This is a genomic window from Terriglobia bacterium (genome assembly GCA_020073495.1).
GTDB lineage: Bacteria > Acidobacteriota > Terriglobia > Terriglobales > Acidobacteriaceae > JAIQFD01.
This window is the reverse complement of sequence record JAIQFD010000007.1, coordinates 57,301-114,971: the sequence shown is the minus strand read 5'-3', so window position 1 is coordinate 114,971 and position 57,671 is coordinate 57,301. Positions and strand designations below refer to the sequence as shown.

Genomic DNA, 57,671 nt, shown 5'->3' with positions numbered 1-57,671 from the left:
GAGAGGCGGGTGAAGGCCCAGGTAGTGTCGTAATCGTAAAAGCCCGACTTGAAGATGCCCGCCACACGGAAGCGCACGTACTTGGGCACGATCCCGAATGGGGTGAGCTCGCCTTGCGGCGAGGTGACCAGGACGACGGAGCCGACCGTGGCGCCGAGATCGTCCGCCATGTCCTGGCCCAGGATGATGGGGGGCATCCGCTGGGGGCGAGAGAGGGCGTCGGGAATACCTGCCGTCGGCTGGCCGGCCTCTACCGGACCCTCCTTCAGCGCGTCCGCCGACCCGAACTTCACCGAGCGCAAGATCTCGCTGACCTTGTTCTCGTAGCTGGGGAGGACGCCCTTCAGGACCGCACCCTTGGCGCGCGCGCCGCGCGAGATCAGCACCTGTTCGTAGATGGCGGGCGAGGCCGCGGTGACATGCGGCTGTTTTTCCAGACGCGCCAGCAACTCGCGCCAATCGCGGATGCCGTCGCTTTCCATACGCATGAGTTGCACGTGCGCGGTCGAGCCCAGCAGGCGCTCCTGCAAGTCCTGGCGGAAGCCGTTGTTGATGGCCAGCGCGATGATGAGCGAGGCCACGCCCGCCGCCACACCGATGATAGAAATAACGGTGATGACGCCGATGACGGCCTGGCGCCGCTTGGCACGGAGATACCTGGATGCGACGAAGAGCTCGAACTTCACTTGTTAGAGGTCCCTCGCTTCGCTCGGGATTTCGGCAGCGGGCTCCCGCTCCAGTCGTGCACCGCACTCCTGTCGCTCACACCCGCTGGACGCCTCAACTTGGCGCGCAGGTATCGCGAGGCGACGAAGAGTTCGAAGCTCATCGGCTAGTAAGGTCCCTCCGCTTCGCTGCGCTCAGCGTCGGGATTTCGGCAGCGGGCTCTCCCCTTCGCACCGCTCAGGGTCACGCCCGCTAAGCGCCTCAAATTATAGGGGTCGCGAGTCGCTAGTCGCTAGTCGCGGGCCGGCGGCTGCGGGGGACGGGAATGATGGCGGAGCTACTGGCCTGGTAGCGGTGGTACTCGTCACCGAAGCGCTGCTCCAGTTCGCGCTCCTCCATTTGGATCATCACTGCGCCGGTCACAACCGCGAAGGCGCTCATGCCGTACAGGGCCGCTGAGCCGGTCCCCACGGTCCATCCCAGCAGGTGGCAGAGGTGCGCCAGGTAATAGGGGTGGCGGATGCGGCTGCGGATGCCGGTGGTGACCAGGCGCTGCTCATGCTTCTCCGGTTCGAGTTCCGAGCGGCCCAGCACCTGGTCTTCGGAGAAGTCGTGGCGGGCACGGGAATAGACATACATCGCGGTCGCGATCAGGGCCACGCCGGGGATCCAGGTCAGCGGCTGGCGGTAGAGGGTCATGTGACGCCACTGCGCTGTTATCGCGCCGACCGCGACCCAGAGCAGCGGCCACACCCAACCTACGTGCTTCAGCGAGACTTTGCGCTTGCGCCAGAGATCGGCGAACGGATGTACCAGGAACCAGTAGGCAGGGATGGTCGAGTAGACGCATCCCAGCAGCCAGCCGATGTTCTCCAGGACGCCGCGCATCGAGCGATTGTAAGCCAGCCCCTGCGCGGCCCGCCCTGCAGCTACCCCGGCCAGAACTCCACTCCTGGCGAAGACGGACACGATTGCCAGCAATGCAACGAATCCAGCCCGCGCCAGGGGACGGTGGAATGGTAGCCCGGCATGGAGCGCGAAGCGCGGAATGCCGGGTAGGAGACACACAGAATGTCCTGAGCCCCTTCAGGGGCGACACCTCTTCCGCGAAGGACGTAAGCCCGAACGTGACGCCCGTCACCGCGCCCCACGGCCACGAACGGTCACAATGACCCATGCTCTCCAAGCCGCGAAGATTCCGATTTCCGCGCGGGATGACTGCCAAGGCGAAGGGCGAATTGGCGGAATCCATTTTTGCGGCCAGAGCCGAGGCGCTCGGGCTGCAGATCAGCAAACCCCTTGGCGAGAACCAGGCGTTCGACTTCCACGTGCAGAGCCGCCTGGGCACGTTCCGCGTTCAGGTGAAGTCGGCGTGGAAGGTGGCGCGCCACCACTATTTGGTCTGCTTGACTCCGAGCACACTGAACAAGTCCAGCGGATACGATGTACTGGTCGTCTATATCGCGCCGTTGGACGCCTGGTACGTGATCCCGGCCGCAGCGGTCGAAAAGCGCTGGCTGATGCTCTATCCTCATATCGCGAAGAGCAACGCCAGGTACGAGAGGTATCTGGAGGGCTGGCGGACGCTCACTGGTGACGTGCGTGACGACACGCGCCGGGTCGGCCTCGAGATCCACGCTGGCAGGGAAGGCTAAAGCGCGATGAGAGGACATTACCAACAGATGGTGCGGGCACGCGTCGTGGAATACGTAATCGCGGCGCTGATATCTACGTTCCCCCTGGCCTGCTTGGCTCAGCCACCGAGTTCCTGTGACCAGGCTGAGGTGGTTCGCACCGCTACTAGGGTGCAGTCCGTCCGCAAACAGCTGCTCAATCTTCCGATTGGCGACGGCCCGGGCGTTTCCCCTGCGGCACAGCAGGAAATCGTGTCGATGAAAAGCGCACTTGCCGCGTTGATTGATGCATACATGGGCTGCGTCTCTTCGCAGCCTGATGGCACTAAAGTCCGCAACGAACTCTCCGCACTAACAAACGCCTTTGAGTTACCGCAGGGTCAGGTACTCACGGCGGAGCAGATTCCCGCCGAATTCGGCAAGTTCGGATTTGAACTTTGGTTCGACGTGCGGGCCATCCAGAATCCGCGATTGATAGGAATCACGGCGAATTTCTCCATTGAGTGTGGCGGCGATACTGTGCTGCTCGTCTTTGCCCCCAAGGCCGATACATGGGAAGAGGTGCTGAGATGGCAGAAACAGCCATATCCAGAGGTCGATGGCGGCACGATGGCTTTCGGCTACGAAATATCGCCACCTGACAACTCTGGTGGGTGGTTCTTGGTGGAGCACGATATTGCACCGTGGTGCAGTTCGACTTGGTCCTCGATAAGGTACTCGGTTCTAAAGCCGACTAGCGAGCCACTTCAACCAAAGGTTCTCTTCTCCGGCGATGATTACATGTGGTGGGGCAGCGAGGACTACGGTCGACTAACAGTAGATAAGAACGCGTTTGACTTGCGATTCCATTCCAGCAGCATAGATGCTGGTGTTCATAACCGAGTTTGGATTAGGCACTTTTCTGTGATTGGGGATGAGGTCAAGCGCACCCAACCAGTGGCTGTATCGCCCCGCGATTTTGTGGATGAATGGATTGTCTCGCCGTGGGAGCAAGCAGCGCAGTGGTCGTCGAAGGCTGTTGAGGCGGACCTTCGGCGACTTCACGAACTGGTACGCGCGATCAACGAGGATTCCTTGCTGGAATACACCTCCGTGCACAGGTGCTCCAAACCCGCCGGCCACTATCAGGTCGAGGTGGGCGAGTACATTCCTCCTGACTACCGCCACTCCCGCTCGTTCTATTTCCAGGTGACGGCAAACGATACCTACTTCATGACCAAAGCATCCCGAACGCCCGATCCAAGGTGTAAGGGACGCAATATCCTCGAGGAAATGAGCACAAGATAACGGGCGGCGGGGAGGTGCCCCACACGAGCGGGGTTTGCTCGTGTGGGCGTCGGATTCACGCAGCCCGACTCGCGGGCGCTTGAGAGTAGCCCCGGGCTTTGCCCGGGGAAGGGAGTCTAGAAAGAACACAGCCCCTTCAGGGGCGATTGAAGGATGCGTGAAGCTGAGGGACGGATCAGGCCCCTAACTTGTGATAAGGGCTGTTATCGACAGTTACCTCAAACGTGCTTCTATCTGACGCAGCAACTTGCGGCTGCGAGCCCTCATAGCAGGGGTGCCGTTCCCAGCAGTCTGCCGTAGAAGTTCTATCACTGCGGGTCGAATACTTGGGTCGTCCGCCGTCAAGTCGGCGAGTCCCTGGAGAGCGCAGGTCTTGACGATTGAGCTACCGTCCTGCAAGTAATTGTGCAGCAAAGAGGCCGCAAGTTGCCGTTCCGTTGCATTCAGCGGAAGCCTTGGAACGATGGCCGCCAAGTGCCAACGCAATTCTGGTGCGTGGGCTTCAGCCATCAAACCCAGCAACTCTTTCTTGTAGGGCCGAAGCAGGTCAGGGTTGTGCCGCGTTACCTTTTCAGTCGCGTCTGCCGCCCGCATTCGCACTAAGGGATTCTCAGACCAACAGCCGCGTAGCAAGTCCGGAAATAGTGCTCGATTCCTACAGACGATTGCCGCCACTTCGTCGGAGCGACCGATCGATCGGCGATCTCCTCCATCGAGGAGAGCAAGGATATTGTTTCGAGACATTCGGCGAAATTATAAGCAGGTTATGCACGTTCACTGTTGCTAAATCGCCTTAGCACAAGCATGCGCCGTTTCTTCGCTGCGTTGACGCGGCCTCGCAGGCTACTTGCGCGCCGCCGTGACGATGGTCTTCGCCGCCCCCATGTTATCGAAGCGGTCATACACGCGCACCACCACCACGTGCTCCGCGATCCACGCCGGGTCGTCTTTTTTCCCCTTCTTGCCGGACTGAGCTGCCGCCGGTCCCTCATCCGCCGGCAAAGGCAGCTTGACGTCATACTTCTCCTGCTTGGAATCGGAGATCTGGCCAACCGGCTCTATGAACTGCCAGTCGTCCGCGTCGATGGAGCACTCGGCGCGGCTGATGGGCGAGAACGTGTCGCTGGCGCGGAAGGTGACGCGCACCTGGCCGTTCTCCAGGTAGGCATGCAGTTCTTCGACCCGGGGCGGCGTGTTGTCCACCTCGAAGAGCGCGCTCTCCCTCTGATCGGTGAGAACCTCCGCGGGCGGGCGCGAAGGCGCGTCGGAAGCGATCACTTTCACGGTGTACCCGCCGTCGGGCAGCAGGCCTGCGTCGAGGGTGTAGTAGTTGTCGGTGATCTTGTCCTTCAGGAGCTTCCATCGAGTTTCGCCGTCGCCGCGGTAGTAGAGCGAGTAAACGAGCTCGTCGTCGTTGTCGTCGTGGGCGGCCCAGCGGACGGAAATGGCGTCCCGGTCGCGCACCGCAGGCGGAGAGGCGACAAAGCGCGGCCCGGGCTGCGGGCTCTCGGGCGCCTTGGGCATAGGCTGGTAGCGCCAGCCCACCTGCACCATCACGTCGTCGATCACCGGTGCGACGTTGTTGGGACGGTAGTTCACCAGCACGCTGTCCACCGTGGTGGGTGGCTCGCTCGGACGGAGCACCGCCTTCCACTGGACGAAGCGGGCTGGCGGCACATCGGCCTCGCCGGTCCCCAGATCCACGCGCTTCCAGGGGCTCCAGTTGCGGTCGGGATTGTCCACGTTGCCGCTGCGCAGGGCGAGTTCGTATCGGCCGTGGCCGCGGACCTCCACCCGTCCCCAGCGGGAGAAGATGCGGGCATCGAAGACGTCGCTCTCGTAGGAGCCCTCGGTCTCCGGCGCCACGCCGACGGAGAACACTTTGCCCAGGTTCGAGGTGGAAGCATAGAGGCTGCCTCCCGGACCCTTGGCGAAGGCGGTGACCTGAGTGGCGCTCGCCTTCAGCAGGTCGGTGAATTCGCCCTCGCTCTTGACCAGGTAGATGCGCCCCTTGTTGCCGGTCCCGGCCAGGAGCCGGCCCCGCTCATCGAAGCCGAGCGCATAGACGATGTCTTCGCGCGAGAACCAGACGCGGCGCGGGGCGCCGTCGGGCGCGATGCGGTAGATCTCCGAGCCAGCGGACGGGGGCACGGCGGCGGCAATCGCGCTGGGCGCCACCGGCTGCACGGGTTTTTCGCCCTGGGGTTGGGGCTGCGGTTGCGGCTGCGGCATCGGGCCAGGCGCCGGCAGAAGCGGCGCCACGCCGCGCTTCTCGCCCACACCCGCAGCGAAGATGTTGCCCGCGGCATCGACGGCCAGAGCGGTGATCTCCTTCTTGGGCGCGCTGTACAGCACAAACGCCTCGCCCGCCGGCGAGATGCGGTAGATCAGGCCGCTGCCGTCCGATCCCGCGATCAGATTCGCGTTGGCGTCGAACGCAAGCACGCGGATGTGCGCCTCGTCGCTCTTGAAGAACAGTGAGCCCTGCCCGGCGCGGCTCACGCGATAGATCTCGCCACGGTCGCCGGTGGCGATGTAGAGCTGGCCCTGCCCGTCGAGGGCGAGGTCCCAGATGTACTTCGTCTTGGGATCGAAGAGGACGCTGGAGGTATACGAGGGATCGACCGTGGCCGGGGTCTGGTTCTCCGTTCTGGAGGGCGTGGCCTTTGACGCGCCAGTGTGCTCGATCTTGTACACCTTGCCGTCCGGCGAGGTGGCGGCATAGAGCAGTCCGCCGCGGTCTACGACCAGGGCCTGGACCTGGAGCTCCTGGGGCTCGAAGATCACCGCTGCCTTGCCTTCCGGCGTGATGCGGTACACCCGCGCCGGGGATCCTGCCGCCGCGTACACCGTGCCTGTGCCGTCCCCGGCCAGCGCCCAGAGGTAGACCGAAGGTGTCGTGTAGACAGGCCTGAAGGCCGGGGCGAGTTCCAGCATGCCATCACTGCGGATGGCGACCCCCTTGGCTGTGCCCTTCTCGAAGTCGTCGAACGAGTTCTGTTTCCAGGTGCGCGTGCCCTGGGCGAGAGCCAGGATGGCCGAGAAAAAGAGGAAGAGAACGACGAAGCTTACTTTTTTCACCTTGCTTGCCTTGATGGTGTCGCTCGCGCGATGGTTAGAGCCAGACGCGATGCGGTCGAGGAACTCGGTTGCTTACGGCAAAAACCCACGGCCGAAGCCGTGGGATCCAAGCCGGAATCATTATAGTGCGGGCGGGCGCAAGACTTCGGCCACGCGCGAGATCCTTCAGGATGACGCCCGGGGCCCAGACGCCCCGCGAAATGGCGTCACTTGATCGTGACCATGATCATCTGGGCGCCGGTCACCACGTAATCCATGGGCGTCGAGTATTCGTTCACCGCCGATTCGCCGATCACCACCATGTCCTGCGTCCCGCGCATGCCGTCCATCACGTTCATGACCGAGAGCGGCAAGGTGGGCATGACCTTGTCTTCCACCATGGCCTGCGGATTGGCCTCCAGCAACGACACATAGAGCCGGTCGTTGGTGTGCTCCTTGTTGAGGAGCGCGATGGTGGAGCCGAGGTCAAGTTTGCGCCCTGGACCGGGCCCCATGCGGTGGCTGCGGTCGAGCGTGTCGCCGTCGCTGACCAGGATGCGGAGCGTGCCCTTAGGGGTTGAGGCCGGGACCTTGACCGGGATCTGCTTGACGATGCGCTCGCCGCGGTACGGCCGCAAGGAGACCTCGATGCTGATTGCGTCCCCGGGGCGGGCCTCGGTCACGTCGGTGCGGACGCTCTCCAGGCGTGCCCAGCGGCGCTCCTTCAGCACCTCGAAATCGAGGGTGACGCCGCCGATGGAGGGTGTCGCGTAGGGGTTGTCGAAGATCCGGCTGAAGCGGTCGCCGAGCGTGATGGCGGCGGCAAACGCCGTCGGTTGCGCCGGATCTATGGGCGCGAACATGTTCTGCAGCCCGACGTCCGGGTAGCCGTTCACGCGGATCTTCCCGCTCATGCGGTAGGTGGCGTCCTCGCCGTACTCGTTCAGACTCTGGAGCGAATTGAAGACCGTGGTCATGATCGCGACCGGGGTCATCTTGGCGTTGTTCAGCACCTCGAAATGGAATTCCTTGGCCCGCGTGCCGCCGTGCACCGTGAGGGCGACGGGGATCATCTGCGGTAAGACGCCAAACTCGCCTAGGATGCCGCTGTGGCGGTCCTGCACGAACGCCCCCACCGGCTCCGTGGTGTTCACGATCTTGAAGGCATTAGCGGGCGAAGCCAGGGTGGTCACCACGTACGCCTTGGTCATCGGCATCTCGATCCTGCCGAACTGGAGCAGAGGATGGCCGCAGGCGAGCAAGCGTTGCGCGTCCACGTAGGTGACGGTGCACGTGCCGGCCACATTCATGTCGCCGCGGATCAGAACGGCGCTGACGGCGGAGCCGGGAACCAGGGGCTCGGGCTGTGACTGGTCGGAGGCCGCGCCGATTCCCATAACGGGAATGATGCCCGCCTCTTTGAACTGGGGGGCGAACAGGCGCACCGCCTCTTCGCTGAACCCGCTGAAGACCAGGGGGGTCTCGATGGGCTGGAGGTACTGCGAGAACTGTTGGATGCCGGCCGCATCGCCCAGGCCCGAAGTGCGCGACACCTCGCGCCGCGGCTGGCCCGGATCGACACGCGATTCCGCCGGGGTGCGGTCGAGAGCGTTGATCTCGAGCATGTCGGCGATGGGGGTCACGCCCGCGATCGGGTCTTTGGCGAACTGGCCGATGCGGAACGCAAGGGCGCCCACCAGTTTGCCGTCCACATACACCGGGCTGCCGCTCATGCCCGCAACCACCCCCGTGTACTCGGGTTTCTTGCCCTGCAGGCGGACTAGAATGACGTCGCTCTGGGGTCCGTTGGCATCCTTGAGGACGCCGAGGATCTCGACATCCATCGCCTCGACCTTGGCGCCTTCAAAGACGGTATAGGCGACGCCGTGCATGCCAGCGTGGATCTGGTTCACGGGCAAGGTCGGGACATCGAGCGCGGAAGCGGGGTTCTCGGCAGACCAGCCGGGAACCGCGCAGCAAAGCGCCGCGAACAGGAGGGTGCGGACAACGACAGCTCTTTTCATATTACCCCGTCCGCTATTGCTTGTACGGGGAGAGGTTGTACCGAAATAGCGGAAACGTGCATCTATACTAATACAGATTCTCGGCGGAAGAAGCAGATGTCTCCCTTCATTCAAGTGCGTAAGAAGCTCTCAGCTCCGGCTCAGGCGTTCGCCGTCGTCCTGGTGATGGCAATCGCGCTGGCGCCGGTCGTGCCTTTGCTGGCGCAGCAGCAACCACCGCAGCAGCAGGGGCAGCAGCAGCAACAGGCGCCGGAGGCGGGTGGGCCGCAGGGAGACGTCGGGCCCCTGGCGCTGCCCAAGAAGAAAGAAGAGCCGCCGCCGGAGAAGAAGCCGGAAGTGAAGAACCCGCCGGGCATGCCGGAGTACTCGCTGCGCGTGGATGTTCCCCTGGTCACCGTTCCCGTGCTGGTCACGACCAAAGACGGCCAGTTCATCCCCGGTCTGAAGAAGGAGAATTTCCGGGTCCTCGAAGACGGTGTCCCGCAGCGGGTCACGAACATGACGCAAGCACAGGATGCGCCGATCACGGCTGTGCTGCTGGTCGAGTTCGCCTCCACCGGGTACAAGTTCAACTACGACGCGCTGAATGCTTCCTACAGCTTCGCCAATACGCTGAAGCCGAACGACTGGATCGCGGTGATCGCCTTCGACATGAGGCCCCGCATGCTCACCGACTTCACCCAGGACAAGCAAGCCGTCTACGGAGCTCTGCGCCAGCTTTGGATGCCCGGGTTTAGGGAGATCAACACCTGGGACGCGCTCTATGACACGCTGGATCGCCTGGAGGGCGTGGAAGGCCGCAAGTACGTCATCCTGATCGGCACCGGTTTGGACACCTTCAGCAAGATCCACTACGACCAGATCCTGAAGAAGGTCAAGGATTCGCACAACATCACCATTTTCACCGTTAGCACCGGCAGGCTGTTGCGCGAAGCCATCCGCGACTCCGCGGCTACAACCAGCAGCATGGGTCCCACCATCGCCAGCATGAATTTCCTCCAGGCCGAAAACGCCATGAATACGTTCGCCAAGATGACCGGTGGCCGCGGTTACTATCCGCGGTTCGAGGCCGAGATGCCTGAGATCTTCAATGAGATCGGGCAGTCCGTCCGCAACCAGTACAACCTGGCCTACAAGCCCACCAACACCAAGCAGGACGGCACCTGGCGCAAGGTAAAGGTCGAACTGATGGACGAGAATGGACAGCCGCTGAGAGTGCGCAATCAGAAAGGCAAGGACGTGAAGTACGAGGTCATCGCGCGCGACGGCTACAACGCCAAGCACGAGGTGGAATAGCCCCGACACACGGTCCCGAGACGCCGCGCAGCGCCCCGCGACGTTTTTCTTTTAGTGGGCGGCGTGGATCAGCCGATCGAGCGCAAAGAGAAGGCCGACGCCGAGAAAAACCACCAGCGCCATTTTGACTCCGGGCTCCTTGTTCACTTCGGGCATAAGGTCCGAGGCCGCAACGTAGATGGTCACCCCCGCGGAGAGCGCCAGCCCCGCGCTCAGGAATTCCGCCAGCCACGACATGGTCAGCACGCCGGCAAGGGTCGCGGCTCCCAGTAGCGCCGAGGAACCCCATGCGACGCCCCGGCTGCGGCCGCTGGCCAGCATCACCGAGGCCACCGTGAAGCCCTCCGGGATCTTGTGCAAGAACACAGCCAGGAAGATCACCCATCCCAGCCAGCTCGAGACCAGGAAGCCCGAGGCGATGGCGATCCCGTCGAAAAACGTGTGGATGGTCAGCCCGACCAGCACGGAGTAGCTCTTGTGCGCGTGAACGAACTCATCGGGGTGCGTCTCTTCTCCGAAATGGAAGTGGGGCGTGACGGTATGCTCGAAGAAATGGACGATCAGATACCCGATGAGGATGAACAGAGGCGCCCGCGACCCGGCGAGGCGCAGGCTTTCCGGCACCATTTCGGTCATAGCGGTGGCCAGCATGAAACCGGCGCCCAGGGCGACGAAGTACTTCAGGTAGCGGCGCTCCCAGACCTTCTGCACGATGATGGCGCCGCCGAAGACGTCGGCCGCCGCCGCGGTAAGGCCCAGCAGCACGCTCAAAAGGATGGGATTCGTTGGCATTTAGAAGAGCAGAGTACATAGTACATAGCACATAGTACATAGCGCACAGCGTTGCCCATGGGTGGAGCGCGTGACAGCTACTCCACATCGATGGAATTGATGAGTCCCGTCAATACTCGGCCCACCTCACTCACTTGTGCCATGAGCGGACGAAGCCCCTCGTCGGTGATATAGCCCAAGCGCTGCGCCAGCATAAGTTGAGTTTCCAGTTCCGCGACAGATCCACGAGATTGCCGCAGGAAATGCCGAAAATCTTTCGGCGAGAACCTTGCGTGCCCTTCCGCGATGTTGCTGGGGACGGAAATCGCCGCCCGGTGTAGCTGCTGAGTCAATGAGTACAGTTCATGAGTGGGGAAGGAACAAGTGGCGCGGTAGACCGCCTCCACCATATCCATCCCTTTTTGCCACGCGATCAACTCGGTGTATGACCCGGACATGCTCGCTCCCTCTCCCCACACGCATCATGAAGATCTTCGCCTTGCCCTATGTCCTACGCGCTATGAACAATGCGCTATGAGCTATGCGCTTATCCACTATGTCGTACATGCATTACATCGCCGTCCTTGACGACGTAGTCCTTGCCTTCCAGGCGCAGCGTGCCCCGGGAGCGGGCGTTGGCCTCCGACCCGGCCTCGAGCAGCGCGTCCCAGTGGATGACCTCGGCGCGGATGAAGTGTTTCTCCAGGTCGGAGTGGATGGCGCCGGCGGCATTCACGGCGCGCACACCGCGATCAACCGTCCAGGCACGGCACTCGTCCTCGCCGACGGTGAAGAACGAGATCAGGCCGAGCAACTCATACGTCTTGCGGATGAGGCGCGTGAGGCCACTCTCCTTGAGGTCGTAGGAACCCAGGAATTCGGCGGCTTCGGAGTCCTCCATCTCCGCCAGTTCGGCCTCGACCTTCCCGCAGATGGCGGTGGCGCCGGCATTGGGGCGCGACGCGACCTCCGTCAGCTTGTGCTTTTCGACCGCAAGCTCCAGTGCGCTGCCCAGGTCGGTGGTTTCGCTGACGTTGAGCACGTACAGGATGGGTTTCTGGCTCAGGAACATGAATCCGCGCAGACGTTTCTTGTCCTCCGGGTTCAGCTCCATCTCGCGCAGCGGCTTCTCCGCCTCGAGCTGCGCCTTGCACTTGAGAAGGATCTCGTGCTCCTTCTCGATCTCCGGGTCCTTGATCTTTTTCCGGTCCTTTTCGACGCGCTCCAGGCGCTTCTCGAGTTGCCCCAGGTCGCTGACCATGAGGTCGAACTCGATGTTCTTGACGTCGCGCAGCGGATCGATGGGGCCCACGTGTGGGATGGAGGGATCGTCAAAGGCGCGGACCACGTGCGCAAGGGCGTCGACGTTGCGCAGCGCGGTGGCGTAGGCGGTGTCCTTCAGCGCTTCCTGGCTCATGGCCGCGACGTCGACGTACTCGACCGAGGCGTGGATCAACTTCTTTGGGTTGTAGAGCGCGGCCAGCTTGTCGAGGCGATCGTCGGGAACCTTGGCGACGCCGATATGCGCTTCCCGCGGATTGTGGTGCGCGGCGTCGACCTGCACCTTGGTCAACATCCTGAACAGAGATGTCTTTCCGACTTGCGGCAGGCCAATGATTCCGGTCTTCATAAGTAATGAGGCGTGCCCTACAGGACGAAAGAAGAATGGCAGGGCAAACGAACTAGTCTTTCACGAGAGGCGACGAGCGGTCAAAAGCGGAAAGGGGGAGAGAACAATCGGGGTGGGTTCCGCACCTCCATCGCGAATCGCCGCGATCGAGGCGCCAGCGGGCGAACGAAAAGCGCACACTTGTGCTAAGGCACGATTATTTACTTGACGTAACGAGTGCATTCTGCTATCGTTTCCTTGTAATGAAGATAACCCTTACTTCCGCTTCGGCTTACGGGGCGCTGCAGTGGCAGATGCCGTCAGCCGCTTTCGGATGTCCCGCCGAATGCCGCTCATCAGCTTGCGGAGCGGAACATCTTCCAGTGGTCTGCCCATTTTCTTCTTGTGAGGTTCTGTCATGACTCTCCTAGACGTACAGCACTTATTTGATACTGACGAAAAATGCCGCGAGGCCCTTGTTAAGTTGCGCTGGCCGCGCGGGGTTGAGTGTCCGCGCTGCCACGGCCAAAAGATTTCGTGGATTACGGCGAACAAGCAGTTCGATTGCGCGGAGTGCGAATATCACTTTTCGGTTACGGCTGGCACGATCTTTAACGATTCCCACCTGCCGCTGCAAACGTGGTTCACCGCTGTGCTGCTCTTGGTCGAGGCGCGCAAGGGATTTTCTGCAAATCAGATGAAGCGCACGATTGGTGTGAGTTACAAAACGGCTTGGTATCTGTGCCACCGCATCCGCGCCGCGATGAAGGAAGTGCGCCCCATGTTGGATGGCACGGTCGAGATGGACGAAACCTATGTTGGCGGCAAAGAGCGCGGCAATTGGGGCAGCAAAAAGAACAAGGAAATCGTTATCGGCATCCGGCAGCGCGGCGGCGATCTGCGATTCTTTCATGCTTCCGACGCCAAGAGCGGCACGCTGGCGAAGTACATCACAGAGAACGTCAGCGCTGACGTGGAAGTGATGGTCACCGATGAACTGCCCGCATACCCCAAGGCAATGATTAGAGCAGGAGTCCACGGGTCTAAACACAAAACCATCCGGCACCGCGACAAGGTGTACGTGCGGGGCGATGTGTACACCAACACCGTCGAAAACGCTTTCTCCCTTTTGAAGCGCGGCATCATGGGAACGTGGCACAAGGTCAGCGCGAAACATCTCCCCGCCTACTTGGATGAAATGACGTTCCGGTTTAACCGCCGCAAGAATCACGATCTATTCCTCGATACGCTGCGCCACATGGTTACCGCCCCGGCTCTGACATTCGAGCGGCTAACTGCCTAATCTCGTTTATTCGCCACGGACTCACGCCAGCTTCAAATCCAAGTTTCTTCACCACGCCCGCAATTGCGTTCCATCCCTCATTCATTGGTATTCGCGGTCTCCCGTATCGTTCCCATACCTCCCGCAATATTGCTATCCCGTCCTCGGGAACGTGTTCCGCAACGATGTTCTTGCCCTTGTCCTCTGGCGTTCTTTTCCGCGTGATGCACATGGCTGTGTGTTGTTTACCAACGTCGTCTCCCTGCGACTTCTCGGCGGCGAATTTTGCGGCAGCAACGCAATAAAGCGTTTCGGCAAGTGTGCTGTCTTTCGTCTGGCCGAGCAGTAGAAGGGTTGAGGCTGCCACCTCTGCGCCTGTGCCTATCGCGGCAATCCCCGCCAGGGCATGATCGCGGTCTCCGTCTGGGCTTACCTCGTAAAGCATAGCCGCATACTCGGACTTGCCCCATCCAATCACCAAAAGCTGCTCTTCAAAATACACAGCGCGTTCGGCAATCTGCCGCGAGATGCGGGTACATTCTTGCTCCCCTAATTGTGCGCGGCCTTCTGCCTTAAACTTGGCCAGATCCATGTCATAGGGGGCGAGCGCGGCAAAAGAGCTAAACTTAGCCCATCGTCTCTGATAGCCTTCAAGCGTTATCTTCTGGATGTTTTCGCGAGTCAGCGAGGCACCGTCCGCCGCCCAGTACATTTCCTCAAAAATCGCTTTGGTATTCGAGGGTTCGCCAGCAAAGAGAAACAGCCATTCGTCTTGCGGTGTGACCTTCCAGAGCATTTTTCCTAGCATCGCATCGGCAGCTATGCCTGCGAAGGAAAGACGCCCATCGGTCGCAGCTACCACTCGCTTGCCGCTCTCGCACGATGCCGCTATGCAAACCGTCATATCGCGCTCCCGGCGGGGTCGCCAGCACTTTTTGGGGGGTCGCCTAATCATAGGCCAGCCCCGCTAGGCACACGATGGCGCGAAGCCGTCGGTACGTCAAGTAAATAATCGTGTGCTAAGGCGATTTATCGGAAGTTATGGCCCTGAAGTGCCATAATCGCGCCTTGGACTCGCAGCTTCTTGCGGAGGTGCGGTTCCGCACCCTGGAACCGGCAGCGAAGCGGACACCAAGGGGGATTCCAAGTGACGATGAAGGCGAGCACACGGCAGATGGATACCATCACCATCGTGGACCTGAGCGGACGCATCACCCTCGGCGAGAGCAGCGTTGCCCTGCGCGACACCATCCGCGAGCTGGTCGGCAAGGGCAACAAGAAGATCTTGCTCAACCTCGGCGAGGTCACCTACATGGACAGCTCGGGGATCGGCGGGTTGGTCAGCGCCTTCAACACCGTCCGTGACCAGGGCGGCGAGCTAAAGCTGCTCAACCTGACCAAGAAAGTGCACGATCTGCTCCGGATGACCAAGCTGGACACCGTCTTCGACGTCAAGGACGACGAAGCCACCGCCATCGCGGCCTTCACCAAGTAACCTTGGGTCCCCAATAGAGGCGTGCAGCCTAGCCTGTCGGCAGCACGAAAAAGCCCCCACGGCGGCCACAAGAGGGCACTGGTGGCGAAGGAAAAGCGCACACTTGTGATAAGACGATTTATCAACAGTTAGGCGCGGATACTCTGCCGCGTGACCACCGTCACTGCCGAAAACTCCAACCAACACTACCGTTTACGCAGCTTCGGGACCGGATCCGGGCGGGCCGTGAGGAGAGGCCTCCCATGCAGGCCACCCTTTCACATTACCGCATCGTCGAGAAGCTGGACTTGGAGAAGATCGTCAATGCCGAGTAAAGGGCGAATCTGGATGCTGCTGGTCCTGCTGGCCCTGGTGCCGCTAGCTGTCCGGGCCGACCAGAAGGACGACCTGAAGAAGAAGGGCGATGCCGCCGCCGCCGCAGGCAGGCTCTTCGAGGCGAGGGACGCATACTGCCAGCTCGCCCGCATGTCCCCGAACGATCCGCAGGCCAAGACGATGTGCTCGGCCATGAATGACCGAGCCGGCCAGGTTGTCCTTCTGAAGAATAAAGGCGATGTTGCCGCCACCGCAGGCAGGCTCTTCGAGGCGAGGGATGCTTACTGCCAGCTCGCCCGCATGTACCCGAACGATCCGCAGGCCAAGATGATGTGCTCGGCCTTGAATGACCGAGCCGACCAGGTTGTCCTTCTGAAGAAGAAAGGCGATGCCGCCGCCGCAGGCACGCGCTTCGAGGCGAGGGACGCATACTGCCAGCTCGCCCGCATGTACCCGAACGATCCGCAGGCCAAGGCGTTGTGCTCGGCCATGAATGACCGAGCCGTCCAGGAGAACAACCTGAAGAAGAAGGGCGATGCGGCCGCAGCAGCGGGCAGGTTCTACGAGGCGAGGGACGCCTACTGCCCGCTCGCCGACATGGACCCGAGCTATCCGCAGGCCAAGATGCTGTGCTCGGCCATGAAGAGGGAAGCGTCGAACGAATACGCGCGCTGCGACACTCGCTTCTACGAAGCCTCGAAGCTCCTCGGCCAGAACAAGTTTGCTGATGCTCAGCAGACGCTGAAGGCCATTGAGCCCGGCTGCAAACGGTACGACGACGCCCAGCAGATACTTGCGCAGTTACTTACAGTGAAGCCCCTGCCGGTGAGGATTCGAGGCGACTTTGAGTCGATCGCATCACTAAAGCTGCAGGAGGGGAAGACGGCATACAGCACGAACAATTTCATCGCCGCGAGGGTGGCTCTGAGTCAGGTTCCTGGCTCAAGTTCAAAGGCTGGCGAAGCTCTGGACCTGGTGAACAAGATCAAGCAGTACCAAAATGCAATGGCAGTGGGCAGCGAACTGGCCCAAAGCCGGAACATCCGTGAGGCGATGGCCGCCTTCGCGAAGGCGCAGCAAATCAAAGCTGATGGTCCCGGCAAGAAGATGGTGGAGCGGTTCCTGCAAGATTGTCTTTACGACAACTCGCCCACGAAGATGGCGGTGGGTAAAACCGAACGCATCCAAGTAGGTTTAGACCAGAGGAGGGAGCCCTATGCAGCCAAAAGGTTCCCTGGCCGCGGTACGGAGCAGGTCGAGCAGATTGGGGATGGGCCGCTCCTGACAGTTGTGTTGAAAGGCTCGGGATTCGACATTAAGGCGCTGAACGACGCCGAACAGCGTATCGAATGGGATGGGCATACCCTGTGGGCGTGGAACGTCACGCCCACCAGCCCGGGCAAGCAATCCCTCGCCGTGGAGGCGTCCTTGCGCTTGAAGCCCGGCTTGGGTGAAGCGGCAAGGAATCGTCTGCTGTCGGTACGCGTCATTGACGTGCAGGTCACCCCTGCGTCCCTGACGAGAAGGATCCTTCTTCATTACTGGCATCTCTGGGTGGCTGGCGCGCTTACGATCATCGTTGTGGTACTCGTACGCGCCCGCATGTCGGGTTCGAGGCGGGACGGGATGGCTTTATGAACGAATGCCAGAACGGTACATCGGGTGGCTACTCCAAGGGCGTGCCGGACTGAAGGCAGTGGTCGCCGCTGCCATCCTCGCTGAACCGGATGTCGCCTGATTCGTCGCTGCAGAAGGCGCGAATCCCAGTCTCGCCGACCCTGATGGGTACTGCGACCGAGCGATAGGTGGTGGCCGGCGTTCCGGAACATTGGGTGAGCCGGAAGGTGAATCCACTCTTCGTGCCGCTGGTCAGGACGGAATCAAGGAGGTCGGCCGCCTGGGCGCTCGGTGGCCCCGACGCCGGCGGCCCCAGCGCCTTCAGATCACAGGTGAAGCCGACGCTCGGGTACGTGGACTGGTAGGTCACTTGGGCAGTGTTGATGCTGCGCACTGATCCGACCGCGGAGGAGTCGTTCATGGAGTGGCCGCGAGGCCTCCTGGCGGACAGTACGAAGGCAAGCGCCACGGCCACGACGACTGCGATGCTCGGGATAACCACTAGGCGTCGGGGCCTCGGCTCGGCCGACATCCCGTACAGGATACGGACGGGCACCAGCATATACGCCAGCACCCCGAGTACCGGCAGGTAGAGTTCCGGATATCTAGGGAAACTGCCTAACGCCACCGTCCCAAACAAGTCTGCCGCTAGGGCAAGAAAACTCACGACGATGGCAACGACCAGGGAGCTTCTGTGCGGCGGATTGCTACGGGCCATCCAAAGGATGAAAGCGAATGGGCCGGCAAGGCAGAAGAAGAGCAGCAGTGAGTTTCGCCCGGGACCACCTGACTGAAGAACCTCCAACCCAACAGCCCCCAGCGCCCACAGCAACAGCGCGCCGTACATGATCCGGAACGCCCACAACCAGGGGCCGCTGATGCGTGGGGGGGCGGCAGTCTGGGAGGGTTGCTCCATTTCAGTACCGAACCGCCCGTAACCCTACCCGGCCCAAAGGACGCCTGTCAGTGAGCGTGGTCACTTGGCACGACTTGGGCAAATGACGAGGTTAGGGGCACCGCTCCCAATAAGGCAAACTAACTGGCGATAACAGCCCTTAGCACAAGTTTGCGCTTTTCGTTCGCCTGCTGAGCGGGCCGGGGGGGGTGCGGCTGATCGTCGCTTCTGTCTCCAGGGCGGCCAGAATTCAAACTCACGACAGCCGACGGGCGGTCAGAAACAGCAGGGCCAGCCCCAAAAAGAAGACACCGCCTTCCAAGCGCGTGGACCACGCGTGCAGCTGGTTGAATTCGACCCTGCGTGGATCGTCCTGCGCGACGTCGTCGATCTGCCCCATGCCGGCGCGCAGCGCCTGCATCCTGGGCGAGACCCCGAACTGCGATGCCAGCGTCAGCGCCAGCATGGCGTAAACGACGATGTGGCGGGCGGCGAAGGGCTGCGCCGCACCGTGCGTGGCGCGGGTCCAGATCATCGAGGTGATCGCGAACACGACGCCCGATACCAGCCCCATCCAGTGCAACGCGGCCAGGGAGCGCGTGACCACCGATCCCGCCAGGTGTCGCGTGGGAAGCACGCTGAACACCGTGGGCGCGACCACGAAGGAAAAGAAGATGATGCCGCCCAGCCAAGCCACCAGCGAGAGCAGCATCAGAAATCGTACGATCGCCATGAAGCTATCTTACCTGCGGAAATCAGACGGGGACGGGCACGCCCTCCACGATCTCGCGCAGGATCTGCTCCGACTGTTCGGATTTCTTGAGCGTCGAGGAGTAACGCGCGTTGACCACCACGCGGTGGGCGAAGACCGGGACAGCAAGCGTCTTGAAGTCTTCCGGGATGCAGAAGTTGCGGCCGTCGAGGTAGGCCATGGCCTGGGCGGCGCGGTAGAGCATGAGCGAGCCCCGCGGCGAGACGCCCAGAGTGAGCGACTCCGACTCGCGCGTACGGCGGACGATCTGCAATGCATAGTCGGCCAGCGCGTCGTCGACGCGGACGTTCTTGACCTCCTCCTGCACAGCCGTGACGTCGGTCGCATTCATCGCCGGACGCACTGTGTCGAGCTGTGCCGCGCCCACCTCCGAGCGCAGGATCTCGCGCTCGCTGTCCGGCTCTGGATAGCCCATGCGCACGCGCATCAGGAAGCGGTCGAGTTGCGACTCCGGCAGCGGATACGTCCCGTGGTGCTCCACAGGGTTCTGCGTTGCCACCACCAGGAAGGGGTGAGGGAGTGCATGCGAGTGGCCGTCCACGCTGACTTGGCCTTCGTTCATGGCCTCCAGCAGCGCCGACTGCGTCTTGGGCGTGGTGCGATTGATCTCGTCGGCCAGCAGCACGTTGGCGAACACCGGGCCAGGCTTGAATTCGAATTTCTGCTCGATGGCGGAATAGATGGAGATGCCCACCACGTCGCTGGGCAACATGTCGCTGGTGAACTGGATGCGCTGGAATGTGCAGTCCAGGGCGCGGGCCAAGGCGTGCGCCAGCGTGGTCTTGCCCACGCCGGGGACGCCTTCGATCAGCAGGTGCCCTCGGGCGAAGACCGCGACCAGCGCCAGCCGCAGGATCTCCTGCTGCCCGCGGATGATCTTGCGCAGTTCTGCCTCGAGTTGAGAAGCTTGCGTGGCTTTTGCTGGCGTAGTGGACGGATGCATCTGCTCAGGATTTTATCGTCCTTGCCGACTCCTGACTACTGACTCCCGACCTCCTGCCGTTAGTACTGGAGCTCCGCCGGCCGCCCGGTGAGGCGCTCGATGCGCTTGGCGATAGGCGGATGGGTCGAGAACAGGCTGGCAAAATCCATCCCCAGCAGTGGTTGGACGATGTACAGATGCGCCGTCGAGGGCGATGCGGCCATCGGGATGCGTTTTGAGCATGCATCCAGCTTCTGTAGCGCGCTGGCCAGGGCGTACGGATTTCCGGTGAACTCCGCGCCGGTGTGGTCAGCCTCGTACTCGCGGGAGCGCGACACGGCGAGCTGGATGAGCATGGCTGCGATGGGCGCGAGAATGAGCATGAACAACGCGCCCAGGCCGCCACCGCGGTCGCGTTCCTCACGACCTCCCATTCCTCCGAACAACGCGCCCCAGTATGCCATTCGGGCCAGCAGAGTGATGGCGCCCGCCAGGGTCGCGGCGATCGAGCTGGTGAGAATGTCTCGATTGCGCACGTGTCCGAGTTCATGTGCCAGCACGCCTTCCAGCTCCTCGTCACTGAGCAGGGTAAGGATGCCCTCGGTGACCGCCACTGCGGCGTGCGCCGGATTGCGCCCGGTAGCGAAGGCGTTGGGCGACTCGTTGGGGATCACGTAGATCCTGGGCATCGGCAGGCCGACCTTTTGGGTCAGCCGCTCCACCACTTCATAGACGCGCGGCAGTTGCTCGCGCGTGACCGGCTGGGCATTGGACGCCGCCAGCGCGATCTTGTCGGAGAAAAAGTACGAGACAAAATTCATGACCCCAGCGAACACTAGCCCGTAGTACAGTCCGTTCCGGCCGCCCAGCCATTCGCCGGCGAGCAGAAACAATCCAGTAAGTAGGCCCAGCAGGGCGGCGGTTTTGAGTCCGTTTGCCATAAGTTTGCCTGTCTATGTAGATGCTATCGGACGGCGGGAGATTCGAGAAGGAAGCCGCGGCATTCCCGCCGTCGGAGCCGCCGCTCAGCTCTTGCCGGCTTGCCGTGCTGCGGCGCGCTGGATGGTGACGTCCAGGGCGGCTCGCGCCTGGGCGTACTCCTGCTGCGAGATGCGTCCATGGTGGCGGTCCATCTCGAGTTGGAACAGTTCTTCTTTCAGGGCATCGAGAAGAGGATTGCCGTTGCTGCTGCTCGGACTGGGCCGCGCCGGCGCCAACGAGGGTGGCAACTCTCGGACAGCGGCGCGTGCAGGAGCTTCCGCCGGCTGGGCCGGCTGACGCGTCGTGGCCCAAAACGCGCCCACGGCGAGCACCACGGCCAATCCGCCGAGAATGAACCAGCGATACTGATGAAGCGGGTCAGGTGTCTCCTCGGGCGCGCCCAGTCCTCCGCCCGGACGTCCGCGCTGGGCCGCCGGCCCGCCGCTCCGTCCGGCCGAGGCCTCTTCCGTTTCCTGGATCTGTCCCGTCCCGGAGACCGTGAACGCAAGTTTATCGCCGGGCTTGATGCTGCTCGAGACTCGCACCTCAGCGCCGTTCTCCGAGGGCATAGGCTGGAAATGCGCTCCCGCTGCGGGCTGGAACTTCATCGACGACGGCAGCATCACGACCAGGTGTTCGAAGGAAACGAGCGGCCGCGGTGTGATCGTCGCCTGACCGGCGTAGGGAACGTGATAAGAAACCTGAAATCGCGTTTCCCCGGGGCGCAGCGGGAAGACGAAGGCATAGCGGCTTTTCTCGCTCTGGGGCACGGGGGCGGAATTCACCGGCTGCCCGCCCGGCCCTTGGGCCAGCGAGCCTTCGACCTGCGCGCCTTCCGGCAAATAGAACTCGAATGCCTGGTCGCTCATCTGGGTGCGCGGGGGCTCCGACATGTTTCGCACGGCGTACAGTTCGGTGACCTGGAGCGTGCCATCCACCGCTTGGAGGCGCATGATGTTGACCGTGCCGGCAATGCCTTCGACCTTGGACGCCGCTTCAAACACCTGCACGTCTGCGGTCGTGGTGCCCGGCGGCACCATCGCGAAGTAGTTAACGCCCCGGTGATTCACCCGCACCAGGTGGGGACCGCCGTCGTCGGTGACGTCGAACTTGAAATCTCCGCTCGCCGACACCTTGGTGCGTGCCGCTTCCTGCATGCCCTGCGAGAGCGCCAGCAGAACGACATCGTCCCCGCCCTGCGGCTTTTTTGTGGTGCCATTGGTGACCTTGCCGGTGAGCGTGGCCGCGGGAGCAGCGATGGTCAGTGCCAGCACGCAGGCCAGCCAGGAAATGCGAAACTTCACGCGGAGACTCCTTTTCCGTCCTTACCGCCCTGGGGCTGTTCCAGCCGGTCGATCTCAGCCAGCACCTGCGCCGCTTCCTCTTCCAGTTGCGCGCGCATGCTCTGGTAGTCGCTTTCGGGGAACTTGCCCGCTTTGAACTCGAAATTGAGGTCGCGCAGGTTGTCGTAGACGACTTCCTTGCGCTCGTGGAGGTAGAGCAGCCGCGTCTTCTCGGGCGAGGCCTCGACGTGTTCCTCGATCCCAAAAATGAAGAAGAGCAGGATGGCGGTAAGCATGGCGCAGAGCACGCCGATCATAGTTCAGTCTCCTGGCGCGCCCGCTCGCGATACTCGTCCAACTCCGCGGAGGGCGCAGGCCCGGACGCGGCGGACGCGGCTAGGGCGGGCTGGCGCGACTTCCAGACTCGCACCACGTACACCACCGCGAAGATTCCCGCGCCCAGCGCGGCAAAGGGCATGATCCAGGCCACGCGGTTGAATCCGGTGGTGGTGGGAGCGGCGAGGACAGTGGCCCCGTACTTCTGCACGAACGCCTGCAGCACCAGGTCGTCGGAGTCGCCGCGCTGCAATGCCGTGGTCAGCTCGTCGCGCATGCGTTCGGAGTAGGTACACCCCACATGATTGCATTCCAGCAGGATCTGGTTGCAGCCACACTTGCACATCATTTTGTGGCCGAGGTCTCTGAAGCGCGCATCGAAATCGGACGCGCCCAGAAGGAATATGGCCGCCAGTCCGACCAACAGGACCTGGAGTGTTCTCTTCGCGGTAGAGGTCCTTCGACTCGCGCGCCAACCCCGAGCGCGCTCGCTCAGGATGACACCTCTGGATTGTTTTGCCTGTGTCATCAGTCACCCACCTCCACGGCCGAGGCGTGGGAGCGAGCCGGTTGCTTTAGCGTGACCGCGGCTTGCACCGGCACCAGCGCGATCGCCGTCCCGAAGATCACCCCCCACACGCCCACCCAGATCCACATCACCAGGGGGTTCAGGTGCGCCTTGATGATGGGCCGGTCCTTCTCGCTCTTGCCGGTATAGACCAGATAAAGGTCTTCTTTGAGCGTGGAGCGGTTGGCGACGATGGTCGCGGTCTGCTGGCTGGCCTTGAAGAAACGGCGCTCGGGATAGAGGGTGTCGATCTTCTTTCCGTCCTTTATCACGTTGATGATGGCGGACTCGCTGCCGTAATTCGGGTTGTCGTCCTGGGTGTAGGAATCGAGGACCAGGGTGTAGGCGCCGATCTGCATGCTGTCGCCGGTCGCGAGTTCCTTCTCGGCGTCGGTGTTGAAAGCGGCGCCGGCGAAGCCGATCATCATGATGACCACGCCGACGTGGACGATGTATCCGCCGTAGCGGCGGGTGTTGCGGCGCGTGAGCTGCACCATCGAGGCGAAGAGGTTCTGTTTCGTCTTCTCGCCGATGACGCGCGCGCCGCGCAGGAACTCGGAAGCCACCGTCGCCATGACCAGCACCGAGAGCGCGATGGTCATCATGGAGTAGAACTGCGAGATGTCCTGCCAGGGCTTCCAACCGAGGGGGATAAGCGCGACCGCAGCGGCGACGGCGATGATGGCCGGGACGGTGAAGTTGCGCTTCACGCTCTCCCATGAGGTGCTGCGCCAGGCGAGCAGCGGGCCGACCGCGGTCAGCAACAACAGGAAGAGCGTGATCGGGATCATCACCCGGTTAAAGAATGGCGGCCCGACCGTGATCTTGGTCCCCTGCACCCATTCGCTCAGCACCGGGAAGAGAGTTCCCCAGAGAACGGCAAAACAGGCGGCAAGCAGCGCCAGGTTGTTGAAGAGGAAGCTCGACTCACGCGAGACCAGCGACTCCAGCTTGTTCTCGCTCTTGAGGTGTCCCCGGTTGCGCACGAAGAAGAACATGCACACGGCGAAGGTCAGGGCCAGGAAACCGGAAAACCACGGACCGATCGAGGACTGCGCGAACGCGTGCACCGAACTGACCACGCCGGAGCGGGTGAGGAACGTGCCGAAGATGGCCAGCATGAAGGTGGCGAAGATGAGCCACATGTTCCACATCTTCAGCATGCCGCGCTTCTCCTGCATCATCACCGAGTGCAGGAAGGCGGTGCCGGCGAACCAGGGCAGGATGGAAGCGTTCTCCACCGGGTCCCATCCCCAGTAGCCGCCCCAGCCCAGCACCGAGTAAGCCCAATGCATCCCGAGTGAAACGCCGCAGCTCAGGAACAACCACGTGACCATGGTCCAGCGGCGCGTGATGTGGATCCACTTCTCGCCGGGATACTTCATGATCAGGGCCCCCAGCGCGAAGGCGAAGGGGATGGTGAAGCCCACGTACCCCAGGTAGAGCATCGGGGGATGGATCACCATCTCGGGATACTGTAGCAGAGGGTTCAGGCCGTTGCCGTCGGGCGGGATGTCGCCGATCATCATGGCGAACGGGTTGGCGGCGAACGTGATCAGCAGGGTGAAGAAGACCTGCACCGCGGCCACGATCACCGACGCATGCGCCACCAGGCGTGTGTCCACCTTGTGGCGCAGGCGCATCACGAAGCCGTAGGTGGAGAGCAGCCACGCCCAAAACAGCAGCGAGCCTTCCTGCCCAGACCAAAGCACGCTGAATTTGTAGGCCGGCGCCAGGTCCTTATTACTGTGGTGGAAGATGTAGGCAACGGAAAAATCGTTCTGGAAGCAAGCCGCCACCAGCGCCAGCATGGCGCAGGTGAGGGCGATGAAAACGCCCATGCCGGCGCGCCGGGCGGTGTCGCCCAGGCGGTCCGCATTGGGCATGCGCGGGCGCAGCAGAACGAGCGCCCCCGCCAGCAACGAATACACGCTGAGCGCCAGGGCGAGGAGAAGGGAGTAACTACCGAATACTGGCATGAACCCCCGAGTACCAAGCCATTGTTTCAAATGCTGGGGAGTCGCGCAAATAGCCGAACCGGCAAGGCACAGCTCAGCCGTCCCACATCTGGTTTGAGTAGGGCACGTGTGCTGCCATCGGCGCGCACGCAGATTCAGTCACTTACCGGACATGCCTGAGTCTTTTCGCCCCAGGGTGGGGCCGAGTCCGGCCAGGGACGGCACAAATTCATTCACTGCGGATCAACGCACAAAACCCACGGACACATGGAGAAGCTACTTAGGCTGGCGCTGCTGCTGCAGGTCGCCGGCGGCTTCGGCAGCTTGAACTCCGAGAGCAGACAACTCTTGGGCTACGGCTATGAACTGATGCTGCCGCGATACCCGCATAGACTCGGGAACGGAACATAGGTCCTCAATGTCACGTTCGCAATGATGCGCTTTGTCTTCGATTGTTAGCATCTTCCCGTGCAATTCCGTAGAGAAATGGGCGGCTATGGTCAAGGCGCTTGTCCATCTAGGGGGTAGGAGGTCCGGTTTGGTGCCGCGAGCAAGGACTCCCCCGGAGACTAGGCGACTTGCCCAGTGGTGCGCGTTTGCCTTTAAGCCTTCCAGCGCTGTTCTGATCTCGGCAATTTCCGTTTGGGTAGGCTGACTACGCTCTTTTTCGTGTCTTAGGGCGGCCACTGTGGCTTCGAGCCCGTTGTCGCGCCTGTACTCGTCTAACCATGCTTGGTAGCAGGCAGCCACAACTGCAATCACACAGACGGAGACGTAATACTTCGCTGAAAGCGCCTTTTGCCCGACGTGTTCCCATACTCCAAGCCCTGCGACCAAGACACTGCCGGTTACAAGGGACACCCAATGTCGAAGGACAGAGCGCAAGAATTTGAGGAGATCGTCCATACCGAACAAGCGCCTGTTACGCCCCCGCTGCTTTGGCTTCGTCGATGACGAACTCGGGGAGGGATTTGACGATGCGGACGGTTTCGAGGCTGACGGTGATGACCTGCCCGATCAGGCGCACGATGTACTCGGGGTCGTCCTCGCGGTTGGGATCGTTGCGGATGCCGCTGCGCTTGTCGGTCGAGACCTGATACTGGTCCACCACCCACTCCAGCGCCGAGCGGTTGCCCAGGCGGTACTCGTAGCACTCCGGCGGGATGCCCTTCAGCGTCAGCCAGTCGTTATAGATGAGGACCGTCTTTTCTTTGCTCGGGCGCATCTTCTGCACACGCCAGTTTAGCTTCTCCTCCGGGTTCTCGACCCGCTCCAACGGATACTCCGGCTGCTTCTCGTACTCGACGTGGATCTCCGCCAGCCTCCGCCCCGCCTTCACAAACTCCCAAAATGCCGATGTATCATCCCGAGTGGGCTTCAGCCCCGACGGACCTGCTTTTACGAACGGTATCCTCGGTAGCTCCCGCTTCAGGTTCGCCGCATACCTCTCGCGGTATGTCGGGTGATGCAACACCGAATAGACGTAGTGGAAAATGTCCCACTTGGTGATTTTCTTGTCGCCGTAGTGGCTGCGGAACTGCCCCAGCGCCCAGTCAGTGATGTTCTCCCGGCGTTTCGTGCTATTCCCGTTTTCATAAAGATAGAAGGGACATGTAACCGTTCCGCAGCCGGGGCTCACGAGGTGCAGATCTGGGATGCTGCCAGTCACCATGCACATAAACGGCCGCTCCGATGCCGGGCCAGTGAAACAGATCGCGAGGTTTTCAGCAGAATTGGATGGGAAGATGGAGGGGATGAGAGCGACTTCCTTGTTGTATGTCCTCCCCGTGTACAAGAACATCCGCGTGAATGGCCTGTACAAGGCAGTACCTATGTTCGCTTCATTAAAGGCGATGTGCTTGCCCCGTCGAAGGTCGCGCTTTGCATTTCGCGTCCATTTGATCTTGGTCTGATCCGAAGCGACGAATGCGTCTACTGCCACGGTTCGATCAGACCGGAGCCATCGATCGACTTCTCCGTTGTAAGCCTCAGCGAAAAGGTTTGCTGTTCTCTCTACCTCCTTCGAGTTGAAGTTGTAGACCCAGGCGTCCCGGCCTGAGTCGTTTCCATTACTGCTTACGAGAAAAACCTCTTCCGAACTTCCCGCACCGCCACCTTTGTGTGTAATGGGGACTGACGCCGCAACCGCCTCGGGCATCTGCTTGAGCCAGTTCCGCTTATCATTCGTTTTCGTCCATGGGACGTTTGAGTAGGAGCACGCGGCTTCCAGGTATTGATACTTCTGCTCCTTTCTCCAGTCGGCCTGAACCGCGCTGTAGAACACCCCTGTTGTCCCCGGCTGTCGGAGGGGGTTTCGCAGAAACAGGTTGATGCTGACGCCGACCTGAATTCCGAACACGTTGTGGGTCGTCCCTGACAGCCGCGGATTCTTCCGAACATTTCCGCCGAGATCCAACACGTAGATCGAGCTGAAATCCTCGGCAAGCGCTTGGCGCATGCCATCAGCCGCAAGCCCCTCGACAAAACCGCTGTTGGTCACCAGCGCAACTATGCCTCCTGTTCCAATGCGGTCGGACGCCCAGCGAATCGCCTTCACGTACGGGTCCGCGAGAGCACTTCTGTTCGTTGCCGTTGATGTTTGGGAATACGTCTCGCTAACCCGCTCGTCGACTGCCGGATACTTGCGGTTCTTGTTGTTGTCGTTCTGATCGACCTGCCAAGCGTTATACGGCGGGTTACCGATGATCACGAAAATCGGCGCCTGCTTCTGTTTGCGCACGCGCTCAGCATTCTCCTCGTTCATAAATGCCAGCGCTCGTTGCTCCGATTCCGCTAATTCAAACGTATCCACAAGGCAGATTCCGGTAAAGGGTCTGTACTCCCCCGTCCTATCCAGGTACTCGTGTTCGATGTTCATGCTGGCGATGTAGTACGGCATCAGCATGACTTCATTGCAGTGCAGCTCGTGCTCGTACTTGTAGGGCAGCGCCGATGTCTTGATCTCCTTCATCACCCGCACGATGAAGTTCCCCGTGCCCACGAACGGGTCGAGGATGTGCACGCCTTTGTCGCTCAGTGATCTCCCGAACTCCTTTTTCAGGATCTCCTCCACGCTGCGCACCATGAACTCCACGATGGACTGCGGCGTGTACACGATGCCGAGCGTGTCCGCCTCTTTCGGCGAGTAGCCCTGGAAGAACCGCTCGTACACGCTGTTCAGGAACTGCTGCTTCTCCGAGTAGCCCTCGGCGCTCTCCGCGTTCAGCTCGATCGCCCGGTAAAAATGGTCGAGTCCCGCGAGAAAGGCATCTTTGTTGAAGGCCTTCGATGTGAGGCTGTCAATGACCTTCTCGATTTCCTGCGCGATAACGTTCCGCCGACTGAAATCCGGATTGTCGAAGACCTTGCGGAAGATGCGCTCGGTGAGCAGGTGCTGGATCAGCATCCCCTCGACCGCGTCCTCCGACAGATTGGGATTGATGGCCTGCCGGCACAGGGCGTAGAAAGCATCGAACTTGTCTACGAACTTCTTGTTGACACGGCGTTCGTTGTCGATCAGTTCCTTGGCGGCTTCGGCAATGGTCGGCAGTTGCGCCTTGAAGTCCTTGACAGCAGCTTCCCATTCCTCGTGATGCGGCCGCTCCCACTCGAAGAACGTCTTGAGCAGCTCGACCAGGTTCTTGGCGTCGGAGATGTCCTCGTTCAGCCCCTGGCGAATGCCGCTCTGGTAGAGGATGGCGCGTTCTGGGGCCTGAAAAATGATGTTGTCGCGGGGATAGCCGAGCCCCAGCTTGTGCTTGACCTCCTTTTCGAGGTCGTCGTGGCTGTCCTTGGCCTCCCAGGCGCCCATGCGCAGCTTGAAGGTATCGAGCACCGCGCCGTCCACGCGGATGGGCGACTGTCCCTTGCGCGGGATGGAGTACTCCGGGACGAGCGTCCACTTAAACTTGCGCGCGCAGTTCGAGAGCAGGAACTGAAAGGCCGAACGGACCGCCCCTTCGTGGTCGATTTGGAGCTGGTCGAATTGCCCCAGCGCGGCGTAGTAGTTCTTCACCGCCGCGTGCGTCGGCTTGAGGTCGAGGTGCTCCAAAAGCGGAGTTTATAACGGAAAGGTAGGGTAGGTTCCGGGTTTTCGCCCTATGTTCCGGGTTCAGAACATCGCTCGGGCTAGCGCCCTCGCGGAAGAGGTGCCGCCCCTGAAGGGGCTCAGGAAACCTCTTGGGACGCTCACCCCGGGTTCGCGGACCAAGGTCCGCGAATCCCGGCCTGAAGGCCGGGCCTACCTCGCCCGGGGCTACGTTCAAACGCCCGCTCACGCGGGCTAGGCGGGAGAGCTCCTAGCTGCTTCTTCCCGCATGGATCTCCAGCCCCACCTGGCGGGTGTCCCTTCGGCTTACACCTCAGGGCAGGCTCCTTCGGCTTAGACCTCAGGGCAGGCTCCTTCGGCTTACACCTCAGGGCAGGCTGGTTCCGACGTCCGAATCCGCTTCTGCATTAATACTTAGACCGATGCGCCGAGTATCATCGTGGACGTCGCCGGTGAGGGTGCGCCAGCCCTCGCGATAGATCTCGTACTTGGCTCTGCGGTTGGTGGTGTGCGGGTACAGGCGCAGGTATTGATGGCGAATGGCGGAAGCGGGGATGACGTACCAAAAGTCGAGGCGGGCGAGGTAGATGGCCACGACGTCGTAGGCGCTGCGGCGGTTCTGCCAACGGTGCTTCAAGTTGACGATGTAGGGACCTCGGGACACGGCCATCCAAGCCGACTTCACCTGCACGCGGAAGCTCCCCAGACGCCGGCTCTGCACGTGGAAATCGAAGGCATGGTTCTCGCCCATGGGCTTGCTGACCTCCAGGCCCAGCGCCAATGCCTTGGTGACAAAGATGGATTCGGCCAGCTCACCCTTTGCCTTGTTGCCGAACCATCGGGGAAAGCGGAGCTTTCGCGGCTTGGAGGGCATGGCTGATTGTTGCGTCCTTGGGTGTGGAGCGCAGTGACGGGCGTCACGGGATCGCCGAGATCGCCGAGATCGCCGAGAACGCCGGGATCGCCGAGATCGCCGAGAACGTTCAGAAACACCACACGGGAAGCGACGGCCGGGGAGAATCCGGTACACAGCGCGAGAAGGTGCGGCAGGGTCCGAGGTCCCTCGGGCCTGAAGGCCCTCGGGATGACAGGGGGGAGGGCGCGGTTAACCCCGGCCTAAAGGCCGGGGCTTCCACCCAAGAAAAATCAGGTCCCTCGACTGCGCTTGCGAAGGCTCGCTTCGCTCGGGATGACAAAGATAGGCAGATTCCCGAAGCGGCAACTCCTCGCCTCGTCTTCCCATATCGGCGCACACCTGCGTTCTTTGCAGCTTGGCGCCGTTTTTGTCGTGCAATCGGCTCAGTGACTTGCAGGCCTGGATGTGTCTTTTGGCTGCGCCGGCTGCGTCCATGCGTGGCACGCAAAATGCTCTTCCGAAAGTGCCCCCGCATGCTTCTGGAAACGAGAGGCGAACGATGAACACCATTCTCATAGCCGACGATGAAGAGAGTTTGCGTCTGCTGATCCGCACCACGCTGGAGAGCCCGGAGGTCACGCTGCTGGAGGCGACCGACGGCAATACCGCACTGGAGATTGCGCGGCGGGAGCAGCCGGACCTGATCGTGCTCGACTGGATGATGCCGGGCAAAAGCGGGATCGAAGTGGCGAAAGAGCTGCGCGCCGATCCCCGCACCGCCGCCATCGCCATCGTGATGCTCACCGCCATGGGCCAGGAGCAAGACCGCAAGCAGGGGCTGGCGGCCGGCGTGCAGGCCTTCCTGGTCAAGCCGTTCAGCCCGCTGGAGCTGCTGGACCGGGTGCAGGAAGTGCTGCGCCTGTCCGAGTTCTGCCAAGGGGAGCGCGATGAAGGCGCCGGAAAGCGATATCGCAAGACGGCTTGAGGTGGAGCAGGCGCAACTGAACCTCTACGCTCGCGACTTGAAGAGACTCTTCCTGTCGGAGCGCGACAAGAGCGCGCAGTTGCGCGCCGCCAACCGCCAGCTCCAGGCCTACGCGCGCGACTTTCGCACCGCCTTCTATGCTGAACGGCAGAAGGCGCGCGAGCTGGAAAAGGCCTACCACGACACTGTCCTGCGGCTGGTCAAGGCCATGCGCTACAAGGACGACGAGACGGGCGCGCACATCGTCCGCCTCAGCCACTTCGCCAAGTTCCTGGCCCAGCAGCGGGGGTGGAAGGCGGCGGCGGCACAACTGCTCTTCGACGCCACCCCCATGCACGATGTGGGCAAGATCGCCGTGCCCGACGCCATCCTGCAGAAGGCCGGGCCGCTCACCCCCGAGGAGTGGGAGGTGGTGCGCCGGCATCCGATGATCGGGGCCAGCCTGCTGCAAGGCTCGGCCTCGCCCCTGCTGGAGCTGGCCCGCGGCATCGCCCTGTGCCACCACGAGCGCTGGGACGGCACTGGCTACCCGCGCCGTCTGCGGGGCGAGCGCATCCCTCAGAGCGCGCGCATCGTCATGCTGGTGGACCAGTACGACGCCCTGCGCACCCGCCGTCCTTACAAGCCGGGGCTGGCGCACGCGCAGACCGTGGACATCCTCCTGAAGGGCGACGGCCGCACCCTGCCCCAGCACTTCGACCCCGAAGTGCTGGAGCTGTTCTCCCAACACCACGCGCAACTTGAGGTGATCTATGAGCGGTTCCGCGATTGACCAGCCGCGCACGAGCGCGGAGGTGGTGCGCTACATGCGCCTGTTCGCCCGTTTCTGCGGCGTCGCGGCTGCGCTCATTGGCGGCCTCGTCCTGCTGGGATGGCTGGTCCACTCTGACTTGCTGCGGGCGATTCTTGCCGGTTGGGTCACGGCGAAACCAAACACCGCTCTGGCGCTGGTGCTGGCCGGCACGGCGCAGTGGTTGAGCGGCGCCGGGACAAGCACGCACAGACGGCAGTGGACGACGCGGGCGCTGGCGACCGCCGTGGGGCTCATCGCCCTGGCCACGCTGCTGGAATACTTCCTGGGCCGCGACTTCGGCATCGACCAGTGGCTGTTCCGCGACGATTTGCAGGCCGCGCAGACCCCCTTCCCCGGGCGCATGTCGGTGATCGCAATCATCGAGTTCGTGCTGTTCGCGGCGATCGTCGAACTGCGCGCCTGGCGGCTGCAAGCGGCAGACCGGGTGGCAGCGTGGCTGGCTTTGATCGGGGCCGGGATCGGCATCCTGGCGCTGCTGGGCTACACCTTCGGCGCCCATACCCTGTACGCGCCCTTCTGGAACACGAGCATCGCTTTGCCGACCGCAGTGGCCTTCACCGTACTCTTCGTCGGCGCGATGTGTGCCCGGCCGGATACCGGCTGGATGGCGGTCGTCGCCGGGGAACGCGCCGGCGGGGTCATGCTGCGCCGGCTGGCGCCATTCGTGATCCTGGGTCCGTGGGTGATCGGCTGGCTCAGCGTGGCCGGCAGCAACGCCGGGTTCTACAGCGCCAACGTAGACCAGGTGTTCGTGGTCGGTCCGCTGATGTTCCTGTCGCTCGTAGTGCTCCACCAGTGCGCCCAGGCCCTGGACCGGCTGGATGCCGAGCGGGAGGACCGCAAGCGCGACGTCGAAGCGTTGAACCGCGAACTCGAATCGCGGGTGCAGAGGCGGACCGAAGAATTGCTCGCCGCCAACGACCAGTTGCGCGACAAGCAGCTCTATGTCCGTTCCCTGATCGAATCCAGTGTCGACGCTTTAGCGACCGTTGATCCCGGGGGAAACATCACCGACGTCAACCAGCAGATGGAGGCGCTGACCGGGAGCGCGCGCCCGGAACTGATTGGCACGCCTTTCAAACGCTACTTCACCGATCCCGCACGAGCCGAAGAGGGAGTGCACCTGGTGCTGCGGCAGGGCCGCGTCACCGACTACGAGTTGAGCGCCCGCCACCGGGACGGACGAGAAACCCCGGTCGCCTACAACGCCAGCACCTACTTCGACCCGCAAGGGATACTGATGGGCGTGTTCGCCGCCGCCCGCGACATCACCGAGCGCAAGCGGGCCGAAGAACAATTGCGCAAGCAGGCCGAGATGCTGCACCTCGTCCCCGCGGCCATCGTGGTGCGGGATCGGGAGGGCAAGATCACCTTCTGGAGCCGCGGAGCGGCGGATCTCTATGGGTGGAAGGGTGAAGAAGCGCTCGGCATCACTACGAGCGCGCTCCTCCAGGCACAGTTGCCCGAGACGTTGCCCCAGATCGAAGCCACGGTTCTCCGGGGGATGGTGTGGGAGGGTGAACTGCGCCATACCAAGCGAAACGGGCAACAGATCACCGTTGCCAGCCGTTGGGCGCTGCAGCGAGACCCCCAGGGAACTCCCGCCGGGTACCTGGAGATCAACGTGGACATCACCGAGCGCAAGCGGGCCGAGATCGAGTTGCAGCGTCTGAACCGCGCGCTGATGGCGCTGAGCCGCTGCACCGAGGCAGTGGCGCGGGCGATGGACGAAAGCACGCTGCTGCAGCAGGTGTGCGACACCATCGTGCAGGTCGGTGGCCTCCCCTTGGCCTGGGTGGGCTACGCCGAGGACGACAAGGACAGGATGGTCCGCCCGGTCGCGATCTCCGGCGTGGGCGCCGACTACGTGCGCAACGCGCGTATCACCTGGGCGGATAACGAGCGCGGGCGAGGGCCGACCGGCACCGCCATCCGCACCGGCCGGCCGTGCTTCATTCCCGACATCGTCGCCGATCCGCGGTTCGCCCCCTGGCGGGAAGCGGCCGTGCATCAGGGATATGCGTCGGTGATGGCCGTACCCCTGAGGAATGGGGAACAGAGCTTTGGGGCGCTCAACATCTACGCTCCCGAGCCCAACGCCTTTGACCGCGAAGAACGCTCGCTGATGCTCGAACTGGCCACCACCCTGAGCCACGGCATCCTGGCGCTGCGTACCCGCGAAGAACGCGACCAGGCAGTGATCGAGTTACGCCAGTTGAACGAGACCCTGGAGCGGCGGGTGGCCGAGCGCACCGCGGAATTGGCCGCATCGAATGCGGAGCTGGAATCGTTCACCTACTCGGTGTCGCACGACCTGCGTGCCCCCCTCCGCCACATCGATGGCTTCTCCAAGGTGCTGCTGGAGCAGTACAGCGAGGGTCTGGACGCCACAGCAATGCATTACCTCGAGCGCGTGCGGCACGCCACCCAACACATGGGACGCCTGGTGGACGACCTGCTGAACCTCTCCCGCATCGGCCGCTGCGCCCTCTACGTAGAGCACGTGGCTCTCGGTGACATAGTGCGCGAGGTTGCGGACGAGTTGCAGGCCGACGCCGGCGCACGCACCATCGAGTGGCAGATCGCGCCACTGCCCGTCGTCGCCTGTGACGCCCGCCTCATCCGCCAGGTCTTCTTCAATCTGCTGTCCAACGCGGCGAAGTTCAGCCGGGACCGCTCGCCGGCCGTCATCGAGGTGGGCATGTGCGGTTCAGAACTGTTCGTGCGTGACAATGGCGTGGGCTTCGACCCCAATTACGCGGACAAATTGTTCGGTGTCTTCCAGCGCCTGCACCGCTCCGAGGAGTTCGAGGGCACGGGAGTGGGCCTGGCGACGGTGCGGCGCATCCTGCGCAACCACGGCGGCGACATCCGCGCCGAGGCTACGCCGGATGCAGGCGCCACTTTCTATTTCACGCTGGGTCAGCCGGAAGCGGTTTCCGGCGTCCCGGAATCGGAGGCGATCCATGCTGCTTAACGAAAACGAGATCCTATTGGTCGAAGACAATGATGCCGACGTCGAGCTGACCTTGCTGGCGTTACGCGGGGAGAAGCTGTGCAACAACATCCACGTGGTGCGCGACGGCGCGGAAGCCCTGGACTTCATGTTCTGCCGCGGCGCTTACCAGCAGCGGGCCGGATGCCCCTTGCCGCGCCTGGTGCTGCTCGATCTGAAGCTCCCCAAGGTGGACGGCTTGGAAGTCCTGCGGCAGCTTAAGCAACATGAGGAGACCCGCTTGATCCCCGTGGTGGTGATGACCTCGTCGCGTGAGGAGAGCGACCTGTGGAAGAGCTACCAGCTCGGGACCAACAGCTATATCCAAAAGCCGGTGGACTTCACCAGCTTCCGCGACACGGTCAAGCAGCTTGGCCTGTACTGGCTGATCGTGAACCAGGTCCCGTCGGTCCGAGTGGCCACGAGTACGACGTGACCGACGCCGCCGCCATCTCCGAGTGCACGCGCCCGCTGCGCGTGCTCTGCCTGGAAGACGTACGGCTCGACGCCGAGCTGTGCATCCTTGAACTGGAAAAGGCAGGCTACGCGGCGGAGTACGAGATCGTCGCCGACCGGGCCGGTTTCCTGGCCCAGATCCAGTCGCGCGACTTTGACCTCGTTCTCGCCGACTACCGCCTGCCAGGCTGGACAGGCGTGGATGCGCTCAAGGTGATGCAGGAGATGGGCAAGAATCTGCCTTTCATCCTGGTGACGGGAACGCTGGGCGATGAGACCGCAGTCGAGTGCGTGAAACAGGGCGTCTGGGACTACGTCCTCAAGGACAAGCTGATGCGGCTGAGATTGGTCGTCGGCCGCGCGCTGCACGAGCGGCAGCTCCAGCTGGATCGCGCCGCCGCTGAACGGGAACGCGAGCTGCTGCTCCGAGACATGGCCGAGCGCGAGCGCAAGTACCGCGAGCTCTTCGAACTCGCCAACGAAGCCATCCTCATCTTCGAGACCGAGCACGAAGTGATCCTCGAGGCCAACCCCTACGCCTGCGAGATGTACGGCCTCGCGCACGACCAGCTCGTGGGCATGAGTCTCAAGAAGCTCACCCGCGACGTCGAGCGCGGCGAGCGGCAGATCGCCGAATTGCTGGCCGTCGGCAGTTGGCAGAATTTCGAGACGGTGCACTTGCGCCGCGACGGCACACCCATCCACATGCTGGCCAGCTCCCGGATCATCGAGTACAAAGGCCAGCCCGCCATCCTGAGTGTCAACCGCGACATCACCGAATTGAAGAAAGCGGAGGACGAGCTGCGCCGCACGCACGACGAGCTGGAGAAACGCGTTGCGGAGCGCACCGCGGAGCTGGCGCAGGTCAACGCCGAGCTGCGGCGCTCGCGCGACGAGTGGCAGAGCACCTTCGACTGCATGTCTGACGCCATCACGCTGCACGATCCTTCTTACAACATCGTGCGCTGCAACCGCGCTTTTCGCGACCTGTTCCCCGGAGCGGACATCGAGAACACGAAGTGCTACCAGCTCGTGCACGGTCTGGACCACCCGCCGGAGATCTGTCCTCTGGCGAAAACCTTGGCTTCGAGCCAGTCCGAGCTGTGCGAGTTCTTTGAGCCGCATCTCGACCGCTTCATCGCCGTTCGGACCGACCCGGTCCGCGATGGCGAGGGGAACATCGTGCGCATCGTTCACACGGTCAGCGACATCAGCGAGCGCAAGGAGATCGAGCGCATGAAGAACGACTTTGTGGCAACCGTAAGCCACGAGTTACGCACGCCGCTGTCATCGCTGCGCGGGTTCGCGGAGTTGATGCTGCAGCGCGAATACCCACCGGAGAAGCGTCGTCATTTTCTAGAGGTCATTTATCGGGAGAGCAACCGGCTGGGCAATCTCATCAACGATGTCCTCGACCTCCAGCGCATCGAATCCGGGCAGCAGGTATTTCAGCCGGAGGCGGTGTCCTTGCAGGATTTGGCAGGCGAGACCGCAGAGCTGTTTTCGGGAGAGAAAGCGCACCGCATCACGGTCGACGTGCCGCCTTCACTCCCGCTGGTGGACGCCGATGCGGATGCCTTGCGCCAGGTGCTCAACAATCTCGTTTCCAACGCGCTGAAGTACTCCCCGGAGGGCGGCGAAGTCCGGATTGGCGCCCGCGAACAGGCGTCCCAGGCGCTGGTCTGGGTCTCCGACCAGGGCCTCGGCATCGCCCCCGAGCTGCTCCCCAGGATCTTCTCCAAGTTTTGCCGCGCACCCGGCTCGGTCACGCGCAAAATCGGGGGGACCGGGCTGGGATTGGCCCTGGTGAAAGGCATCGTGGAGGCGCACGGCGGCCACGTCTGGGCGGAGAGCGCCCCGCAGAAGGGCAGCACGTTCTATTTCACTTTGAATTTCGCCCCCGCCGCAGGCAGCGCCAGCGCAGCTTAGGCCTTCTGCCGTAGGGTGACGGCACAAACTCTCCCCCACGGTCCGCAGCTTGACGCGTCGTGGCCGCGGGAGCCGCTGGCGCTCAAGGGCCTTTAGGCGCTACGGCGTCCCAGGATCTCGGCTTCGGCGCGGAACCAGTATTCCTGGTCTCTGCCTTCCTGCCGCCCTTCCTGCTCGTACAGCTCATAGGCGCGCTGGCGGATCCGCTCTTCCAGACTTCCGTCCGACCTGGCCGCGGAGGCAAACACCGCGACCGGCCGCCGGGCCGTGCTTTCGGTGGTGGGTTTCCTGTTGCCCTTGCCGCCGTTTTTCCCGCTGGTAGCTTTTGGCATCGTTCTACTCACTCCTGTACATGATGGCTTTGGGTCATTGACCTCCGATTGTAGAACGAAATGCTGTGGAAGATGCACGGCCCGCAATACTTTTCATGGGATTTTTACGATGCGATGCATCTGCTTTGCGTCTCAGTGGAAATCGTGCGAGCTGGTTTCCGCTGCCGTCACGCTGAGCGGCAGCACCCGGTCGGCCTTTACCGAGATCACGTTATCCAGGTTTTGCAGCACGCCCTCTGCCAGCAGGAACTTCTCGCCGACCAGCAGCACGCGGTTTTGCTCGAACAGGTCGGGAGTGATGATCACGTTGGAGATGCCGGTCTCATCTTCCAGGCTGAGGAATACGAATCCGTGCGCCGTTCCGGGACGCTGGCGCGCGATGACGCATCCCGCCGTGCGCACCCGCCGGCCGTTGGGGATACGCGGCAATTCGACGGCCGGGCGCACTCCAAGCGCGTTCATCTCCGCGCGCCGGTAGGCCATGGGATGCGGTCCGACAGTCAGCCCCGTGCCGCGGAAATCCGCCACCAGCCTCTCCTCGGCAGTCATCTTCTTTAAGGGAGCGGGCGCATCTTGCTCATGGACTTCATCCAGCAGCGGACCGGCCGGGCGCGTCGCGCGCTCGACCTGCCAGAGAGCGTCCCTTCGATGAAGTTTCTGGTTTCTAGTTTCTAGTTTCTCGACAGCAGCGATTTCACTCGCCGGGTTTGTTCTAGAAACGAGAAACGAGGAACTAGAAACTGAGTTCAGTGCTCCCACCTCCGCCAGCATCTGCAACTCCGCCTTACGCAGCTCCGGCACGCGGCGGGCCAGTTCGTCGATAGAGGTGAATGGCCGCATCTTTCTTCTTTCCACGATCGCCCGCGCTGCTTCCTCTCTTAATCCCTTCACATATCGCAGGCCAAGGCGCACAGCGAATTTTTTGCCGACGACCGAAGACTGACGACCGACGACCTCTTCCAGCCTGCACATCCACCCCGACCTCAAGACATCGATCGCCTTGAACTTCAGCCCGTGCCGCTGCGCGTCCTTCACCACCGTGGAGGCGTGATAAAAGCCCATTGTCTGATTGTTGAGCAGGGCGGCGGTGAACGCAGCCAGGTAGTGCGTCTTCAGCCAGGCGCTGGCGTAAGCCAGCAGCGCGAAGCTGGCGGCGTGCGATTCGGGGAAGCCGTAAAGCGCGAACGAGGTGATGGACTTGATGATCTCCTCCTGCGCGGCCGGGGCGATGCCGTTGCGCGTCATGCCCAGGCGCAACTTGACCTCGATGTCGCGCATGCGCGCCTCCGAGCGCTTGAAGCCGAAGGCACGGCGCAACTCCTCCGCTTCGCCGCCCGAGAATCCGGCGGCGATCATGGCCATGCGCAGCAATTGTTCCTGGAAAAGCGGCACGCCCAGCGTGCGCGCCAGCACCGGCTCCAGCGACGGGTGCGGATACACAACCGGCTCGCGTCCCTGCCTTCGGTTCAAATACGGATTCACCATCTGGCCCACGATCGGTCCCGGCCGGATGATCGCCACCTGCACCACGATGTCGTAGAAGCGCTGCGGCCGCAGCCGCGGCAGGCACGACATCTGCGCCCGGCTCTCGATCTGGAACATGCCCACCGTGTCCGCCTTCTGGAGCGCGGCGTATACCTCGGGATCGTCCGGCGGAAGATGCGCCAGGTCGAGCTCTTCGCCCTGCGCCTCGCGCGCGATCTGGATGGTGTCTTCGAGCACCGCCATCATTCCCAGCCCCAGCAGGTCCACCTTGATGATCCCCATGTCGGCGCAGTCTTCCTTGTCCCACTGCACCACCACGCGGCCGGGCATGGACGCGGGCTCGAGCGGCACCACCGAATCGAGCTGCCCCTGGCAGATCACCATGCCGCCGGAATGCTGCCCCAGGTGGCGCGGCAGGTCCTGCACCGCCTGGCACAACTCGAAGAACTTTCCGATGCGGGGGTGCGAGAGGTCGAAGCCGGCGTCAGTGAACTGGCGGGCGAGAGTGTCCGAGGGATCGCGGTACTCCCAGCCACCCACGAGCTGGGAGAGGCGGTCGAGGGTCTCGCGATCGAAGCCCAGCGACTTGCCGATCTCGCGTGCCGCCGAGCGCCCGCGGTAGGTGATGACGTTCGCCGTCATCGCCGCACCCAATTTGCCGTAGCGCTGGTACACGTACTGGATGACGCGCTCGCGCTGCCCGCCCGAGGGCAGGTCGAGGTCGATGTCGGGCCACTCGCCGCGCTCTTCCGACAGGAATCGCTCGAACAGCAGATCCATGCCGACCGGGTCCACGGCGGTGATGCCCAGCGAGTAGCAGACCGCGGAGTTCGCCGCCGAGCCCCGCCCCTGCACCAGGATGTGCTGCTCGCGGCAGAAGCGCACGATCTCCCATACGATGAGGAAATATCCCGCGAGGTTGAGCTTCTCGATCAACGCCAGTTCACGTTCGATCTGCCGCCTGGCGCGCGCGCGTAGCCCGGGCGCGGCGCGGCCGTAGCGCTCCTGTGCGCCCTCCGCCGTCCGCTTGCGCAGGAACGACATCATGGTTTCGCCTTCGGGCACCGGATACTTCGGGAACTCGTAGCCAAGGTCGGCCAGCGTGAAGCTGAGCCGCGACGACAGCGCACAGGTATTGGCGATCGCGTCGGGCAGGTCGGCAAACAGTTCGGCCATCTGCCGCGCTGTCTTCAGGTGCCGCTCAGAGTTGCGCTCCAGCAGCCGCCCCGCCGTGTCCAGCGTGCGATGGTTCTTGATGCAGGTAAAGACATCGAGCAGCTCTCGTTCTTGCGGGACGGCGTAGGCGACACCGTTGGCTGCGAGGATGGGCAGCGAGAGCGAGCGCGCGATCTCCACCGCCGCCTCGTTGCGCGATTCTTCCTCACGCCGGAAGTGACGCTGCAGCTCGACATACACGTTCTCTCGTCCAAAGATCGCCACCAGGCGCTCGACAGCGCGCCGCGCTTCCTCGCGCCCGCCTTCCTGCAGCGACATGCCCAGCGGTCCATCGTCGCCCCCGGTCAGGCAAATGAGTCCCTTCGCGTATGGTTCGACTTCCTCCAGCGAGGCCGCGCACTCTCCCGGCTTGGCGTGTTTCGGCACGCGCATCTTCATGCGCGTGATCAACCGGCAGAGGTTCTGGTATCCCTCGCGACTCACGACGAGGAAAGGGATGCTGGAGCCATGCAAACGCGTGCCGATCTCCGATCCGATATGCGCCTGCACGCCGGCTCTCTTCGCCGCGAGATGAAACCTCGGCGCGCCGTACACACCGTTGCGGTCGAGCACCGCCATCGCCGGCATGCCCAGTTCGGCGCATCGCGCCGCCAGTTCCTCGGGCAGGGAAGAGCCCTCGAGGAAGCTGAAGGCGGATCGGGCGTGAAGTTCCACGTACATCAGTCGTACTCCCCGTGCGCGAACCAGACCCCGTTCTCATCGCAGTAGATCCGGTACAGGCCGACCGCAGCGCTGCCCGTGCGCGAGGCCACAACGGCGATATCCCACTCCTCCCTTGCCCACCCGTTCTTCCTTCCCGATCCGTGTTCATCCGTGTGGATCCGTGGTGCAAGGGTTTTCTCTTGGCCTCTGTGGTCGCCGTTGTTTTTCCACCACTCGCCCGAGATCCGCCAAGGTCCCGAAGCCGACACCACTTCACCGTGCACCCGCTCCGACCTCACGCGCGCCGGCTTCCCCGAGCAAACATCCACGCTGATCGCCAGCGGGGGACGGAATACGCGGAGTGCGAGCATCGTCTCCCCGCTTTTGACACCCAGCGGCTTCAGCCGCTGGGTGTCAGGTGCTTCTTTGCAGGGCGCAACCATGAATTTGAGCATGCGGAAAGCGTCCGGCCGGTGTGTGTCCAGCAGCTCCGCCGCCCCGACATTCCCTTCGCCGACGACGCCAGAGATCCGCGCCAGGGTGAGTTCCAGCCGTTCCGGCTCCGGGGCCAACGGGAGAAAAAGTCCGCCCTGCGCAAAGCGCGGACGCACCGGCTCCGCCGCCAGCGTCACCTTCGCCACCGGCGCGCCCGGCGGATGCGACTTCAGATCGAGTTGCAGCAGCTTGAGGAAGACCTTGCTGTCGAGCATCGGCACCGGCAGCCGCAGCGTGCGCTCGAATCGGGTCATCGGCGGACCTGGGGCGAGTTCCATCGCTAGCCGGAGTTCATTCGTGGCCAGGGCCCGTGCTCCCAGCCGCGCGCACAACTGTTCCAGCAGACGCCCCAGAGCGAACGCCAGCGGCTCCAGCAGGTCCACCGGATACTCCAGTTCCAGCATCTCTTCGAAACGCAACGGCGGCTCGCACGGCGCCAGGTCGCGCGTGGTCGCGCCGCGTGCCAGCCGTTGCAGCCGAAGCCCTTCCTGTCCCAGGCGCTCAGTGACCGCGACTTCGGGCAGCGCGCCCAGCGCGCGCAGGTTGCGTACGCCCCAGCGGTCGAGCGTGTCGAACAGTTCCGGCGCAGGCGCAAGGACATCGATCGGCAGGGGACCCAGGCGCTCCGCTTCTTTTCCTGGCGGGATGACGGTCACGCCCGCAAATCCTTGCGCAGCGTGCGTGGCCGCATCGGGATTCGAGGCCACACCGACGTGCGTCTCGAGGCCCATCTCCGAAGCGCGCCGCGCCAGGTCATGCGCGATCTTCGCCGGGGATCCGAAGAGCTGTGCGAGTCCGGCAAGGTCGAGGATGACCGTATCGGCCGCCGTGTCCTCCACGCGCGGCGAGAAAGCCTGCGCGCAATCGAGCAGCGCGGCATGCGCGGCTGCTTCCTGCGCCGGCGAACGCTTGCGCAGTTCCAGCTTTTCGTCCCGGGCCTGGGCCTGCAGTTTCGTCATCCCGATCTCGATGCCCAACGCGCGAGCCGCATCGTTCAGTGCGCACACCATCTCCATGGGCGGCGTGCCCTCGACCACCGTGACCGCAGATCCGCGCAGCTCTGGCTGCGCGCGCACGATGGCCTCAACGGGAAAGTCCGGGATGTACAGTGCCGCGAACATAGCCGTCAGCCATCAGCGGATCCAACTTGCGCGTGATTCGAATGCCGCCGTGACCGACTGGACCGGCTTTCGCTCGCGCATCGGGGAGCGGACAACTCCGACAGAAATTTTTGTTCCATGCAGCAATCGCGCATGGGTGGGCAGATCACTTCTTCCTGAGGACTGACGGCGGATGGCTGACAGCTTCAGCACCAGCGCCGCCGCACTTTTCACGAACGGCTCTTCCTCGATCACCACCAGCGCCGTAGGGGTGTGCTCCACGGCGCGCCGGAAGCGGAACCACGAGGTCAGCGGTACGCGTCGCGCGGTCCCGGGCGGCACTTCCCCAAGGTCGATCACCACCAGCCCGAACCCGCCCGCCTGCAACAGGGAATCCGCCGTTTTCAAGGCGTGCTCAACCCCAGAGTCATTCCGAAATGACCCGATGACCCGATCCCCCGATGAGCCGTTCTTCTTCTTCGTGTCTCCGTGTCCCCGTGGTCTCTTCCCGCACCGCACCCACAGCACGCGCTTCAGGTCCACGCCCGCGGCCTGCGCCGACTTGGGATCGAAGTTGTCGGTTGCGTCGATCAGCGCGCAGACCTCGCCGCGCGCCGTCACCTGGGCCATGACGGAGAGCATCAGGGAAGTACGCCCCGACGATGCCGGCCCGAAAATCTCCGTCAGCGCGCCCCGCGGCAGCCCCTGGGTGAGCGCATCCACCTGCGGGATCCCGGTGGCGATGGTGGCCGCGGGCGGTCGGGGCTGCATCGCGGAAGCCGCGGCCACTCCCGCTACCTCGCGCACTGCGGCACGGCGCAACGCAACCGGTTCGGAAATAGGCGCAACGCGCAGGGCAGCGGAGTCCATAAAGACACCTCGACCACGAAGATCGACGAGCTGAAAGTTCAACGAGCGGGGCCAGGGAAAGCGGACCTTGCGGCAGTCTTAGCGCAGCCCGACTTTCGCTTTTTCTTCGCTAACAAAGGGGATTCTGCGCCTCTCGGGAAAGGTTGTCAAGAGGCACGCACAACCGCGTTTTTACTGGGGTTTGATGCGCCGCGGCGGCAGCGCTGGCCAGAAAATGATCTTTGGTATAATCGATGGCGTCTTCACTCGGTGGCGCTATCGTCTAGGGGTTAGGACGGAAGATTCTCAATCTTCAAACCCGGGTTCGATTCCCGGTAGCGCTACCAAATCAAATCAACAACTTAGTCACTGCACAGTTTTTGACTGTGACGCAAATTGTGACATTCCAGCCAAGTTCTTTTGGTCCACTGCCCTGCGAATCTCCTCGATGCCTGGATGTTGGTAGATCATGGTCGTCCGAGCATCGGAGTGTCCGAATGCTTTCATAACTGCCGCCAGATTGCCCGTTGCAGCCAAGGTTTGTGTGGCGAAGCTATGCCGAGCAGAGTAAAGGACCACCGAGGGATTGATTCCCGCTTTCTTTCGTGCGGTTAGGAACTGCTTTTCCACCGTCACAATGTGTCCAGTTTTCGATTGTGATGAAGGGAGCACCCAACCCTCAGTTTTGCCGGCGACGCGGCAGAGCAAAGCATCCAAGACACGCTGGCTCATCGGAACGAAACGACGGGAGTTTCTTGTTTTCCCGAACGGAATAAAGATCATCCGTTCGTTCCAACTCACGTGTTCCCACCGCATTCTGAAAACCTCAGCGGGCCGCATTCCCGTGTCGAGAAGGATAAACAGCACGTCCTTGAGGGGTTGTTCTGCGACAGCCAGGAGCTTGGTCTCCGTTGCACGGTCAATCAGAGTTGACCGACCGTGTTCCTTCATTAGTGTGATGCGGGGCGCAGTTCGGATTAGTCCCCACTCTGCTGCTTTGCCAAGCATCCGCCGTAACGTACGTAACGCGTTGTTGGCATTTGCTGGTGAGTGACCGAGACGAAGTTCGCTCGTCTCATCTGTGGTGATTTTATCCAGATGCATTCCCGCAACCTGAGTCTCTTGGATCATTTCCCACCCATAGCGGTAGTAACGCTTCGAGCCCGGTTCCAGGTCGCTGCCATCAACCCATGTCAAAAACCGATTTGCAAATTCAGAAAGGATAGGAGCACGACGAGGCACTGACGACTTGCCACGCTCCTTCGCTTCTGCCATCAGCAATGCTTCGACTATCCGTGCGCGGGAGAGAGCCGTTTCTTTGGTTGACCCACGGTATCTTTCGCCCGCCATGGAAAAGTCGTAATGCCAGGTTCGGCCTCGTTTATAGAGAGACATCGTTTTCCTCCATGTGTGCCCGCACGGAAGGTGTCCGACGACCTCTCTCGATGTATTGAAGTACATCGGCAAGATCATACCGCACTGTACCCTCCAGTTTGATCCAACGAGGACCAACATCCGACTTGCGCCAATACCGAAGAGTGCCCTCCGGAACGGCCAGGATCTCAGCCGCCTGTTTGGTCGTCAGCAGTTGAGGTGTCTTCATCCCGAAACCTCATCGAGCTGGGCCTGCTTCTGTTGGGTGGATTCGCTCGGAGCCAGTGCCCGCCGCACACGCGAAACGGGCACGCCAAGCTCATTTGCAATCTTGCGGAGCGACTTGCCCTCACTGCGAAGCGCAATCACCTTTTCAGCATCAATGCTGGCACGTGGTCTTCCGATTCGCTTCCCGATGGCGCGGGCGTGGGCTATGCCCGCGCGTACACGTTCTGCAATCAGGTCCCTCTCAAACTGCGCCACTGCCCCCATGATATGAAACAGGAGTTGACCACTTGGGGTGGTGGTATCGACCCCTTCGGTGTAGCTGATGAAATCGATGCCCAGGGCTCGGAAGTCGTCGAGGCTGTCCACGAGGTGTTTCACCGACCGCGCGAAGCGATCGAACTTCCAAACCAGAACCACATCGAAGCGCCGTTTGCGCGCATCCTGCATAAGAGTGTCGAGTTGGGGGCGACGACGCTGGGCACCGCTTACGCCCACATCGACGTACTCATGCATCTTTCCAAAACGCTGGGTCGCAAAGCGTCGCAGGTCATCCAACTGCGGAGCACAGTTCTGGTCCAAGGTGCTGACACGGGCATATAAGGCCACGGTCTTGGCATAAGGAGCCGAGTAGTCTTCGCTCTTACCGTGAAAAGACATCGGTGCATCCGACGTCTGATAGTAACCCCGAGTTCGCGAAACCTCCCGTCTGGGCGGCCCATGAACAAAGAAATGGGGACATTGCCTTTCCGCATAATTGCGCGCAATTAATGCAGTACTTCACGTAAAATTGAGTCCTCAGAAAGCGATAACTTGACGCAAAAATGGCAAATCGGAAAAAAGTAACTTCGGGACCGAAAAAAGAGGTTGACAGCCTCTCGCCGAAGAGGCCCCCCGGACGCCCGGGCATTCACCGCTCCCGCGTTCGAAATAACGCCGACCACTATCGAATGCTGCTTGGAAAACACTGGAAGGTCGTGGGAGAACCCTTACTTCAGGCGAATACACCGGAGGAGGTTACGGCGGCCTTCAGGGAGGTTTCCGAGATCCAAAGGGTGCACTTCGTGCCTTCTCTGGCGAAACTAATCCTTCAGGTCCGGCGGGAGCCGCACTTTCCCAAGACCCGCAATGCCCAGATTGGATTCTTGGCCGATTCCTTAGGGGCAAGAGGGAAGAGGAGTCCCCGACGTTCCAGGGACATCTGTGTGGAAGAAAGAAAAAACGTAGTCCACTGGATTATCCGGCGCGAGTTTTACATTGAATGCACTTGTGGCTACAAAGGCCCTGCACTTCGGGGCGCTTGTCCAAAATGCAAAACGGACATGGTTCATTCGTCGGCCGTGGGGTTCGAGGGGAGCGAGTTGATATAGGCCCCACCCCCATCGCCCAAAATAACGGCAGGGAGCCGTCGGTCGACGGCCTATGACCCTTGGACATCAAACAGTGTGCCGAAATCGTGCCTGGGGATTTTTAACCGCATTGGCAAGCCTAATTGACCGTGCGTTGGACCGCCCCGAAACACTCTAGTTGATAAACGAGGTGCCAGAACCCTGCCGAAAAGAAACCCTTCCCGCCCATTGGACCTGCGTTTCCAGTCACTCACAAACGTGCCTGGCAAATGCCACTCATGCGGCGGGGGGGCGGCGAGCTGCCCCCCAATCCGCGAAGTGATCGGCTGAAATCACCGCGAGCGGGACTGTGCTTCGGCCAGTGTCGTTTCTTTGGGCGTCGAGAGGTAGCCGGTTACCTCGCCCTTCGTCACTGTGAACACGACGATCTCGTACAGCAGGTGGTCCTTCCCGCTATAAAACTGGAGCGGCTCTGCGACATTGCGATCTTTCTTCTCGATGCTCCGGTCGTCCGCCAGAACGTTGAGCGTGAAGCGGCTTCGCTTCGGATCGGCCTTCTTCAGCTGCAAGCCGACGTTGGAAACATGCGTCGGCGATTTGCCTCTGAGCAGCGTGAACTCAAAGTAGTTGCGGTCGCCCTTGTGTTTCAGTACATCGAGTTCATCGCGGGTGTGGGCAATGAGTCCGCTCTGGACCCCAAGATCACCGATGGTCTTGTCCAACTTGGTCTTGGTGGCTTCCAGGTCAGTCTTGGTGGCGGCAACATCGGACTTGGTGACATCGACATCGGACTTGACGCCGGAGACTTCTGAGGCGACAGCGCTGATCTGCTCTTGGGTATGGTTCATCTTCTTCACCGCAACCCGCTGCGATTTCTGCAGCGCCACGGCCTTCTCGGATAGCTGCTTCTGGGTCGCATCCATCTCCGAGCTCAACATGTCGGCCGAGGATTTCATCTTGGACTCCAGGTCGACAATGCGCTGATCTATCTTCTGTTGTGTCTCTGCCTGCTTCTGCTCCATCTCACCCAGCCGGCTACGCTGGTCCAAGAGCAAAGCGCCGGAACCCATCACGTAGAGCAGAGCGAATATTGTGATGGCGACCTTGGCAGCGCTGCCACCTCGGTTGAGAACAACAGCCGACGACGCACCAGGCGCCGCGGGCTTTTCATACTTTTCTTCGTACATGACGGTCTCCTTCGCCCTAATCGGATCCTCCTCACGGAGTCGGGCAACTACACGCGAAAGTCTGCCTTTGACCGGCCCAGCAAGGCTATCGAGTGAACCACCTAGATGGCTGAGGGGGATGCTGTATGTGGAGGTCGCTGGAGGAACCTCTGGACGGGCTCTATCGGCCCGCGAGGAGGAAAAAGTCGTCTCCTGTCATGCGGCGATGATGTTGTTGCGGATGGCGTAGCGAACCAACTCGCTGACGGAGTGCAGCGAGAGTTTGCGCATGATGTTGCTGCGATGCGTCTCGGCAGTCTTGACGCTCAGCCCCAGGATGGCGGCAACCTCTTTCGTGCTTTTTCCCTCGGCCAGCAGTTGCACAACCTCGCGCTCCCGGGGTGTCAGCCGGTCATTGGCGGGCTTGCCTCCGGCTGGGCGCACTCCCCCCTTGAGGTAGCCGTCCAGCACCATCTGAGAGACCTTGGAGGTGAAGAAAGTCTTCTTCTGCTGGAGTGCCTTTACGGCGGCAACCAGGTCCCGGCCAGCATCTGATTTCAGGACATAACCGCGAGCGCCGGCATCCAAGACCTCGCGAATGACCTGGTCCGACTCGTGCATGGTGAGTATAAGAACCTCGGTGTGGGGTCTCTCCCGCAGGATCTGGCGCGCAGCATCCAGGCCATTCAGGATGGGCATGCCGAAATCGAGGATGACCAGGTCCGGATGCAGTTCCCTGGCCTTCTCGACCGCGTCCCGCCCATCCTGGGCTTCGCCGCAGATCTCCAGCTGCGCCTGAGCCTGGATCAGGGCGCGCACTCCGCTTCGTACAACCTCGTGATCATCTGCGACCAGAATGCGGTATACGCTCATGACTGTCCTCCAGATGGAAGAATCGCCTGCACGGTGGTCCCATGATCGTTCGACGTGATGTCCAACTGCCCGCCCAGCTGCCTGATCCGCTCTTTCATCCCATTGATGCCGACCCCGAACACCGAATTCTTCCCGTTGAAAGAAGAATGAAGCAGCTCGGGCGGGATCCCGCGACCCTCGTCCTTGACCTCCAGGGTCACAAACTCTGCGTCGGAGTAGAGGGACACGGTCGCCGTCGGGCTGCCCGCGTGCCGGTGAATGTTTGTGAGGCTCTCCTGGACGATGCGAAACAGGGCGGTCTCGGAATCCTGCGGCAGCCGCTCAAGAACCGGGGGCAGATCCAGTTCGACGCGGATCCCGCTGCGCTCTGCAAAACCGTCGGCAAACCAGCGGATGGCGGAGACCAGGCCCAACTCATCCAGCAGTGGCGGATGCAGCAGATACGAGATGGTGCGCATATCCTTGGAGCACTGCTCGGCAAGGGCCAGGCTTTGCGACAGCACCTTTCGTACGCTGGGCTCAGTGGCGCCGGTGTGGCCTTCGACGGTCTCGAGATTCATCTTGATGGCGGCAATGGACTGGCCGATGCTGTCATGCAACTCCCGGGCGATGCGCCGTCTCTCCTCGTCCTGCAATTTCAGCAGCCGACCGCTGAGCCGGCGCAGAGACTCCTCTGCTCGCGTGCGTTCGGTCACGTCCAAGACCACCGCGCCAAGCTGCTGGATGTTTCCCTTGCCGTCCGTCACCGGGAAAAAGGCGGCCTCCCAGAACCCGATCTCTTCCGGCCTGCCGGGCCTGGGGCCGCTGATCTCCCAGTTCATCACCGGTTTCTGCGAGACCATTACCTCCATGAGAGGAGCTTCGAATTGCGGCGTGAGTTCCCGCAGGATCTCCTGAGCGGTCTTTCCGATATGCTCCTGCGCGGGCACATTGCTGATGGACGCCATGGTTTGATTGATGCGCTGATATCGCAGGTCCAAGTCCAGGATGGTCAAGCCGACCGGGGAAGCTGAGAAGAAACCGCTCATCAGCTCCTCTCCCTGGCGTCGGCGGCTGATCTCCACATTCAGCATGAGGAAGACAGCGATCAGGAGAGAAATGCTCGCCAGGCTACTCACAAACAGCACGCTGTTGGTCCGCCGATGCTTGGCGCGCGCCGCATCTCTCCGCTCATCCAGGAGTTTGTTCTCCTCGTCTTCCATGTTCTTGATGGTGGCGGCGATCCGATTGGTAAGCCGCCTGCCCTTGTCGGTGAGCTCGATCTGCCGGCTGGCGCTGGGCCTTCGCGTCCGTTTCAAGTTGATGGATTCAGCCAGCACCGCAAGCCGACGTCGGACCAGGGGTTCGAGAGAAGCCAAGCGCTGCTGCTGATGGGGATCGTCCACCGCAAGGTCCTGTAGCTCCTTGATCTTCTCAGGGATGGACCGCACCGCCAGATAGTAGGGATCCAGCTCGCGCTCGCCCCCGAACAGAATGAATCCGCGGCGGGCACTTTCCGCGTCGTTCAGTTCAGAAAGCAGGTTTTCCAGGTTGGCGACGACTTCCTGGGTATGAGTGACCCATTGCTGGCTCTGCACGAGGTGGTCGGTGGACAGAAGTGCGCCCACACCAATAGCGACGAGGATGGCCAGCGCGATCCCGAACCCGATATTGATCGCACTGTCCGACGCTGTGAAACGACGCAACGACAGCGTAAAGCGACTCAAACAGACAGCTCCTGGGGGAGGTCTAGGATCCGTTTGTCTGTGAACCCCCTCGATCAGCCTTAGGACTCGATTCCACCAAGTATCGTCCAGACTCCTCCATCCCGGGCAGAGTTCTTACCTTTTGGACGAGAACGCAAGTGCATGGTCGAACGGCCACGATGCGATGTACGAGAGGACATCCCTGGATCTACCACACGCCAAGCGCCCTACAGTAACCCCCGCGGAAGTTTACAGCATGTTCCGGAGTGTGTCGCCCAGCCGGCCTCACCTAGACTGCAGCCGTCTGCCTCCAGCGGAACATCGGTTCGTGCATAACGTGCAGAGTCAGTAGGCAGACCATCAAGACGCTTTTGCTAGGAGGTGCCATATGAAGATAGGCAAGCGCACTTACTTGATGTCCGCAGCGGCCCTGTTATTGGCCGTGGTCGCGACCGGCGCCGTGTGGGCCAATCGTCAAAGCGAAAAGCTTAGTCAACCGGTCATGGTCACCGTGCCCGAGGGCACGGCGGTCGATGTCGTCCTGACTGGCGCGCTCTCGAGCGATCGCTCCCGGCCGGGTGAAACCTTCGACGCCACCGTCGCTCAGCCCGTCGTCATCGATAACGAGACGGTGATCCCGAAAGGCGCGCCTGTGAAGGGGCGCGTGGTGGATGCGGTGCCGGCCGGCCATCTGCGCGGAGTGCCGCGGCTGAAGCTCGCGCTCACGGAGCTGGACATGGACGGCAGGTCCTATCCCGTGGCGACAAGCTATGCGGTCCGTTCAGGCAGAAACCACAACAAGAGGAACCTGGCGTGGATCGGCGGCGGCGGAGCCGGTGGAGCAGTCATCGGAGCCATCGCCGGCGGTGGCAAGGGAGCGCTGATCGGCGGCCCAGTGGGCGCGGGCGCCGGGACTCTGGTCGCTTTCCTGACCGGCAAGCATGACATCAAACTGCCGGCGGAACAGCACCTCACGTTCAAGCTCACGCAGCCGATCAGCATCGATCTGAAGGGCTAGTGAACTCTTGCACGGAGGACGGGCGGGTTTCGGCCATTGACTAGCCAGAGCCGTGCTGAAACCCGTTCCGTTTTGTCCCCGAGGTATGAGCGCGACGGATCGATTGCTTGCGGACCCTGTTGTTCCTGATCACCCGGCAATGAGAGGAGAGGAGCGACCATGCGACTGAGCCTGCGGCTGATTGTTTCCCTGGTCCTTGGGATTTCTCTCGTCTCGACATTTTTTGCTTTCTATGAGGTTCGTTCGGAAAAGCAGAACCGGAGGAATGAGTTGCAGAAGCGGGCCGAAGTCCTGGGAGACAGCCTGCTCGAAGTCATCGAGCCTCTCATGGCGAAAGGCTCGCGCCCCGAGTTGCAGCGGATCGTCGCCCGTTTCGGCAACCGCGAACGCCTGGCGGGGATCGCCGTCTATGACACCGAGGGCGTTCCGCTCGCAATGACCCCAGGGCTTGCCCAGAAGATCGCCACGGAGCCGGAAGTGGTCAGGGGCGCCATCGCCGCCAACCGCGCACAAGGTACGTTTCTACGCATCGATGACATGCCGATGCACATTTACGCATTGCCTCTCCATCGCAACGAGGCGGCGATCGGCGGCTTGGCGATCGTGCACGACGCAGCGTACATCAATGCTCAGATGCAGGAGCTTTGGCGCAACACGTTTCTGCATGTTCTTGTGCAGACGCTGTTCATCGCACTCATCACCCTGCTGATCGTGCGCTGGAGCATCGCAGGACCCATCGCCAGCGTCGCGCAATGGATGAAGGCCCTGCGCACCAACCGGGCCTCGACACGTCAGAATTTCCCCGACTGGGACTTTTTTCGCCCTCTGGCCAGCGAGGTAGCCACCTTTGCGGAGAGCCTGAAGCAGGCCCGGTCGGCGGCAGAGACCGAGGCCCGGCTTCGCGACGCGGGAGAGTCGTTGTGGACCCCGGAACGCCTCGCCGTCCACGTACGCAGCAAGCTGGGAGGCAGCCGCCTGTTCGTGGTCTCCAACCGCGAGCCCTACATGCACATGCGCAAGGGCAAGTCGGTGGAGATGATCGTACCTGCCAGTGGGCTGGTGACGGCGCTCGAACCCGTGCTCCGCACCTGCGACGGCACCTGGCTCGCCCATGGCTCCGGCGATGCCGACCTGGAGACGGTCGACAGGCACGACCGCCTGCGCGTTCCCCCGGACGACCCGCGCTACACCCTGCGCCGCGTCTGGCTGAGCAAGGAAGAGGAAGAGGGCTATTACTACGGATTCGCCAACGAGGGACTGTGGCCGCTCTGCCACATCGCACATACCCGCCCCATCTTCCGCACCACCGATTGGGAACACTACCAGCAGGTGAATCGCAGGTTCGCCGATGCGGTGCTGGAAGAAATGGCGGGCACGGAAACGCCTGTGCTCCTGGCCCAGGACTATCACTTCGCCTTGCTCCCTCGCTATGTGAAGGAAAAGCGTCCCGAGGCGCGTGTGGCTATCTTTTGGCACATCCCTTGGCCAAACCCGGAGGTCTTCGGCATCTGCCCCGTACAGCGCGAGCTGCTCGACGGCCTGCTGGCCGCCGACCTGGTGGGCTTCCACATCCAATCGCATTGCAACCATTTCATGCAGACGGTGGACCGGGCACTGGAATCGCGCGTCGACTGGGAACATTTTTCCGTCAAGCGCCGGGGCCACGTGACCCTCGTCCGCCCGTTTCCCATCAGCGTGGAATTCCAGGAGCCCAAGCCCCGCGCCCCCGTCCCGGACGTGTCCTATTCGGAGCGCAACTCGCTGCTCAAGGAGCTCGGCGTGGACGCGCTCTACCTCGGCCTGGGCGTGGACCGCGTGGACTACACCAAGGGGATCCTGGAGCGCTTGCTCGCCGTCGAACGCTTCCTGGAGAAGTTCCCCGAGTACCGGGGAAAGTTCACGTTCGTGCAGATCGGGGCGCCCAGCCGCACCCACATCAAGCGCTACCACGACCTCTACGCAGAGGTGGAACGCGAGGCCGAGCGCATCAGCTGGCGCTTTCAGACGGAGAGCTGGAAGCCCATCGTGTTCCTCAAACGCCAGCACAGTCACCAGGAGCTGCAGCGGTTCTATCGGGCCGCAGACGTGTGCATGGTCACCTCACTGCACGACGGCATGAATCTGGTGGCCAAGGAATTTCTGGCCGAGCGCCACGATGAGCAGGGCATGCTCATCCTGAGCTGTTTCACCGGCGCCGCCCACGAGTTGCGCGACGCCCTCCTGGTGAATCCCTACGACATCGACCAGATGGCCCAGGCGATCCACTCCGCGCTGGAGATGGACTCGGCCGACAGAAGGGCGCGCATGCGGCATATGCGCAAGATCGTCAAGGAACAGAACGTCTACCGGTGGGCCGGCACCCTGCTGGCGGACCTGTGTGGCGTCCGCCTGGATATGCCGGAGGGCCTCGAGGCATCCGCCGGCGAACGCGCATCCGTGGCCTGACCACAGGCGGCCACTACAAGCGGAGGGATTCGAGACTTGCAGGTCACCACCGAGATCATGGACCGAGAACAGTTCCTGGCGCAGCTGGCGAGCGCGCGCTCGGCTGCCCTTCTGCTCGATTACGACGGGACACTGGCGCCTTTTTGCGTGGAGCGTGATCGTGCCACCCCCTACCCGGGTGTGCCCAGACTGCTGGAGGAGATCATGAACAAGGGCTCCACCCGCGTGGTCATGGTCACCGGCCGCCCGGCGGGGGAGGTGGTTCGGCTGCTAGGCGTCTATCCGTATCCCGAGGTCTGGGGCGCGCACGGCCTGCAGCGCCTGCGGCCGGACGGGACCTGCGAGATGGCTGTGGTGAACTCCGAAGCGCAGCAGGCCCTGACCGGGGCCGCCGCCTGGCTGGAGCAGCTTGGGCTGCGTCAACTGGCCGAACTTAAGCCTGGGAGCGTCGCGCTGCATTGGCGCGGCCTCCCGGAGCCCACGGCGGCCGAGCTGCGAAGCAAGGTCTTGCTGCTATGGGTGCCTATCTCCGTCCGCTTCAACATGGAGCTGCTGGACTTCGATGGCGGCCTCGAACTCCGCGTCGCCGGCAAGAGCAAGACGGATGCCGTCCAGACCATCCTGGCAGAGATGGGCGAAGACGCCGCCATCGCCTACCTGGGCGATGACCAGACCGACGAGGAGGCGTTCGCCGCCCTCCAGCCCCGCGGGCTTGCCGTGCTGGTGCGGCCGGAATGGAGGTGCACCGCAGCCAGCCTCTGGATCAAGCCCCCCGGAGAACTCCTGGACTTCCTGTCGCAGTGGTTGCGGGCGCGCAGGATGGGCCGATGATCGCGATCTCATGTTGAACCCCTCGCCAACCAGACACTCGGGTGCGGCGCGCCAGCCTTTCTATTTCAATTCCTCCGCCCACTTGCTTCGCATCGGACGCCAAAAAGCATCGAATCTCTCTGAGCTGCTGCAGGCACTGCGCTCCTGCCCCGACGACTCCATCTTTCAGCACACCTTTCGAACGCTGGAAGAACACCACTTTATCCCCAAGGGTTTCTCCAACGATTTCGCCCACTGGGCTTTCGCCTCCTGCGATGAGCCCGCACTCGCCGAACGCCTAGCCGGAGTGGATGTGCGCGAGTTCACCTCTCTTGCAGACCTGCGTGCGCGCATCGTCGAGATCGTCGAGGAGTTCACGCGGCGCCATCCGCGCTCCTCCCAGGAAACGGTGGAGGAACCCTTTTACTTCTGTGCCGCCGAGATCGTCGTGCTGCCGACTCCCTTCGCCGCCCGCAACCTGGCGGAATTTGCCGACGCCCTGGCTCGCGTCAGCGTCCATTCCATCCATCATCACTTCATCGAAGCGCGGCTGCGCCTCAAGCTCAGCTCCAACGACTTCTCGCTGTGGCTGCAGGACGAGTTGGGCTTGCCCGACGCCGCCCGCCGCCTCAACCGCATCGACATCTACACCGCCACGCTGGAAGATGTCCGCCGCCAGATCATCTACATCGTGGAGCGCGCGCTGGCATGAGCAGGGAGCGACATCCGAGATGACGGCTGACCGCAACAGTCCGGGAGATGCGGCGCGGCCGCTGGGTCCCTCCGCATCCCGCGGTGACGACAAGCCTGGCACCGCGGCCGCTCCCTCAGCGCCGGTCGAGTTTCCTCACCCCCAGCGGGAGCGACGCAAAACGCCGCGCATCTCCCCCATCCCGCCGCTTCCGACCCCCGTGCCGCGGCTCGATGACTACGAGCCGGTCACGGGCAAGCCGGCCCTGGACGAGCTGCGCTTGATCGCCGGCTATCTCCGCGGAAAGACCGTCAAGATGGTGAACTCCACGGCCGTCGGCGGAGGCGTCGCCGAGATGCTGCATCACCTGGTTCCCCTGCTGAAGGAGCTGGAGGTAGCCGCCCGCTGGGAGGTCATCACCGGCGGCAATGACTTTTTCGAGATCACCAAGGGCTTTCATAACGCGCTGCACGGAGGCGAATACCAGCTCACCCGGGAAGCCCGGGAGATCTTCCTCATGAGCAACGAGCAGAACCGCGAGCGCATGCAGTTCGAGGAGGACTTCGTCGTGATCCACGATCCCCAGCCCGCAGCTCTCATCCGCGCCCGCCCCAGTTCCCACGCGCACTGGATCTGGCGCTGCCACATCGACCTCTCCAACCCTCATCCCGAGGTGTGGGGATTCCTCCGCCCGATGATCGAGCAATACGACGCCGCCATCTTTTCCTCGCAGTCGTTTGCCCGGCAGCTTGCGATCCCCCAGTACCTCTTTTATCCCTGCATCGATCCTCTTTCGGAAAAGAACAAGGAGCTGGACGAGAGCGTCGTCCGCCAGGTCTGTGACGAGTGCGGCATCGACCACTCCCGGCCCATCGTGACCCAGGTCTCGCGCTTCGACCGGCTCAAAGACCCTCTGGGAGTGGTCCAGGCCTACAAGCTAGCCAAGAAGTACGTAGATTTTCAGCTGGTGCTGGCGGGAGGCGGGGCCGCCGACGATCCAGAAGGCGCCGCCGTGCTCCAGGAGGTCACGGTCGCAGCCAACGGCGATCCCGACATCATCGTGTTGGATTTGCCGCCCTGGTGCGCCCTGGAGATCAACGCCCTGCAGCGCGCCTCGACCCTGATCGTGCAGAAATCTCTGAGGGAGGGCTTCGGTCTCACCGTGACCGAGGCGCTCTGGAAGGGCAAACCCACCATCGCCGCCGCCGTCGGCGGCATTCCCAACCAGGTGATCCACAACCTCACCGGCGTCCTGATCCATTCGGTCGAAGGATGCGCCTACCAGATCCGTTACCTCCTCACCCACCCCGAGGTCGCCCGACAGCTGGGGAAGAACGGCCGCGAGCACGTGAAGGAAAACTTCCTCGTCACCAGCAACCTCCGGCGCTGGTTGCTGCTGCTACAGATACTCTCGGGTCAGACTTCGCGAAAACTCTCTTGAGTGAGCACCTGCCTGCACGCAGGGGTAACGCCAGATTCAACTCCGGTCATGCGCCCCTAGTGGGTCGGTAGAGACGGTCTCACTTGCGCTGGCGGGGGACAGCGTGAATCGGAAGGAGGGACGGTCGTCTATGCCGGTTGCTGCCCTTCACCTGGTACAAGCCGCTGTCGGCTGCCCGGAGGAGCATTTCGACGCTTTCGCCATCCTCCGGATGTGCAGCGACGCCCGCACTCGCCGAGAGGGACGGTGTCTCGACCTCGGCGGCCAGTTGCTCGCAGACGCGTTGCGCGACCCCGCGGGCGGCGGCTCCCTCGGTCTCCACGAGGATCATGCCAAACTCGTCCCCGCCGTAGCGAGCGGCGGTGTCGATGAACCGACAACTGGCCCGGAGGATGTCGGCGAGCCGGCAGAGGGCCCGGCTGCCCACGAGATGGCCGTGACGATCGTTGATCCCCTTCAGATCGTCCAGGTCGATCAGGACGACCGCGAAGGGCCGATTGGTGCGCTGGGAGCGCTGCAGCTCCTCCTCCAGCACTTGGATGAATCGACGATGGTTGGCCAACCCGGTCAACGAATCGCTCACCGCCATGTGCCGCAGATCCTCCTCGACCCGCCGGCGTTGATTCACCAGCGCCGCGACAGCCAGCGTCATGACGGACATAAACCCGGTGAAGGCCTGCAACAAGAGGAGGGACTCATGCGGCGATCGACGGACGAACGGCCCAAGACCGTACATCGTGCCCCAGACGGCGATCCCCGACAACAGCAAGGTTGCCGTCGCCGCCTGGCGTTGCGTGAATCGGAGCGACGCCCATAGGAGGAACGGGATGCAAAGGAATAATGGATAGTCCGTCGCAGAGGGCGGAAAGAGGCCTCCGAAGACGCTGGTGCCGATCAGAAGCAGTCCCAGGAGTAAGCCGGTGGCCTCAGAGATACGCGGCCGCCCGCGTGTCATGGGGCGCGTGCTCCAGAGGACGAGCACTGGGGCCACGACTAGGACTCCGGTCATGTCTCCTGTCCACCATTCCGACCAGATGGATCCGAACCTCGACCAGTCGGCGAAACCGCCCAGCGCCAGGGAGGTGACGCCGATGGTGGCGCTGACCATGGTGCTACCCATGCCGGCGAGGATGGCGAAGCGAACGATGTTCTCTTCGCGATCGAAGACCTCCCGACCCTGAGCAAAGCGGTTGACCAGGAATGCGCCCACGACTCCTTCGAGCGTGTTGCCCAGCGCGATGCCCAGGGATGTGGCTGCGTTGCCGGCCGTCGTCAGGTTCACCAGGAACGCAGCGAGCAGGATGGCGGGCCAGATGCGATACCCAAGGACCAGGAATGCCGCCAGCGCAATGCCGGCGGGCGGCCACACCACCGTTGCGCTGGGATTGACGATCGCCATCCTCAGTCCAAGCTTGCCGGCGACGAAGTACGCGGCGGCAACCGCCACGCCTGCCGCCAGAGTCCTAACTGAACGTGAATGAAACATTGCGGAATCTCCGGCGCACATCCGGGGCGTCGGAGATCAATGATGGGAGATTTTACGACAAGCAGCTGCACCCGGAGGTCTATTGTCCTCCCGCACGCCGGTCACGAAAGGATCA

Annotated in this window: 45 protein-coding genes and 1 tRNA gene (1 of these 46 running past the window's edge); 17 read left to right on the top strand and 29 right to left on the bottom strand. The window is 62.3% G+C overall.

Going from position 1 to position 57,671, the window contains the following annotated elements; all coding sequences use genetic code 11:
• A protein-coding gene (locus LAN37_15970; protein MBZ5648707.1) for an ABC transporter permease crosses the window boundary here: on the bottom strand, positions 1 to 686 show its 5' portion. It extends 595 nt beyond the left edge of the window; only the first 686 of its 1,281 coding nucleotides appear in the window; it begins with the start codon at positions 684 to 686; the stop codon falls past the left edge of the window.
• A gap of 265 nt (positions 687 to 951) precedes the next feature.
• Positions 952 to 1,554 (bottom strand): isoprenylcysteine carboxylmethyltransferase family protein, encoded by a 603-nt coding sequence (locus LAN37_15965; protein MBZ5648706.1) that lies wholly within the window; start codon positions 1,552 to 1,554, stop codon positions 952 to 954.
• A 326-nt stretch (positions 1,555 to 1,880) separates the two neighbouring features.
• Here LAN37_15965 and LAN37_15960 point away from each other — a divergent pair, with 326 nt between their 5' ends.
• Positions 1,881 to 2,321: a hypothetical protein gene (locus tag LAN37_15960; protein ID MBZ5648705.1), complete on the top strand. Its 441-nt coding sequence runs from the start codon at positions 1,881 to 1,883 to the stop codon at positions 2,319 to 2,321.
• Positions 2,322 to 2,471: 150 nt separating this feature from the next.
• Positions 2,472 to 3,587 carry a hypothetical protein gene (locus LAN37_15955; protein MBZ5648704.1) on the top strand — a complete coding sequence of 372 codons (1,116 nt, stop codon included), beginning with the start codon at positions 2,472 to 2,474 and terminating at the stop codon, positions 3,585 to 3,587.
• Between the two features lie 843 nt (positions 3,588 to 4,430).
• Here LAN37_15955 and LAN37_15950 read toward each other — a convergent pair.
• Entirely contained in the window at positions 4,431 to 6,668 is a 2,238-nt protein-coding gene (locus LAN37_15950; protein MBZ5648703.1) for a hypothetical protein, read from the bottom strand.
• Between the two features lie 206 nt (positions 6,669 to 6,874).
• Positions 6,875 to 8,671, bottom strand: coding sequence for a SpoIVB peptidase S55 (locus LAN37_15945; GenBank protein ID MBZ5648702.1), 1,797 nt, complete (start codon positions 8,669 to 8,671; stop codon positions 6,875 to 6,877).
• A gap of 96 nt (positions 8,672 to 8,767) precedes the next feature.
• On the opposite strand from LAN37_15945, the gene LAN37_15940 reads away from it, so the two are divergent.
• Positions 8,768 to 9,967 carry a VWA domain-containing protein gene (locus LAN37_15940; protein ID MBZ5648701.1) on the top strand — a complete coding sequence of 400 codons (1,200 nt, stop codon included), beginning with the start codon at positions 8,768 to 8,770 and terminating at the stop codon, positions 9,965 to 9,967.
• A 51-nt stretch (positions 9,968 to 10,018) separates the two neighbouring features.
• Here LAN37_15940 and LAN37_15935 read toward each other — a convergent pair whose 3' ends face one another.
• The 3 genes from LAN37_15935 to ychF form a co-directional block, all read right to left on the bottom strand.
• Complete coding sequence (locus LAN37_15935) at positions 10,019 to 10,759, bottom strand: ZIP family metal transporter (GenBank protein ID MBZ5648700.1); 741 nt, start codon at positions 10,757 to 10,759, stop codon at positions 10,019 to 10,021.
• Positions 10,760 to 10,836: 77 nt separating this feature from the next.
• Complete coding sequence (locus tag LAN37_15930) at positions 10,837 to 11,196, bottom strand: four helix bundle protein (protein MBZ5648699.1); 360 nt, start codon at positions 11,194 to 11,196, stop codon at positions 10,837 to 10,839.
• A gap of 89 nt (positions 11,197 to 11,285) precedes the next feature.
• Complete coding sequence (ychF, locus tag LAN37_15925) at positions 11,286 to 12,368, bottom strand: redox-regulated ATPase YchF (GenBank protein ID MBZ5648698.1); 1,083 nt, start codon at positions 12,366 to 12,368, stop codon at positions 11,286 to 11,288.
• A 397-nt stretch (positions 12,369 to 12,765) separates the two neighbouring features.
• Between ychF and LAN37_15920 the strand changes: the two genes are divergently transcribed.
• Entirely contained in the window at positions 12,766 to 13,650 is an 885-nt protein-coding gene (locus tag LAN37_15920; protein ID MBZ5648697.1) for an IS1595 family transposase, read from the top strand.
• Here the strand turns inward: LAN37_15920 and LAN37_15915 are convergent.
• Entirely contained in the window at positions 13,610 to 14,533 is a 924-nt protein-coding gene (locus tag LAN37_15915; GenBank protein ID MBZ5648696.1) for a hypothetical protein, read from the bottom strand. The genes LAN37_15920 and LAN37_15915 overlap by 41 nt on opposite strands.
• A 243-nt stretch (positions 14,534 to 14,776) precedes the next feature.
• Between LAN37_15915 and LAN37_15910 the strand changes: the two genes are divergently transcribed.
• On the top strand, positions 14,777 to 15,124 hold the full coding sequence (locus tag LAN37_15910; GenBank protein ID MBZ5648695.1) for an STAS domain-containing protein: 348 nt from the start codon (positions 14,777 to 14,779) through the stop codon (positions 15,122 to 15,124).
• Positions 15,125 to 15,451: 327 nt separating this feature from the next.
• Positions 15,452 to 17,077, top strand: coding sequence for a hypothetical protein (locus LAN37_15905; GenBank protein MBZ5648694.1), 1,626 nt, complete (start codon positions 15,452 to 15,454; stop codon positions 17,075 to 17,077).
• Positions 17,078 to 17,105: 28 nt separating this feature from the next.
• Here LAN37_15905 and LAN37_15900 read toward each other — a convergent pair whose 3' ends face one another.
• From LAN37_15900 to LAN37_15855, 10 genes are all read right to left on the bottom strand, one after another.
• Positions 17,106 to 17,774 (bottom strand): hypothetical protein, encoded by a 669-nt coding sequence (locus LAN37_15900; GenBank protein MBZ5648693.1) that lies wholly within the window; start codon positions 17,772 to 17,774, stop codon positions 17,106 to 17,108.
• Positions 17,775 to 18,207: 433 nt separating this feature from the next.
• The gene (locus LAN37_15895) at positions 18,208 to 18,684 is read right to left on the bottom strand and encodes a DUF4149 domain-containing protein (GenBank protein MBZ5648692.1); all 477 of its coding nucleotides are present in this window, start codon (positions 18,682 to 18,684) and stop codon (positions 18,208 to 18,210) included.
• A 22-nt stretch (positions 18,685 to 18,706) separates the two neighbouring features.
• A complete protein-coding gene (locus LAN37_15890) occupies positions 18,707 to 19,666 on the bottom strand; it encodes a MoxR family ATPase (protein ID MBZ5648691.1) in 960 nt (319 codons plus the stop codon).
• A 59-nt stretch (positions 19,667 to 19,725) separates the two neighbouring features.
• The gene (locus LAN37_15885; GenBank protein ID MBZ5648690.1) at positions 19,726 to 20,586 is read right to left on the bottom strand and encodes a zinc metalloprotease HtpX; all 861 of its coding nucleotides are present in this window, start codon (positions 20,584 to 20,586) and stop codon (positions 19,726 to 19,728) included.
• 84 nt (positions 20,587 to 20,670) lie between these two features.
• Positions 20,671 to 21,930 carry a carboxypeptidase regulatory-like domain-containing protein gene (locus LAN37_15880; GenBank protein MBZ5648689.1) on the bottom strand — a complete coding sequence of 420 codons (1,260 nt, stop codon included), beginning with the start codon at positions 21,928 to 21,930 and terminating at the stop codon, positions 20,671 to 20,673.
• Positions 21,927 to 22,226 carry a hypothetical protein gene (locus LAN37_15875; protein ID MBZ5648688.1) on the bottom strand — a complete coding sequence of 100 codons (300 nt, stop codon included), beginning with the start codon at positions 22,224 to 22,226 and terminating at the stop codon, positions 21,927 to 21,929. Before LAN37_15875 ends, LAN37_15880 begins: the two co-directional genes overlap by 4 nt.
• On the bottom strand, positions 22,223 to 22,669 hold the full coding sequence (locus LAN37_15870; protein ID MBZ5648687.1) for a cytochrome c-type biogenesis protein CcmH: 447 nt from the start codon (positions 22,667 to 22,669) through the stop codon (positions 22,223 to 22,225). Before LAN37_15870 ends, LAN37_15875 begins: the two co-directional genes overlap by 4 nt.
• Positions 22,670 to 22,773: 104 nt before the next feature.
• The gene (locus LAN37_15865; GenBank protein ID MBZ5648686.1) at positions 22,774 to 24,792 is read right to left on the bottom strand and encodes a heme lyase CcmF/NrfE family subunit; all 2,019 of its coding nucleotides are present in this window, start codon (positions 24,790 to 24,792) and stop codon (positions 22,774 to 22,776) included.
• A 901-nt stretch (positions 24,793 to 25,693) separates the two neighbouring features.
• Positions 25,694 to 28,822: an N-6 DNA methylase gene (locus LAN37_15860; GenBank protein ID MBZ5648685.1), complete on the bottom strand. Its 3,129-nt coding sequence runs from the start codon at positions 28,820 to 28,822 to the stop codon at positions 25,694 to 25,696.
• Between the two features lie 364 nt (positions 28,823 to 29,186).
• Positions 29,187 to 29,693, bottom strand: a complete 507-nt coding sequence (locus LAN37_15855; GenBank protein ID MBZ5648684.1) for a hypothetical protein — start codon at positions 29,691 to 29,693, stop codon at positions 29,187 to 29,189.
• Positions 29,694 to 30,234: 541 nt separating this feature from the next.
• On the opposite strand from LAN37_15855, the gene LAN37_15850 reads away from it, so the two are divergent.
• From LAN37_15850 to LAN37_15830, 5 genes are read left to right on the top strand one after another with little or no spacing between them, the layout of a single operon-like run.
• Positions 30,235 to 30,660 carry a response regulator gene (locus LAN37_15850; GenBank protein MBZ5648683.1) on the top strand — a complete coding sequence of 142 codons (426 nt, stop codon included), beginning with the start codon at positions 30,235 to 30,237 and terminating at the stop codon, positions 30,658 to 30,660.
• Positions 30,623 to 31,432: an HD domain-containing protein gene (locus tag LAN37_15845; protein ID MBZ5648682.1), complete on the top strand. Its 810-nt coding sequence runs from the start codon at positions 30,623 to 30,625 to the stop codon at positions 31,430 to 31,432. Before LAN37_15850 ends, LAN37_15845 begins: the two co-directional genes overlap by 38 nt.
• Entirely contained in the window at positions 31,413 to 34,451 is a 3,039-nt protein-coding gene (locus LAN37_15840; protein ID MBZ5648681.1) for a PAS domain S-box protein, read from the top strand. Before LAN37_15845 ends, LAN37_15840 begins: the two co-directional genes overlap by 20 nt.
• Positions 34,441 to 34,905 (top strand): response regulator, encoded by a 465-nt coding sequence (locus tag LAN37_15835; GenBank protein MBZ5648680.1) that lies wholly within the window; start codon positions 34,441 to 34,443, stop codon positions 34,903 to 34,905. The genes LAN37_15840 and LAN37_15835 overlap by 11 nt, the downstream gene beginning before the upstream one ends.
• Entirely contained in the window at positions 34,902 to 36,854 is a 1,953-nt protein-coding gene (locus LAN37_15830) for a PAS domain S-box protein (GenBank protein MBZ5648679.1), read from the top strand. Before LAN37_15835 ends, LAN37_15830 begins: the two co-directional genes overlap by 4 nt.
• Positions 36,855 to 36,946: 92 nt before the next feature.
• Here LAN37_15830 and LAN37_15825 read toward each other — a convergent pair whose 3' ends face one another.
• The 4 genes from LAN37_15825 to LAN37_15810 form a co-directional block, all read right to left on the bottom strand.
• Positions 36,947 to 37,186, bottom strand: a complete 240-nt coding sequence (locus tag LAN37_15825; protein ID MBZ5648678.1) for a DUF2934 domain-containing protein — start codon at positions 37,184 to 37,186, stop codon at positions 36,947 to 36,949.
• 132 nt (positions 37,187 to 37,318) lie between these two features.
• Entirely contained in the window at positions 37,319 to 40,567 is a 3,249-nt protein-coding gene (locus LAN37_15820) for an error-prone DNA polymerase (GenBank protein ID MBZ5648677.1), read from the bottom strand.
• Positions 40,567 to 42,165 carry a DNA polymerase Y family protein gene (locus LAN37_15815; protein MBZ5648676.1) on the bottom strand — a complete coding sequence of 533 codons (1,599 nt, stop codon included), beginning with the start codon at positions 42,163 to 42,165 and terminating at the stop codon, positions 40,567 to 40,569. The genes LAN37_15820 and LAN37_15815 overlap by 1 nt, the downstream gene beginning before the upstream one ends.
• Positions 42,166 to 42,177: 12 nt before the next feature.
• Positions 42,178 to 43,014, bottom strand: coding sequence for a DNA recombination/repair protein RecA (locus LAN37_15810; protein MBZ5648675.1), 837 nt, complete (start codon positions 43,012 to 43,014; stop codon positions 42,178 to 42,180).
• A 251-nt stretch (positions 43,015 to 43,265) separates the two neighbouring features.
• On the opposite strand from LAN37_15810, the gene LAN37_15805 reads away from it, so the two are divergent.
• Positions 43,266 to 43,340: transfer RNA gene (locus LAN37_15805), tRNA-Glu, on the top strand.
• A gap of 19 nt (positions 43,341 to 43,359) precedes the next feature.
• Here the strand turns inward: LAN37_15805 and LAN37_15800 are convergent.
• The 6 genes from LAN37_15800 to LAN37_15775 all read right to left on the bottom strand — a co-directional run bounded on the left by LAN37_15800 (position 43,360) and on the right by LAN37_15775 (position 49,686).
• Positions 43,360 to 44,388 carry a site-specific integrase gene (locus LAN37_15800; protein MBZ5648674.1) on the bottom strand — a complete coding sequence of 343 codons (1,029 nt, stop codon included), beginning with the start codon at positions 44,386 to 44,388 and terminating at the stop codon, positions 43,360 to 43,362.
• Positions 44,375 to 44,596 carry a helix-turn-helix domain-containing protein gene (locus LAN37_15795; GenBank protein MBZ5648673.1) on the bottom strand — a complete coding sequence of 74 codons (222 nt, stop codon included), beginning with the start codon at positions 44,594 to 44,596 and terminating at the stop codon, positions 44,375 to 44,377. The genes LAN37_15800 and LAN37_15795 overlap by 14 nt, the downstream gene beginning before the upstream one ends.
• Positions 44,593 to 45,252 carry a recombinase family protein gene (locus LAN37_15790; protein MBZ5648672.1) on the bottom strand — a complete coding sequence of 220 codons (660 nt, stop codon included), beginning with the start codon at positions 45,250 to 45,252 and terminating at the stop codon, positions 44,593 to 44,595. Before LAN37_15790 ends, LAN37_15795 begins: the two co-directional genes overlap by 4 nt.
• Positions 45,253 to 46,273: 1,021 nt before the next feature.
• On the bottom strand, positions 46,274 to 47,128 hold the full coding sequence (locus LAN37_15785) for a hypothetical protein (protein ID MBZ5648671.1): 855 nt from the start codon (positions 47,126 to 47,128) through the stop codon (positions 46,274 to 46,276).
• A gap of 195 nt (positions 47,129 to 47,323) precedes the next feature.
• The gene (locus LAN37_15780; protein MBZ5648670.1) at positions 47,324 to 47,980 is read right to left on the bottom strand and encodes a response regulator transcription factor; all 657 of its coding nucleotides are present in this window, start codon (positions 47,978 to 47,980) and stop codon (positions 47,324 to 47,326) included.
• On the bottom strand, positions 47,977 to 49,686 hold the full coding sequence (locus tag LAN37_15775) for a CHASE3 domain-containing protein (GenBank protein MBZ5648669.1): 1,710 nt from the start codon (positions 49,684 to 49,686) through the stop codon (positions 47,977 to 47,979). The genes LAN37_15780 and LAN37_15775 overlap by 4 nt, the downstream gene beginning before the upstream one ends.
• Positions 49,687 to 50,053: 367 nt before the next feature.
• Between LAN37_15775 and LAN37_15770 the strand changes: the two genes are divergently transcribed.
• The 5 genes from LAN37_15770 (at position 50,054) to LAN37_15750 (ending at position 56,070) form a co-directional block, all read left to right on the top strand.
• On the top strand, positions 50,054 to 50,683 hold the full coding sequence (locus LAN37_15770) for a hypothetical protein (GenBank protein MBZ5648668.1): 630 nt from the start codon (positions 50,054 to 50,056) through the stop codon (positions 50,681 to 50,683).
• Between the two features lie 159 nt (positions 50,684 to 50,842).
• The gene (locus LAN37_15765) at positions 50,843 to 53,128 is read left to right on the top strand and encodes a trehalose-6-phosphate synthase (protein ID MBZ5648667.1); all 2,286 of its coding nucleotides are present in this window, start codon (positions 50,843 to 50,845) and stop codon (positions 53,126 to 53,128) included.
• 36 nt (positions 53,129 to 53,164) lie between these two features.
• Positions 53,165 to 53,959: a trehalose-phosphatase gene (gene otsB, locus LAN37_15760; protein ID MBZ5648666.1), complete on the top strand. Its 795-nt coding sequence runs from the start codon at positions 53,165 to 53,167 to the stop codon at positions 53,957 to 53,959.
• A gap of 10 nt (positions 53,960 to 53,969) precedes the next feature.
• Positions 53,970 to 54,650, top strand: a complete 681-nt coding sequence (locus LAN37_15755; protein MBZ5648665.1) for a DUF5752 family protein — start codon at positions 53,970 to 53,972, stop codon at positions 54,648 to 54,650.
• Between the two features lie 19 nt (positions 54,651 to 54,669).
• Positions 54,670 to 56,070 (top strand): glycosyltransferase, encoded by a 1,401-nt coding sequence (locus LAN37_15750; GenBank protein ID MBZ5648664.1) that lies wholly within the window; start codon positions 54,670 to 54,672, stop codon positions 56,068 to 56,070.
• A 79-nt stretch (positions 56,071 to 56,149) separates the two neighbouring features.
• On the opposite strand, the gene LAN37_15745 is transcribed toward LAN37_15750, so the two are convergent.
• Positions 56,150 to 57,517, bottom strand: a complete 1,368-nt coding sequence (locus LAN37_15745) for an MASE1 domain-containing protein (GenBank protein MBZ5648663.1) — start codon at positions 57,515 to 57,517, stop codon at positions 56,150 to 56,152.
• Positions 57,518 to 57,671 lie beyond the last annotated feature (154 nt).

Excerpts from the sequence above, each read along its gene's own strand:
- LAN37_15965 (MBZ5648706.1), bottom strand. The coding sequence starts at position 1,554 with ATGCGCGGCGTCCTGGAGAACATCGGCTGGCTGCTGGGATGCGTCTAC.
- LAN37_15960 (MBZ5648705.1), top strand. The coding sequence starts at position 1,881 with ATGACTGCCAAGGCGAAGGGCGAATTGGCGGAATCCATTTTTGCGGCC.
- LAN37_15945 (MBZ5648702.1), bottom strand. The coding sequence starts at position 8,671 with ATGAAAAGAGCTGTCGTTGTCCGCACCCTCCTGTTCGCGGCGCTTTGC.
- LAN37_15940 (MBZ5648701.1), top strand. The coding sequence starts at position 8,768 with ATGTCTCCCTTCATTCAAGTGCGTAAGAAGCTCTCAGCTCCGGCTCAG.
- LAN37_15935 (MBZ5648700.1), bottom strand. The coding sequence starts at position 10,759 with ATGCCAACGAATCCCATCCTTTTGAGCGTGCTGCTGGGCCTTACCGCG.
- LAN37_15930 (MBZ5648699.1), bottom strand. The coding sequence starts at position 11,196 with ATGTCCGGGTCATACACCGAGTTGATCGCGTGGCAAAAAGGGATGGAT.
- ychF (MBZ5648698.1), bottom strand. The coding sequence starts at position 12,368 with ATGAAGACCGGAATCATTGGCCTGCCGCAAGTCGGAAAGACATCTCTG.
- LAN37_15920 (MBZ5648697.1), top strand. The coding sequence starts at position 12,766 with ATGACTCTCCTAGACGTACAGCACTTATTTGATACTGACGAAAAATGC.
- LAN37_15915 (MBZ5648696.1), bottom strand. The coding sequence starts at position 14,533 with ATGACGGTTTGCATAGCGGCATCGTGCGAGAGCGGCAAGCGAGTGGTA.
- LAN37_15905 (MBZ5648694.1), top strand. The coding sequence starts at position 15,452 with ATGCTGCTGGTCCTGCTGGCCCTGGTGCCGCTAGCTGTCCGGGCCGAC.
- LAN37_15900 (MBZ5648693.1), bottom strand. The coding sequence starts at position 17,774 with ATGGCCCGTAGCAATCCGCCGCACAGAAGCTCCCTGGTCGTTGCCATC.
- LAN37_15895 (MBZ5648692.1), bottom strand. The coding sequence starts at position 18,684 with ATGGCGATCGTACGATTTCTGATGCTGCTCTCGCTGGTGGCTTGGCTG.
- LAN37_15890 (MBZ5648691.1), bottom strand. The coding sequence starts at position 19,666 with ATGCATCCGTCCACTACGCCAGCAAAAGCCACGCAAGCTTCTCAACTC.
- LAN37_15885 (MBZ5648690.1), bottom strand. The coding sequence starts at position 20,586 with ATGGCAAACGGACTCAAAACCGCCGCCCTGCTGGGCCTACTTACTGGA.
- LAN37_15875 (MBZ5648688.1), bottom strand. The coding sequence starts at position 22,226 with ATGATCGGCGTGCTCTGCGCCATGCTTACCGCCATCCTGCTCTTCTTC.
- LAN37_15865 (MBZ5648686.1), bottom strand. The coding sequence starts at position 24,792 with ATGCCAGTATTCGGTAGTTACTCCCTTCTCCTCGCCCTGGCGCTCAGC.
- LAN37_15855 (MBZ5648684.1), bottom strand. The coding sequence starts at position 29,693 with ATGCCCTCCAAGCCGCGAAAGCTCCGCTTTCCCCGATGGTTCGGCAAC.
- LAN37_15850 (MBZ5648683.1), top strand. The coding sequence starts at position 30,235 with ATGAACACCATTCTCATAGCCGACGATGAAGAGAGTTTGCGTCTGCTG.
- LAN37_15845 (MBZ5648682.1), top strand. The coding sequence starts at position 30,623 with ATGAAGGCGCCGGAAAGCGATATCGCAAGACGGCTTGAGGTGGAGCAG.
- LAN37_15840 (MBZ5648681.1), top strand. The coding sequence starts at position 31,413 with ATGAGCGGTTCCGCGATTGACCAGCCGCGCACGAGCGCGGAGGTGGTG.
- LAN37_15835 (MBZ5648680.1), top strand. The coding sequence starts at position 34,441 with ATGCTGCTTAACGAAAACGAGATCCTATTGGTCGAAGACAATGATGCC.
- LAN37_15825 (MBZ5648678.1), bottom strand. The coding sequence starts at position 37,186 with ATGCCAAAAGCTACCAGCGGGAAAAACGGCGGCAAGGGCAACAGGAAA.
- LAN37_15820 (MBZ5648677.1), bottom strand. The coding sequence starts at position 40,567 with ATGTACGTGGAACTTCACGCCCGATCCGCCTTCAGCTTCCTCGAGGGC.
- LAN37_15815 (MBZ5648676.1), bottom strand. The coding sequence starts at position 42,165 with ATGTTCGCGGCACTGTACATCCCGGACTTTCCCGTTGAGGCCATCGTG.
- LAN37_15810 (MBZ5648675.1), bottom strand. The coding sequence starts at position 43,014 with ATGGACTCCGCTGCCCTGCGCGTTGCGCCTATTTCCGAACCGGTTGCG.
- LAN37_15800 (MBZ5648674.1), bottom strand. The coding sequence starts at position 44,388 with ATGTCTCTCTATAAACGAGGCCGAACCTGGCATTACGACTTTTCCATG.
- LAN37_15795 (MBZ5648673.1), bottom strand. The coding sequence starts at position 44,596 with ATGAAGACACCTCAACTGCTGACGACCAAACAGGCGGCTGAGATCCTG.
- LAN37_15790 (MBZ5648672.1), bottom strand. The coding sequence starts at position 45,252 with ATGTCTTTTCACGGTAAGAGCGAAGACTACTCGGCTCCTTATGCCAAG.
- LAN37_15785 (MBZ5648671.1), bottom strand. The coding sequence starts at position 47,128 with ATGTACGAAGAAAAGTATGAAAAGCCCGCGGCGCCTGGTGCGTCGTCG.
- LAN37_15780 (MBZ5648670.1), bottom strand. The coding sequence starts at position 47,980 with ATGAGCGTATACCGCATTCTGGTCGCAGATGATCACGAGGTTGTACGA.
- LAN37_15770 (MBZ5648668.1), top strand. The coding sequence starts at position 50,054 with ATGAAGATAGGCAAGCGCACTTACTTGATGTCCGCAGCGGCCCTGTTA.
- LAN37_15765 (MBZ5648667.1), top strand. The coding sequence starts at position 50,843 with ATGCGACTGAGCCTGCGGCTGATTGTTTCCCTGGTCCTTGGGATTTCT.
- LAN37_15755 (MBZ5648665.1), top strand. The coding sequence starts at position 53,970 with ATGTTGAACCCCTCGCCAACCAGACACTCGGGTGCGGCGCGCCAGCCT.
- LAN37_15750 (MBZ5648664.1), top strand. The coding sequence starts at position 54,670 with ATGACGGCTGACCGCAACAGTCCGGGAGATGCGGCGCGGCCGCTGGGT.